Below are 55,440 nucleotides of genomic sequence, written 5' to 3' on the forward strand. Positions count from 1 at the left end.
TCGTGCCGCCGTGGTGATCCATAAGGCGCGCCAGATCATCCTCGACTTCGGGCAGGACATCGGGCGCATGACGGTGTCGAGCAGTTGGCACGTCCCAGCGTTAAGCCGGGGCAGCAGCTCAAGATAGAGCGAGACCATGCACCCCCAGCAAGGCCAACAAGCTCACTGCCAGCATTGCGCCCACAGGCCGTGAAGGTGGACGTCGCTTGAACAGCAGCCCAAGGCCACCCTGCACCGCCAACATGCCCAGCACGCCGCCGACGGCCAGTGCCCAGGCGACCCATGAGAAGCTGAACACGTCCCCCCCGGCGTTGAGTAGCAGGTCGAGGATGAAGCCGCTCAGGTGGAAGCGATACTGAGCGTAGACGAAGGTATCAAGCAGCAGCAGCAGTTGCAGGCCACTCGCCCACAGGGTAGTCACCAGCCATAGCCCGATGCCGCGCAACAGCGTGGCCAGCAGGAACAGCGGCAGGGCCCCCAGCCATACCAGCAGCGAGAGATGGCCGAGGAACACCATCAGCAGGTAGCTCCACTGCTCGGCCCCCTCGGGCTGGATATAGCCGACATAGCGCAGCGAGATCAACCAGGCAAGCAGCAGGTTGGCCAGGGTCCAGGCGCCAAGCCAGCGCCACCGGTGCAGGAGTCGATGGATCATGCGCGAATTCTCGAAAGGCCAGAGGCCCTACAGTCGAGGCAGGAAAATCGGGCGAAATACGCCAGCAAGCTTGCCCCATTCTAGGACATTTTATCTTCGAACTACCTTGACCAAAGCATCGGCGAAGGTATCGGTCGTGCCGTTGCCGCCCATGTCCGGCGTGACCTGCTCGCGGTCATTCTCCAGTACCTCGCGGATGCCTCCCCGGATCTTTGCACCCTTCTCCACCATCCCCAGGTGGTCGAGCATATCGGCCGCTGCCAGCAGCAGGGCACAGGGGTTGGCAATCTTCTTGCCGGCGATGTCCGGCGCCGAGCCGTGCACCGCCTCGAAGATGGCCACCTCACTGCCGATGTTGGACCCCGGGGCCAAGCCCAGACCACCGACCAGGCCAGCACACAGATCGGAGAGGATGTCACCGAACAGGTTGGTGGTGACGATGACATCGAACTGGTTGGGATTCATCACCAGCTGCATGCAGGCGTTGTCGACGATCATTTCCTGGAACTCGATCTCGGGATAGTCCCTGGCCACCTCGCGGGCAACCTCCAGGAACAGGCCAGAGCTGGTCTTGATGATATTGGCCTTGTGCACCGCGGTGACCTTCTGGCGACCTTTCTGTCGAGCCAGCTCGAAGGCGTAGCGCACGATGCGCTCGGAGCCGCTGCGGGTCACTCGAATGCTCGACAGGGCGGTCTCGCCATCCTCGGAGAGGCTCTGGCCTTCGGCGAGATAGGCGCCTTCGGTGTTCTCACGCACCGTGATCAGGTCGATGTTGTCATAGCGCGAGCGGGTACCGGGAAAACTGATCGCCGGACGCACGTTGGCATAGAGTTCGAAGTGGCGGCGCAGCTGCACGTTGATGGAGGAGAACCCCTTGCCGATCGGGGTGGTCAGCGGCCCCTTGAGGGCCACGCGGTGTGTCGCTATCGCCGCCAGCGTCTCGGGGGGTACCAGGGTGCCATGCTTGTCCAGGGCGGCAAGACCGGCATCATGAAACTCGTAGGTCAGGTCGCAGTCGAGCGCATCCAGCACGCGCAGGCTGGCCTCCATGATCTCGGGGCCGATGCCATCGCCTTTCAATACCGCTATCGTTTGACTCACCTGGGGGTCCTCATGGTGGGTGGTGTGTTGCATGAAACGGAGACCGCCCCTCAGGCGGACTCCAGGAAGGGCGTCAGGGGGCCGGCATGGGTCAGGGCCAGGCGGTGCATGGCCCGGGTGCAGGCCACGTAGAGCAGGTTGCGCTCCATGTCGGTGGCATAGTTCCTGGCCGTGACCTCGGGCACGATGACCCGGTCGAACTCCAGGCCCTTGGCCATGTGCGCGGTGCACACCACGATACCCTGGCCAAAGGCGCTGCTCGTCTCGCCGAGCAGCTGCAGCCGCTCGAACTCACCGTGCTCACCGCTCTCCAGCGCCTCGAAGACCTTCCTTGCCTGCTTCTGGGTCTTGCAGACGATCCCGAGCGTGTTGTGCTCGGAGGCGACGAAGTCGCGCGCCAGTTCGGCGAGGGTGGCGAGCTCCTCCTGGCGGGTGCGGGCACGGATCACCTCGGGCTCCTCGCCGTGGCGCTCGATCGCCTCCAGGTCGGGGTTGGGCGAGATACGCTGGGCGAAGCGGGTGATCTCAAGGCTCGAGCGATAGCTCTTGTTGAGGGTCACGCAGGAGGACTGGCGCAGCACCTGGCGTATCTCCTCGGCCTTCGAGGCGCTGTAGGGATTCACCGACTGGAAGGCATCGCCGAGGATGGTCTTCTTGCACGAGAAGAGTCGGCCGATCACCGCATACTGCACCGGGGTGTAGTCCTGCATCTCGTCGATCAGCAGGTGCTTGACCTCGCGCCAGCGCGAGCGCACGCCCTCCAGGCGCATCTTCAGGTAGATCAGCGGGAAGACGTCAGCATACTCCAGCCGCCCCCGCGAGGCGGTCCTGAACAGCTCGGGCCGCCCCAGCCAGTCGTAGAAGCCCTTGTAGGTCTCGCGCAGGGTCGCCTGCCTGAGCATGGTCTTGACGGCCGCCTTGAGCTGCTTGCGCTCCTCGGGCTCGAGGTCGTAGTTGTACTGGTTGCCGATCTTGCGCTCGATCTCCCAGCTCACCTGCTTGAGGCGTTCATTGGTGGGCAGGTGGCGGTGCTTACGGAAGACCTCCTCGAGCAGCCAGGCGGGCACCAGCCGCCGGGCGATCCACAGGTCCTCGGCGGCGAAGCGATTGGCCTCCACGTGGGCGGCGTAGCGGTCGAGCTCGGTCAGGAATTCCGGCGAGGCCTTGTAGCGCAGCCGCGCCTTCATCGCCTCGTCGTCCTTCTCGAGCAGCACCGTGGTCTGCTCGAAGAAGCTCTCGAAGCGGTACTGGCCGTCGAGCAGCTCATCGGCCAGCTCCTCCATGCCGACCTGATTGACCGTCTCCTCGCCGAGTTCCGGCAGCACGTTGGCGATATAGTCGGAGAACACCCGGTTGGGCGAGATGATCAGGATATCCTCGGAGCCGAGGCTGTCCTTGAAGCGGTAGAGCAGGAAGGCGATGCGGTGCAGGGCGATGGAGGTCTTGCCGGAGCCGGCCACTCCCTGGATGACCAGCGCCTGGGCCTCGTCATTGCGGATGATGGCGTTCTGGTCGCGCTGGATGGTGGCGACGATATTCTTCATGCCCTCATCGGAGGCACGGCTCAGTTCCTCCTGGAGCACCTCATCGACCACGTGCACCGCGCTGTCGATCATCAGCTCGATCTCGCCGCCCTTGATGCGGAACTGCCGCTTCAGGGAGATCTCGCCGGCCACCGGCCCCTCGGGGCTCTCGTAGGTGGCGGGGCCGGTCTCGTAGTCGTAGAACAGCGAGGCGATGGGCGCCCGCCAGTCGTGGACGCGGCTCACCCCAGCGAGGTCGTCGTGGAAGTGGTGAATGCCGATGTAGACCGGCTCGGCCCTGTCCCCCCGGGCGAAGTCGAAGCGCCCGAAGTAGGGAGAGCTTCGGAGCTTCTCGAGCTTGCGGCGCCGGGCCAGGGCGTTGTCGCCGGTCATCACCGCCTGCTCGATGGACTCGCGTGCCGAGATCTTCTCGATATGGTCCATCTCGTCGCGGCTCGTCCATAGGTACTCCTTCTGGGCCTGGATATCCTCGGCATAGGCCGCCAGGCGTATCTCGAGCGCCTCCAGGTTGGCCTCGATGCGCTCCAGGGTGTGATCGAGCTGCCGCCGCTCGGCAGCTCGCTCGAGGGTATCGGCTTTCTGGTTCATCGTGGTCCATTCAGGTCGGTATTCGGGGTAAGGGGATCAGGTCGCGCCCACCTCACGGGTGCTGTTGAAGTCGATCTCGGGCCACTTCTCGATAGTCAGCTCGAGGATCGATCGGTTGGGGGCCATGAAGGCCAGCGTCCCGGCGGCATCCCTCGCCAGGCGGTTGGCATTGGCCTGGGTAAAGCGCTTCATCGCGGCGATATCCTCGCTGCTTACCCAAAGCGCCTTGTGTACCGGCACGCTCTCGAAGGCAGCATCGACCCCGTATTCGGTCTGCAGCCGGTGGGCAACGGTCTCGAACTGCAGTTGCCCCACGGCACCCAGGATCATGCCCGTCTTCTCCAGCGGCTCGAATACCTGGATGGTGCCCTCCTCACCCAATTCCAGCAGCGCCTTGTTGAGCTGCTTGGCACGTAGCGGATCATTGAGCCGCGCCATGCGGAAGATCTCGGGCGAGAAATGGGGGATGCCCTCGAGTTCCAGCACCTCGCCCTCGGTGATCACGTCCCCGATACGCAGGCGACCGTGGTTGGGAATGCCGATGATGTCGCCCGCAAAGGCGGAGGCGAGATGGGCTCGCTCCTGGGCCATGAAGGTGATGGCGTGATCGAGGCGGATCGTCTTGCCGCTTCTGACATGTCTGGCCTTGAGGCCCTGGCGGTACTCCCCGGAACAGATCCTCAGGAAGGCGATGCGATCCCGATGCTGGGGATTCATGTTGGCCTGGATCTTGAACACGATGCCGGTAAAGGCACCATCGTCGGGCCGTACCGTACGCTGACGGGCCTCGCGCTGGCGGGGCGGAGGCGCCCAGGACACCAGCGCCTGGAGAATGTCGCGCACCCCGAAGTTGTTGATCGCGGAGCCGAAGAACACCGGCGAGAGATCGCCGGCGAGGAAGGCCTCATGATCGAAGGATTCGGCCGCCTCGCGCACGATCTCCACCTCCTCCTTGAAGGTGGCGTGGGCAATCGGAAAGTGTTCCACGAGGTAGGGATGATCCTCTCCCTCCAGCACTTCGAGATCGGTCTCGGGACGACTCTCCCCCGGGGTGAACTTGAGCATGCGCTCGCTGCCCAGGTCGAAGACGCCGGCGAACTGCTTGCCCATGCCGATGGGCCAGGTGATCGGCGCGCAGGGCATGCCCAGGGTCTCCTCGATCTCGTCGATCAGTTCCAGGGGGTCACGTACCTCGCGGTCCATCTTGTTGATGAAGGTGATCACCGGCGTCCTGCGTAGCCGGCAGACCTCCAGCAGCTTGATGGTCTGCGCCTCGACACCCTTGGCGGCATCGATGACCATCAGAGCCGCATCCACCGCGGTGAGCACCCGGTAGGTGTCCTCCGAGAAGTCCTGGTGGCCGGGCGTGTCGAGCAGGTTGATCACGCAGCCGTCATGCTCGAACTGCATGACGGAGCTGGCCACCGAAATGCCACGCTGCTTCTCGACCTCCATCCAGTCCGAGGTCGCGAACTGCTGGCTCTTCTTGCCCTTGACGGTACCCGCCGAACGGATGGCTCCGCCGTACATCAGCAGCTTTTCGGTCAGCGTCGTCTTGCCGGCATCCGGGTGAGAGATAATGGCGAAGGTACGTCGTCTCGCCACCTCCTGCGGGAGAGAGGCGGCAGTCTTGAGGGTTGGGCTTGATGACATGGTTGACCTGATGGGAACGCGAAGTGGGAGTCTCTGAACAACACGAAAAACGACGCGTTGCTAATCCCAGGCGGGCTCCCTGGCGATGGTCGACTCCTGCTCGGCGAGCACCGGGTCGTGGTGGCGCCAGAACACCGAACTGATGCCCGGCCCGGCGCCTGACAGCAGCGCGGCGTCGATGGGGTTGAGGGCCTGATCGGCCTCCAGCGTCATATCCGACAGGGTGCGATGCCCGGATACTCGCTGCCCCATGAACAGCAGGTCGTAGTCTACACAGTCATTCTGCTTGGGACGCTGCTGGTCGATGCTCAAGTAGCCCTGCTCCAGCAGCTGCTGGACGCGCGATGATGACGATTGATCAAGAGTGTTCATGGATCATGCCTCCTGGAAACGCCAGGCCCGAACGCCTCGTGCCAGGGCCCGATTGGTTCGGCTCAGGAAACGTCCCCGCTCGAAGGAGGCCGACGTCACGCCGGCGTCGTGCATGTCCTGGTAGACCACCAGCAGGCTCGTACGCGAAGCGAGTGGCAGGTAGTGGTGAATGCTGATCCAGCCATCCGCTGAGCAGAGCTTACCAACGTCGGGGAGAAAGGCATTTTGGCCGTTCATTGATAATCCCTCTCTCGACCCACGGTTTATGAAAACCGAGAGTCGGGCATACATTAGGGTCCGACATCACATGAGATGCCGACGAACAGGATGCAAATAGAGGGAAACGCGCTAGGGCGGACCGGGGAAGGTGTCGGTGAGTAACTGTGTCAACGGATTGCTCCTCTTGCAGTTACCAGTGACCTTGGCAAAGGTATCTGTATGGCCGAGTACACACAAAATTACCATAACAAACCCTTGAACGGCTGTTCAAGTCAGGTGGCACGGCCACTCTGCACCTCGACGAGCCGATTGGCATATAGCACGGCCTCCTGATTGCCGCTGGCAATCAGCTGGAGATGCTTCAGATGATGGTGCTCCCCGGCTTCCTCGAGGATCGTCAGGCAAAGCCTTGCCGCGAGGGCATCCTCGATGGGAGACAGCCCCATCTCCTCTGGAAGCGGTAAGGCCAAGGATGCGACTTCGTGTATGTTCGCAACACGTATGGCAAATCGATAGCATTTGAGGAGCTCATCCCCGCCCTCCTCCGACACCTTGGAGGGAGGCATGAACTTGATCATCTTGGGGGTGGCCTCACCGTGCGACCATGCCATCCAGGCCTGACCCACTGCCGCGGTGCCAAGGTCACGGCGCTGCGCCTCAGTAGCTGGCACCATCACGGCATCTAGGGTCTTGTCATCGAGGCTCTCACGATGGATGACTTCTATCGTCACATCATTCTGTGTCAGTTTCAGCATCTCTTCTCACTCTGCACAATCGATACATTTCAACACGGTCGGATCCCGCTCCAGGCGTTTGGCCGAGATCCATTCGCCACACTCGATGCACTCACCGAACGCTTCTCGATCGAGCCGCGCCAGGGCGGAATCGATCCTCTGCAGCATTTGCTGTCGCCGCTGCTCTTCGGCCTTGGCCATGGCCTGGCCCTGCAAGGCATCCATGCGCGACAGGCGGCCCACTGACTGCTGATCCAACATCACCGTGGCGCGCGACTCGCTGCTGTCGATGCTCTGCTCGATCAGCTCAACACGCAGATCCTCGAGCCGCTTGCGGATCTTCTCGATATCAATTTCAGGATGGTTCATATCGTCTCACCTACGTCATGCCGGACAGTCGCCCTCCGGCAACGTGAATTTTCTCGCAGGGCTTACCGGGGACGGGGTCTGTCGCATGAGAGCCAGTACCCCCACGATAGCGCCACCATCGAGCACTGTGTAGACATGTGGGTCGGCTATCGACCTCACGTCACGCCATGTCTCAAGAGAAGAGCCGACTCCATTCATCGCGCTTGGCCAAAAAGCCACGGGCGACCTGTTTGGCGCCTTCCAGGCTGTGGCTCGCCGCCCAGCCGCACTGCATCTCGTTGCAGGCCGGGACCTCGGTGGCCTCGAGCACGTCCTTGAGCGTGCCTTCCAGCAGCGCGAGCACCCCCGCGTAGTCGTCGTGGTTGATCATCGCGATGTAGAAGCCGGTCTGACAACCCATGGGACTGATATCGACCACCTTGTCGGAGTGGTTGCGCGACAGCTCGGCCATCAGGTGCTCCAGAGAGTGCAGCGACGGCATCTCCATATGTTCCTGGTTGGGCTGGCAGATACGCATGTCGTACTTGTGGATGTGATCGCCATTCTCGCCGGCCTTGATGTCGGCCAGGCGCACGTAGGGCGCCTTCACCTTGGTGTGGTCCAGGTTGAAGCTCTCGACGTTCATCTTCTGCTCGGTCATGAGGATCTCCTGTGATATTTAAGGGCACGGGCGGTCATGCCCGTGCCGTTTCCGTCGGAATTAGAGTTCCGGGGCGTCGTAGCCGTGGGGCTCGTCGGTGTATATGCAGACATTGGCATGATCCACGTCGCCGTCGTCCGCCTCGACCTGGCTGGCGAAGAACGCCTTGATCTCGCGGCGGTTGCAGTGCGCCTCGAAGGCCTCTCGGCTGGCCCAGATCTCGTGGAAGACGATGGGGTAGCTGGCACCCTGGGCATTGGGGTGGTCGATGTGCCGGGTCACCGTGTACTGGAGGCAGCCGTCCTCGCGATGGGCATTGGGCTCGAGTGCCTGCAGGGCCTTGAACACGGCCTGTTCGCGGCCGGGCTTGGGCTTGAAATTGGCGATGCAGTAGAGCTTCTGGGACATCTTGTCTCTCCGTGTCGTCGGGGGTCAGAGCCTGGCGGCGTCGCGCAGGGCAGCGGCCTTGTCGATGGCCTCCCAGGGGAAGGCCGTGAAGGTCTCGGTGTGCCCATGGCCCTGGGTGTCGGTCCAGGTGTAGCTGGCCTCGAAGGGCTCGCGACCGAAATGGCCGTAGGCCGCGGTCAGCTGATACATGGGATGCAGCAGGTCGAGCATGTGGGTGATGGCGTTGGGCCGCAGGTCGAAGTGCTCGCGCACCAGCTCGATGATCCGGGCGTCGTCCACCCGGCCGGTACCGAAGGTATTGACGGCGACCGAGGTCGGCTCGGCCACGCCGATGGCGTAGGAGACCTGGATCTCGCACTTGTCGGCCAGGCCGGCGGCGACCAGGTTCTTGGCCACATAGCGGCCGGCATAGGTGGCGCTGCGGTCGACCTTGGAGGGGTCCTTGCCGGAGAAGGCGCCGCCGCCGTGGCGGGCCGTGCCGCCGTAGGTGTCGACGATGATCTTGCGCCCGGTCAGGCCACAGTCGCCCACCGGGCCGCCGATCACGAAGGTGCCGGTGGGGTTGATGTGGTATTTGGTGGTCTCGGTCAGCCACTCGGCGGGGATCACCGGCTCGATGATCTCGCGGCGCACCATCGTGCGCAGCTCTGCCTGGTCGATGTCCGGGTCGTGCTGGGTGGAGAGCACCACGGCGTCGACGGCACAGGGCATGCCTTGGGCATCGTAGCGAAAGGTCAGCTGGCTCTTGGCGTCGGGGCGCAGCCAGGGCAGCAGGCCGTGTCGGCGCAGCTCGGCCTGGCGCTCCACCAGCCGGTGGGCGTAGTGGATCGGCGCCGGCATGTAGGCGTCGGTCTCATTGCTGGCGTAGCCGAACATCAGGCCCTGATCGCCGGCACCCTGGTCCTCGGGCTTGGCACGGTCGACCCCCTGGGCGATGTCCACGCTCTGCTTGCCGATCAGGTTGAGCACGCCACAGGTCTCGCCGTCGAAGCCGACGTCCGAGGAGGTGTAGCCGATGCCGGTGATCACCTGGCGCACCAGCGCCTCGAGGTCGACCCAGGCCGAGGTGGTGATCTCGCCGGCGACGATGGCCACGCCGGTCTTGACCAGCGTCTCGCAGGCCACCCGGGCGTGTTTGTCGCGGGCGATGATGGCGTCGAGCACCGCGTCGGAGATCTGGTCGGCAATCTTGTCCGGATGCCCTTCGGACACGGACTCGGAGGTAAACAGGGAGTAGTCGCTCATCGGAACTTCCAGGTGAGTGAGTGATGGATGGATAGCGTTTCAGCTGACGCGGCGATAGCCGCCGAGCACGCCCTTCTTGCTGAGCACGAATTGCCAGAGCTGGATGTCGCGGGCGCGGAAGGCCCCGGCACAGCTCAGCAGGTAGTAGCGCCACATGCGGTAGAAGCGCTCGCCGTAGGCATCGGCAAATTGCGGCCAGGCGGCCTCGAAGTTCTCGTGCCAGGCCATCAGGGTCTTGTCGTAGTCGGCGCCGAAGTTGTGCAGATCCTCGACCACGAACAGCTCCTCGGCGGCATCGGTGACATGGCCCAGGGCCGGCAGCTCGCCGTTGGGGAAGATGTACTTGTCGATCCAGGGATCCGGCGAAGTGCCACGCACGTTCTTGCCGATGGTGTGCAGCAGGAAGAGGCCGTCGTCCTTGAGACAACGATTCGCGACTGCCATGTAGGTGCGGTAGTTCTTGTGACCCACGTGCTCGAACATGCCGATGCTGACGATGCGATCGAACTGCTCGGTCTCGTCGCGGTAGTCCTTGAGGCGGAACTCTACTGGCAGGCCCTGTTGCATCAGGCTCTTGCCGTAGTCGGCCTGCTCGCGGGAGATGGTCAGGCCCACGCACTCCACGCCGTAGTGCTCGGCGGCATAGGCCATGAAGCTGCCCCAGCCGCAGCCGATGTCGAGCACCCGCATGCCGGGTTCCAGCTCGAGCTTGCGACAGATGAGGTCGAGCTTGGCCTCCTGGGCCTGCGCCAGGTCGTCGGCCTCTCTCCAGTAGCCGCAGGTATAGGTCATGCGCGGGTCGAGCATGGCGGCGTAGAAGTCGTTGCCGAGGTCGTAGTGGGCCTCGCCCACCTCGAAGGCGCGGCTGGCGGTCTGCAGATTGAGCAAGCGGGTGCGAAGGTGATGGAAGACCAGCTTGCGTGGATTGACCTGCTCGGGGAGGCAGGCGCGCAGCAGGCGGAAGAAGAACTCGTCCAGGCGCTCGGCGTCCCAGTCACCGTTCATGTAGCTCTCGCCAAGGCCCAGGTTGCCGCGGGTCAGTGCCTCGTCGATGACGCCGTGAGCGTTGAACTTGATATCCCAGGGGCGGTCGCCGTTGATGCGGATATCTGCTTTCTCCAGCAGCTCAGCGACGAAGCGCTGCGAGGAAGAGGTTTCATCGAAAAAAGCCGAATGAGAAAAGGTCTTGCTGTTCAAGGGGCGCTTCCTTGTTCTGCCCTCTCGCCAGGAGAGGTGATGTCATCAGGGGTCCTCGGTGTGAGTGGGGCATAACGGAAGCGCGGATCAGGGCGGAAGGATCGTCAATTTTTGGGCTCCTATACAGGGCACTGGCGTGCCTGGAAAGAAAAAAACCGGCACACACCAAAGGAGCGGTGGGCCGGTTTCGGAAACTTCAACGCAGCAGCAGCACCGGTATGTGCGACTTGCGCAGCATCTCGCTGGTGGTACTGCCTACCAGCAGGTGGCGGATATGTGAATGACCGTAGGCGCCCATTACCAGCAGGTCGATGCTGTGCTCCTCCTGGTAGGCATGGAGCGTCGCCTCCACTTCGCCGGCGCGGATGGCGCCCTCGGCCTCATGGCCCTCATCACGCAGGGCCTTGAGCGCCCAGTCGAGCTGGGAGCGGTTGTCGCCGGTCTCGGCACCGACGATCACGACATGTACCGGAATCCCCTCGAACAGCGGGCTCTTGGCCAGCATCTCCACCCCCTTGCGGGTGGTCTTGCTGCCGTCGAAGGCCAGCATCACCTTCTCGGGAGCCTTGTAGGTGTGGGGGACCATCAGGATCGGCCGATGAAGAGTACGCACCACCCGCTCCAGATTGGAACCCAGGTGGCCGCTGTTCTGGTGGGCCGTCTCGCCACGCTTGCCCACCACCAGCAGGCGAATCTCTCCCTGGAGTTCCTCGAGGGTCTCCACCAGCGTGCCATTGCGCTGGCGGCCGGAGGGGTCTCTCACGCCATCCTCGACGGCCCGCTCGATAGCCGCCTTGATCATTAGCCGGCCCTGTTCCTGGGCCACCTTGGCGCGCTGTTCGTCGAGTTGGGCGAACTCCTTGAGCAGTCGCTCACGACCGCCAGCCAGCAAGTTGCCGGAAAGGTTTCGCTCTTCCGGCGGCAGGTGGTTGTCGTTCACGTGCAAGAAGGTCAGCGGGGCACCCAGTGCCAGGCTCGCCCAGGCGGCGTAGTCGCTGACGCCCTCGGAAAACTGTGAGCCATCGATGGCGGCCATTACCTGTTCTGTCATTCTATACGTATCCTTTTGATTGGCTTGTGGATCCTCGCCCCTTCCCGCTTGCCGACAGGAACGCGGAGCCTCGAGTTCATCGGCCTCAACTTACCCAGTGGGTCACTCCCCAATAACCGACCAGGGTCATCACTACTGCATAGGGGAAGGCCATGATCACCATCCTGCCGTAGGAGAGCCGCAGCAGCGGCGCGATAGCTGAGGTGAGCAGAAACAGGAAAGCGGCCTGTCCGTTGGGGGTGGCCACGCTGGGCAGGTTGGTGCCGGCATTGACGGCGATGGCCAGCAAGCGGAACTGTTCGGCGCCCAGGTCGCCGCGCAGGAAGGCCGCCTTGAGCTCGCTGATATAGACGGTGGCCACGAAGACATTATCGGAGATCGCCGAGAGCAGGCCGTTGGCGAAGAACAAGAGCCCCGCCTGCCCTTCTGCCGGCTGGGCCAGCACCATCTCGATAAAGGGCTGGAAGAGGTGCTGGCTATGGATCACCGAAACCACGGTGAAGAAGACCACCAGCAGGGAGGTGAAGGGCAGCGCCTCCTGGAAGGCCTTGCCGATCTGGTGCTCGTCGCTGACGCCGTTGAAGCTGGTCAGCAGCACGATCACCGCCAGGCCGATCAGCCCCACCTCGGCCAGATGCAGGGCCAGGGCCGCCACCAGGAAGACGGCCACCAGGGCCTGGGCAATCAGTTGGGCACGTTCCCGATTGGTGCGCTTGCTGGCCTTGTAGTGGTCATAGTCCTTGAGAATCTTGCGAATGGTCTTGGGCATGGCGGCGCCGTAGCCGAACCACTGCAGCTTCTCCAGGGCCAGGCAGGTGAGCAGCCCCGCCACCAGCACCGGCAGGCTCACCGGCAGCATATTGAGGTAGAAGTCGGCGAAGCCCCACTCCATCTCCTTGGCGATCAGCAGGTTCTGGGGCTCGCCCACCATGGTGGCCACGCCGCCCAGGGCGGTGCCCACGGCGCCGTGCATCAGAAGCGAGCGCAGGAAGGCGCGGAAGTCCTCCAGCTCGCTGCGCAGCTCGGTGCGCACCTCCTCGTCGTCGTTGTGGTCGTGGTTATGGTCGTAGCTCTTGCCGGAGGCCACCTTGTGGTAGACGGAGTAGAAGCCCACGGCGATGGCGATGATCACCGCGGTCACCGTCAGGGCATCCAGGAAGGCGCTGAGAAACGCCGCCATCACCGAGAAGAGCAGCGACAGAAGGTACTTGGAGCGCACATGGATCAGCAGCTTGGTGAAAGTGAAGAGCAGCAGGTTCTTCATGAAATAAATCCCCGCCACCATGAACATCAGCAGCAGGATCACCGCCAGGTTGTGCTCCACCTCGCCGAGCACCGACTCCGGAGAGGTCAGTCCGAGGGCAACGGCCTGCAGGGCCAGCAGGCCCCCGGGCAACAGCGGGTAGCACTTCAGGGCCATAGCCAAGGTAAAGATAAACTGGCCCAGCAGCAGCCAGCCCAACAAGGTCCCGGACTGCTCCCCCAAGGACCAGTGGCAGAGAGCATTGAAGACGAGAAAGGCAAGAATGGTGATCTTGTACCAGATCGGCGAGTTGCCCAGGAAGTTGCGAAAGGCGCCCCCCAGCAACAATCGGGGGGAGGAAGGGCGTGGCGTGGCGAGGGTCGCTTGGTCGTGGGGCATGGTGATCAACATTGGCGTTGGAGGTAGGGATGGATCGGACCAGTCCAGCATCGCGCCGGGGAAGCCGGACAGGGGGAAGATCTCCTGTATGACGGGTCATCGGACGGTCCCGTCCCGGCGAGTCCACCGGGACGGAACAACCGTCGATGCGTCAGTGACCGCCCATCAGTTTCTCGACGGCTTCGGGGTCATCATGCACCGCATAGCGGTCGACGATGGTGGCGCTTGCCTCGTTGAGGCCGATCATCTCTACCTCGGTGCCCTCGCGGCGGAACTTGATCACCACCCTGTCCAGGGTCTGAACGGCGGTGATGTCCCAGAAGTGGGCGCGCGACAGGTCGATGGTGACCTTCTCCACCGTCTCCTTGAAGTCGAAGGCCTCGCCGAAGCGCTCGGAGGAAGCGAAGAACACCTGCCCCACCACCCGGTAGATGCGCCGGCTCCCCTCGTCGGCCTCCTCGCTGCCGATGTAGAGGATGTTGCCCACCTTGTTGGCGAAGAACATGGCCGCAAGCAGCACGCCGACGAAGACGCCGATGGCCAGGTTGTGGGTCCCCACGGTCACCACCACGGTGGCGACCATAACGAAGTTGGTGCTCATCGGGTGCTTCTTGAGGTCCTTGATGGAGCTCCAGCTGAAGGTGCCGATGGCGACCATGATCATCACCGCCACCAGCGCGGCCATGGGAATCTGGGAGACCCAGTCGGCCAGGAACACCACCATCAGCAGCAGCGACACGCCGGCGATCAGGGTCGACATGCGACGGCGACCGCCGGACTTGATGTTGATCACCGACTGGCCAATCATCGCGCAGCCCGCCATGCCGCCGAGCAGGCCGGCACCGATGTTGGCGATGCCCTGTCCCTTGCACTCGCGGTTCTTGTCACTGCGGGTGTCGGTCAGGTCGTCGATGATGGTCGCGGTCATCATCGACTCCAGCAGGCCCACCACGGTCAGCATCAGTGCGGTGGGGAAGATGATCGTCAGAGTCTCGAGGTTGAGCGGCACCTCGGGCCACAGGAACACCGGCAGGCTATCGGGCAACTCGCCCATGTCACCGACGCTGCGGATCTCCATGCCGGTCATCATGTAGACGGCGGTCAGCACCACGATACAGACCAGCGGCGAGGGGATGGTCTTGCCGATCACCGGTACCAGGGGGAAGCCGTAGATGATCGCCAGACCGGCCAGCGTCATGGCGTAGACGTGCCAGGTCACCCCAGTCAGTTCCGGCAGCTGGGCCATGAAGATCAGGATCGCCAGGGCGTTGACGAAGCCGGTGACCACCGAGCGCGACACGAAGCGCATCAGCTCGGCAAGCCTGAGATAGCCGGCGATGATCTGCAGCACCCCGGTCAGCAGGGTCGCGGCCAGCAGGTACTCCAGGCCGTGCTCCTTGACCAGGGTGATCATCAGCAGCGCCATGGCGCCGGTGGCCGCCGAGACCATCCCCGAACGCCCGCCGGTAAAGGCGATGATCACGCAGATCGCGAAGGAGGCGTAGAGGCCGACCTTGGGGTCGACCCCGGCGATGATGGAGAAGGCAATGGCCTCGGGGATCAGCGCCAGGGCGACGACGATGCCCGCCAGGGTGTCGCCCTTGAGATTGGAGAACCAACTCAATTTCATTTTTTCGTACATGCTGCGGTCCAGTCAGGGGATGAATCAGTTCAGCCTCGTGACACGATAGCGATGACGCACACAGCCACCCGACACCCAGATAGGCGCAGAGCAAAGCAATGAAATGTGGGAGTCACGCACGTATCGGGTCAGAGATAACGCCTTTGACGTAGCGTGAGGATCGGGCGTGTCGCCTCGTTGACAGCGGGCGAGCCCAGAAGGGGGGGAGCGCTAGGGCGGAGTCATCAGCCCTGAGAAAGAGGTTGTCATGGGGTGCTTTAGCCTTCTATCGCGATGATCGACATCGTCCATAGCACCAGGGCTTGCCCGGTGAAATTGCATGTCATCCCGTGGAAAGCTGAGCACTCTACCAAAATTCATGCTGCATTGCACACTTGAGGGCGGTATGCGCAGGATAGGATTTCTCTCAGCCTGGCCAGACTCCAGACTCCAGACTCCAGACTCCAGACTCCAGACTCCAGACTCCAGACTCCAGGCTCCGATGCGGATGTGCGGTGTCGGCGACCCCAAGCTTCAAGCGAGTGCATAGCAGGGTCCTGAGAGCGCCGACGGAGTTCTTTATCACCTGCGCATTGAGAGCATCAAGCGGCAGGATACTTATGTGCGCTCGTCCTCCCCCGCCAGCTCTGCGCTCACGCTGCCGCATCGACCGTGGTTCGGGTTACCTCCTCCCACCAGCAAGCTGCTGCTGATGGATATTGAAAGGCCCTTCCTTAACTGAGGTTGGGCCTTTCTTCGTTGTGACCTTGTCCACAAGGCTGATTCTTGTCTCTGCATTTCTGTCGCAAAACACAAGATACGCCGATTTCCAAGGCACGAGGCACAACATAGAGTGCTTTTCTGGCCCCATCAAGTGGATAACCTGTGGATTGGCTGTGGCCGTCCGTGGGACGGATAGCTTAGGTAACGATCTTGATCAGAGACATAGAGTCATGTTGGTGATTGTGAAGGCAGAGCCCTGAGGCTAGGATGCCATAGTTCCCTACCCAATCAGGTGTCACACTTTAGGAAAATCTGTTTCTCGGCGTGGCGCGTAAGTTGTTGTTTGGATTCAAAATCCGCCGGGTGCAAGCCCTTGTCGGTTCGAGTCCGACCGCCGGTACCAGCACCACCACGCCCTCCGCGGCGCCTCCCCAGCACCACCCTTATCTCTATCGATCGATCCCTGCGCTCTCCACGAGGCGTGGCGTTTTCGTGTGCCTGCTCAGTCGACGCTGGTATCCCGAAAGCCGGCGTTGATCAGGCAGTAGAGCCCGTAGCCGAACAGCCCGAGGGCCACCGCGCCGAGCAGCCAGGGGCCGAAGGGCTGGGCGGCGAGCACGGTCAGGGCGCCGCCCAGGCCCTGGGCCTGGCTGGGGTCGGTTCGCCAGGCGGCGATGCACAGGAACAGGCCGATGATCAGGAAGACCACTCCGCGCGCCGAGAGGCCCCAGCGAGTGATGCCCTCGAAGAGGCGGCGCTGGCCGGTGCTCATCTGCCGGTGGTGCCAGTTGCCGAGGTAGGTGCGGGCGAAGGCGCGCCACAGCTGGCGCAGGCCGATCCCCAGGAACACCAGGCCGACGGCTAAGACCAGGATGACGCCTCCCCGGTGGCTCATCAGCAGGGCGGTGCGGTCCTGCGTCTCGGCCTCGCCCGACGACATCGCCGCATTGCGCAACAGGTCGATGCAGTAGACCCCGAGGCTGGCGTGGATGAGGCTGCTGATCGTGAAGCCCAGGCGCGTGACGAGCCCCTTGAGCCCGCGGCCGACCTCCTCGGTATCCAGCAGCGCCTGGAGCAGCCGCCAGAGGGCATAGGCGAACAGTCCCGCGCCGAGCAGCCCCAGCATGGTGTCGCCGAAGGGCTGGTGGACCAGCTGGTTGATGGCCGCCTTGGTGCCGGCATGGCTGCCGCCCAGGCCGGCCGCGGCCAGCGCGGCCAAGCCCCCGACCAGCAGGTAGACCACGCCCTTGGCGACATAGCCGGCCCGCGCCGCCAGGGCGAGGCCTCGCTTGAGGCGTCTCTTCGGATGGGTGTCTGTGGCTGCCATGGGGGCTCCGTGGCGTCGGGAGCGCTGTCGAGAAGGGATGCCTCAGGCCAGGCCGACGATGACCAGGGCCAAGGTGCCGAAGGTCAGTAAGTAGCCTAGCAGGGCCATCAGGCCGTCGTGGGCGAGCAGCGCCAGGGCGAACAGCGTCAGGGCGAGCCCCGCGCCGTTGGCGGTGAAGGGCACTACCTCCATGGGCGGCATGGCCAGGGCGATCAGCAGGCTGGTCATGGCCACGGGGAGGTGCGCAGGCTGGCGGATGAGCAGCGTCAGGCGCGGCTTGAGCAGGCGATCGATCCAGCGCGCCGGTCGCTGCATCCAGCGGATGACCGCGATGAAGCGTGCCCGGGAGACCCGGCGACGCAGCAGCCAGCTCGGCAGCCAGATGTGCTCCCGGCCGGCCAGCAGCTGCGCGGCGGCGAGCACCACTAGCATCGCCATCAGGGTGGGCACGCCAGGGATGTCGCCGATCAACGGCGCCAGGGTGACGAGTCCTGCCACCAGCAGGAAGGGGGCGAAGGAGCGCCGCCCGAGGCTGTCGAGGATCGCCTTGAGGCTGACGCTCTCGGCGTGGTCCCCGGCCCGCTGGACCCGCGCCAGCAGCCGGCTCAGGTCGCCCGGGGAGCTTTCCGACTCGCGGTCGATGGCCTCACCGGCCATGGCGCTTGCGTGTCCACAGCAGCAGGACACCGAGCAGCAGCAGGGCGGGGCCGACGAAACCGACGGGGCTCTGGGTCTGCCAGCCGATGATAGGCAGCAGGGCGCCGAGTATGAGCAGGGCGATGGCCAGGGTGCGAACCGACATGGTGGGCTCTCCATACGGGTGTCCGGCCAGTGTAACTGCTTGATCGCCCGAGCTGCAGTCTCCCGATGACCGGCTCGCGGAGGGACTGTCGCCGCCTGACGGGATGGCGTAGAGTAACTGATTCACAGTCCTTCGCCCTTTTGTCGGTGGAGGGCTGTTTTCGTTGGCAACCCCGCAAGCGTGCAATCAACGTTGACGGTGTTCTGGAGGCCTTATGACGACGCGTCCCCCCCTTATCATCAACCGGCTCGATGCCGAGCGGCTGCAGCGGCTCATCGACGCTGCCGACGACGACACCCTGGCGGTGGCCGAGGCCCTCGAGGAGGAGCTGGCGCGCGGCGAGGTCGTCGACCCGGAGGTCATCCCCGAGGACGTGGTCAGCATGTGCAGCCAGGTGCAGTTCACCGACCTGGGCCGCGACCGCCAGATCATCCGCACCCTGGTCTATCCCCATGCGCTGAGCACTACCGAGGACGGCATCTCGGTGATGGCGCCGGTGGGCGCGGCCCTGCTGGGGCTGCGCATCGGCGATACCATCGCCTGGCCGCTGCCGGGCGGCCGCGAGTCGCGGCTGCGCATCGATGCCATCCTCTGGCAGCCCGAGCGGGAAGGCCAGTTCCACCGGTAGGAGTCTGTCGTGCATCTCCCGCCGCTGTTCAAGTCCAGTCGATCACTCGGCCGGCTACCCCACTCTGCAGAGCATCACGGCGTTGTGCACCGGTGTTCCGGGGTCCTCGAGGCGATCGCCATGGCCTCGCCTAGGCTGGTGGTTACCGCATCCCAGGGCAGCGGCGATCCGGCGTGGTGGCAGTGGTAGAGTGCGTCGCCATCGATCTCGACACGATGGATATCGTTGCCTTGATCGTCCTGCCACCAGTCGGCATGGACGTGCTGCCAGCTGGATGCGAGCGGGGTGGCAATGACGATGGTCATGATGGCTGTCTCTCCTCAAGTATCTTGTAAGGGCGCTGGCTCAGGATGCTTGACGGTATGTGCAGGTGAGGGTCTTGCCGCCCGTGCCAGTGGGAGCGGGAATCGAGTTTGCGGCTACATGGTTCCCTATTCGCTCAGGCTAGTATAAAAACAGTGTTTGTAAACACTGTTCTCTAACTGTTGACTCTAGGTCTGCGGCTATGTGACCAGCGAGAATAGCCGTGAACCACAGCAATACCCGGGATTCAGGAGGCGGTACATGCCCTTTTCGTTATGGCTGTCACTGGCCGCGGTCTGTGCCATGGGCGCCATGTCGCCCGGCCCGAGCTTGGCCATGGTGTTGCGCCACACCCTGGGCGGCGGGCGCATGCCGGGCGTCTCGGCGGCGCTCGCCCATGCCCTGGGCGTGGGCCTCTATGCCCTGCTGACGGTATGGGGGCTGGGCGCGGTGATCGTGCGCCTGCCGGCGCTGTTCCAGGTGATCACCTGGGCGGGAGCCGCCTACCTGGCATGGCTCGGCATCAAGGCCCTGATGGCCGGCCGCGCGGGCGCCCTGAACGCCACGGGCAGCGCCACCAGCCGCCGCCAGGCCGCCCGCGAGGGCATGCTGGTGGCCCTGGCCAACCCCAAGTTGATCCTCTTCTTCATCGCTCTGCTCAGCCAGTTCGTCACGCCGGAGATGAGCCTCGCGGCCAAGGCGCTGGTGGTCGGTACGGCGATGGTCATCGATGCCGGCTGGTACGTGCTGGTGGCGGTGGGCCTGTCGCACTCGCGGGTGCTGCCGTGGCTGCAGGCGCGAGCCCACTGGCTCAATCGCCTCACCGGCGTGCTGCTGCTGGCGCTGGCGCTGCGGGTGGTGGCGGGGCCGCTCGGCTGATGCTCTCGACCGACCCCGTCGGCTGATGATGTCGATTGAATCAACTGACTAGTTCTCTCGATGGACCGCCAACGTTGATTCGTATGATGCACCTTGAGCCGTTGAGTCAGGCGTTTTGCTGGTAGGCTGAACACGAGTCTACTGGCTGGAATCATCCTGGATGAACGATCTGACAATGCAGGCCTCGCGGCTGGCCGTGGTGCTCGAGGAGGACCCCGATGCTGCCGCCACACTCTCCTTGCAGCTGCGTACTCTGGGAATGGACTCTCGCTACTGTCGTCAGGGCCAGCACCTGATCGGCGAAGTCGTGGCGCGCCGCCCGCACCTGGTCATCATGGCCCTCGAGTTCGGCCAGCACGATGGCTTCGCCATGCTGCGCCGGCTCGCCGAGAGCGGCTACCGCGGCCGGGTGCTGCTGCTCAGCGGAGTCGAGCGCAAGATCGTGCGCATCGCCGAGCGGCTGGGCCAGGCCCTGGGGCTCTCGATGCTGCCCTCGCTGGACAAGCCGATGCGGCTCTCCGAGCTGCGCCGACGGCTCGAGGCCCCGGCCGCCGACGGCGAGCCCGATGCCCTCCACCCGTGTCGCCTCGAGGAACTGGATCGGGCCTTCGCCCGCCAGGAGATCACCCTTCACTACCAGCCCCAGTTCGAGCTCACCACCGGACGCCTGAGTGGGGTCGCGGCTCGGCTGCACCTGAGCGGCCTGGAGGTCTCGGTGGATGACTTCGGGGTGGGCTTCTCGTCACTGGCGCGGCTGCAGCTGCTGCCGATCAGCGAACTCAAGGTCGACCGCAGCTTCGTCAGCCGCCTGCTCGAGGACCCCCAGGACGCCGCCATCGTCGAGGCGGTGGCGCTGCTCGGGCGTCGGCTGGGCATCCGCGTGGTGGCCGAGGGGATTGAGGATCTCGCCTGCCTGCCGACCCTGGAGCGCTTCGGCTGCACCCACGTGCAGGGCTTCGGCCTGGGGCGGCCGATGCCCGCCGTCGAGATTCTGGCGCTGGCCGGGGCTCAGTCGCCGATTCGCGCCAGCAGCGCCACCAGCGGGGCATCGCCCGGCAGCACGCCGTAGGCCGGGCCGGCCTCGCCGCCTAGCCGCGAGCGGCAGAAGGTCTCGGCCACCGCCGGCGGGCCGTGGCGCAGCAGCAGCGCCCCTTGCAGGCACTGGGCGAGGCGCTGGGCCAGCCAGCGGGCACGGGGCTCCAGCGTCTCCGGCGGTGCGCCAAGCTCGGCCTCCAGTTGGTTCCAGGCGCGATCGAGGTCGGCCTGGCGGCCGCGCGCGGCGACTATCTCCTCGCGTACGGCCGCGAGCGACGCCGGATGACGCGCCAGCACCCGCAGCAGGTCCAGGCAGATCACGTTCCCCGAGCCCTCCCAGATCGAGTTGACCGGCGCCTCGCGGTAGAGCCGAGCGAGTGGCGTCTCCTCGACGTAGCCGATGCCGCCCAGGCACTCCATGGCCTCGGCCATGAAGGCGGGGGTGCGCTTGTTGTGCCAGTACTTGGCCAGGGTGGGCAGCAGCCGTGCCAGGGCGGCTTCGCTCGCCTCGCCGCGGGCCGCGCCGTCGAAGGCTCGGGCGGCGCGCATCGAGAGCGCCAGGCCGGCCTCCACCTCCACGGCCATGTCGGCCAGCAGCACTCTCATCAGCGGCTGCTCGGCCAGGACGCGGCCGAAGGCGTGACGCTCGCGCACGTGCCGCCAGGCCTCGACCAGGGCCTGGCGCATCATGCCCACCGGGGCGGTGGCGGCATCGAGCCGGGTCTGCTGGACCATCGCCAGGATGGTGGCGATGCCGCGCCCGGGCTCGCCGATCCCCTCGGCCCAGGCGCCGCGGTACTCGATCTCCGCCGAGGCGTTGGCGCGGTTGCCGCACTTCTCCTTGAGGCGCTGCAGCTCGATGGCGTTGCGCTCACCCTCGGGGGTGAAGCGCGGCACGAGAAAGCAGGAGAGGCCCTCGTCGGTCTGGGCGAGGGTCAGGAAGGCATCGGACATGGGAGCGCTGCAGAACCACTTGTGGCCGGTCAGCCGCCAGCCGTCATCCCTCGAGGGGGAGTGGGGCTCGGCGCGCGTGGTGGCGAGGGCTACGGCTCGCGTGGAAGTGGTGGCGAGGGCTTCGGCTCGCGTGGAAGTGGTGGCGAGGGCTTCGGCTCGCGTGGAATTGGTGGCGAGGGCTTCGGCTCGCGTGGAATTGGCCCGCACGTCGCTGCCGCCCTGCTTCTCGGTCATCGCCATGCCGACGGTCAGGCCGCTCTTCTCGGTGGCCGGCCGCGCGCGCGGGTCGTAGTCCCAGGCCAACAGGCCCGGGGCCCAGTAGGCCTCGGCGGCGGGTGACTGGCGCAGCGTCGGCAGGGCGGCGTGGGTCATGGTGATCGGGCAGCAGAACCCGGGCTCGGCCTGGGTCAGCAGGTAGAGGGCGGCGACGTGGGCCTGATGGCCGCCGCGCCCCTCCTCCTGCCAGGCCACGGCGTGCCAGCCGTGGTCGATGGCGAGATGCATCAGGGCGTGATAGGCCGGGTGGTAGCGCACCTCGTCGAGCCGCCGGCCGTGGCGGTCGAACAGGTGCAGCTCCGGCGGGTGGCGGTTGGCGGCCTCGCCCAGCGCCTGGACCTCGTCGCTGCCGGCCTCGCGGCCCAGGGGTGCGAGGCGCCTGGTCACCCACGCCGGCGCCTCGCGGGCCAGCGCCTCGCAGAGCGGGGCGTCATCGGCGAGCAGATCGCGCGCGCTCGGCGGATCGGGCTGATTGGTCACCAGGTGGGTCGCGAGGCGGGTGCGGGCGGCGGCGTCGGACATGGTCGAGCTCTGCGTGTGAGGGCTCACCTGAGCATGGTCGGCGCCCCGCGGGCAGTCAACGCCTGGCGTGACGCTTCGGCCGGGACTGGTTAGGCTGAAGGCAATTTCACTGGAGTCCCCCATGACCGTCCAACCCTCCCAGGCCGACGCGCCGCCCGAACCGTTCATCGCCGACGAGCAGATCCAGCTGGTGGATACCCGCAATCGCCCCTGCGGCAGCGCGCCGCGGGCCGCCATGCGGCGTTTTCGTTTCTGGCACCGGGCCACCTATATCGTGGTGCGCAACGCCCGCGGCGAGCTCTGCGTGCAGCGTCGCACCCTGACCAAGGAGGTCTTCCCGGGCGGTCTGGACCTGGCCGCCGGCGGGGTGGTGGGGGCCGGTGAGGCGGTGCACGTGGCGGCGCGCCGCGAGCTGGCCGAGGAGCTCGGCATCCGCGGCGTGCCGCTGCGCCATGCCCTGGAGTTCGTGCATGCCGAACGCGGCAACCACATCTTCGGCAGCGTCTTCCTGGTCGATCACGACGGGCCGCTGACCCTGCAGGCCGAGGAGGTGGCCGACGCCTTCTGGCTGGCGCCCGACGAGGCGCTGGCCCTGGAGGGCATTACCCCGGACACCCGCCAGGCGGTCGAGGCGCTGCGCGCCACCGGCGAGCTGGAGGCCGGCCGGCCATGAACCGACCCGCACAGCTCGATGACCTGGACGCCCTGCTCGCTGTCCTCGAGGGGGTGGTGCTCGGCAAGCCCCGTGAGGTGCGCCTGGCTCTCTGCTGTCTGCTGGCCCGTGGCCACCTGCTGATCGAGGACCTGCCCGGCCTGGGCAAGACCACGCTGGCCCAGGCCCTGGCACGGGTCACCGGGCTCGATATGCAGCGCCTGCAGTTCACCAGCGACCTGTTGCCCGCCGACGTGCTCGGCGTCTCGGTCTTCGACCCGCGCGCGGGAAGCTTCCGCTTCCACCCGGGGCCGATCTTCCACGGCCTGGTGCTCGCCGACGAGATCAACCGCGCCACCCCCAAGGCCCAGAGCGCGCTGCTCGAGGCCATGGAGGAGGGGCGGGTGAGCGTGGAGGGCGAGACCCGCTCGCTGCCGGATCCCTTCTTCGTCATCGCGACCCAGAACCCCCATGAGCAGGCCGGCACCTTCGCCCTGCCGGAATCGCAGCTCGACCGCTTCCTGATGCGCCTGTCGCTGGGCTACCCGGACCCGCGCGCCGAGCGCGAGGTCCTGCGCGGCCAGGCCGGGCGAGCCCGGCTCGCCTCGCTGCCGGTGCTGCTCGATGCCGAGCGGCTGCGGGCCTGGCAGGCACGGCTCGACCGCATCCACGTGGCCGACGCGCTGCTCGACTACGTGCAGGCGCTGGCCGCGGCCAGCCGGGAGCATCCGGAACTCGCCTGGGGGCTCTCCACTCGTGGCGTGCTGGCCCTCTTGCAGGCGGCGCGGGGTTGGGCGCTGCTCGAGGGGCGCGACCACGTGCTGCCCGATGACGTCCAGGCGGTGTGGGTCCCAGTCACGGGACACCGGCTCAGCAACGGACCGCGAGAGGAGGGCGAGGCCCTGGCGCGCCATCTGCTGACCCGTGTGTCGGTGATGGGATGAGCGTGATGGCCGGGGTGGCGCCCCGCGAACCGCGCCGCGAGCGGCTGCGCCGCTGGTGGCGGGGGCGCCTGGCCACCCCGATCGACGCGCCGCTGCCTCAGCGGCGGCTATTCCTGATTCCCACCCGCTTCGGGCTGGGCTGGGCGGCCCTGGTGGTCGTGCTGCTGCTGTTCGGCATCAACTACCAGAACAACCTGGCCTACGGGCTGGCCTTCTGGCTGTTCGGCGTCGGCGTAGTGGCGCTGCTGCGCGGCTGGCTCAACCTGCTGGGCGTCATGCCCGGGCTGCGCCTGCCCCGCGAGGCCTTCGCCGGCGGCGAGGCGCGTCTTGGCGTGGTGCTGCGGGCCCGCCGTCCGCGCATGGCGCTCGAGCTGCACTGCGATGGCGCCGACGCCTGGCTGGATATCGACGAGGGGGTCGGCGAGGCCGAGCTGGCCCTGCCGACGCCCACGCGCGGCAGCCTGGCGCTGCCCTGGCTGCGCATCGAGACGCGCTGGCCGCTGGGCCTCGTGCGCGTGGTGGCCTGGGTGAGTCACGACGCCGAACTGCTGGTCTGGCCCCGCCCGCTCGAGGAGGAGGCGCCGACGGCGCGCCAGGGCGGCGCGGACGAGGATGCCGGCGACTTCGCCGGGCTGCGCCGCTTCCAGCCCGGCGACAGCCCCGGCCAGGTGGCCTGGAAGCAGTGGAGCCGCAGCGGGGTGCTCGCCACCAAGCAGTTCAGTGCGCCGCCCCGCCGCGAGCGCTGGCTCGACTATGACGCCTGCCGCGGCGATCCGGAGCGGCGCCTGTCGGTGCTCTGCGCTCGGGTGCTCGCCCATCATCGTGCCGGGGAGCGCTTCGGGCTGCGGCTGCCGGGCCTGACCCTGGCCCAGGGGGAGGGCGACGGCCAGCGCCGCCGGGCACTGGATGCCCTGGCACGATTCGGGCCGTCGACGGGGGAGGGCGCGCGATGAGCGCCCCGCGTCCGGCTTCTCGCCCCGCCCTGAGCGACAAGATGGCGCCGTTCGCCGATGGTCGGCGCCTGGACGGTAGCCTGCTGCGCCAGCTGTTCATCGGCCAGTGCCTAGTGCTGGCGCTGCACCTGGCCTGGATGCCCGTTTGGCTCCTGGCACTGGCCCTGGCGGTGGGCGGCTATCGGTGGCAGCAGTGGCGTCGCGGCTGGCCTCGCGTCGGCGTGGTGATGCGGATCGCCGCCGTGGGGGCCCTGGTGCTGGCGCTGCGCGCTCATTACGGCACCCTGGGCAGCATGGACGCCCTGATCGGCCTGCTGCTTGGCGTCTACCTGCTTAAGCTGCTCGAGACCCAGGATCGCCGTGACGCCCGGGTCGTGGTGATGATCGGCCTGATCGCCACGGCCGTGGCCTTCCTCCACGATCAGGGCATCCCCATGGCCGCCGCGGCGCTGCTGGCATTCGCCTGGCTGCTGCAGTCGCTGGTGCGGCTCGCCGGCGGCCGCGACCGTCGCCAGGCGTGGCGCGAGGCGGCCTGGCTGCTGGCGCTCTCGGCGCCGCTGATGGCGCTGCTGTTCGTCACCTTTCCGCGCCTGGGGCCGCTGTGGAGCATGCCGCGACTGGATCGCGCCTCCACCGGGCTGTCCGATCAGATCGCCCCGGGCGACATCGCCGAGCTCTCGCGCAGCGCCGGGCGAGCCTTCCGGGCGCGCTTCGAGGGCCCCGACCCCGCCCCGGGCGAGCGCTACTGGCGGGTCTATACCCTGTCGCACTTCGACGGCATCCGCTGGTCGCGGGCCACCCCCGAGCAGCTGGCCGCGACCCTGGAACGCCCCGTCGGGGCCTTCGTCGGCGTGGGCGCGCGCTCCCCCTGGCAGGCGCCGGCGACCGCGCGCTTTCGTGCCGAGCTGCTGCTGGAGCCCGACAGCCGCCCCTGGCGGCCCTCTCTCGGCGCACCGCTTGCCACCGGGCAGGCCCAGCGCTACCTGGCCGACGGCACCCTGGAGGGGCTCACCGCGCTGAGCTCCCGCGGCCTGCTGCGCCTCGACAGCAGCGGTGCGGCGCCGGCCTATCCCGATCCCGCCGGGTCGCGCTGGCACCGTCTGCTGCCGGTGCAGGCCAATCCGCGCACTCGGGCGTTGGTCGAGCGACTCTGGCGCGAGAGCGGCGGCGACCCGGAGGCCTATCTCGAGTCGATGATGGCGCGCTTCGGCGAAGCATCCTACCGCTACACGCTCTCGCCGCCGCGACTCGTCGGCGAGGATCGCGTCGACGACTTCCTGTTCGACAGCCAGGCCGGCTACTGCAGCCACTACGCCTCGGCGGCCGCCGTGATGGCGCGCATGGCGGGCATTCCGGCGCGGGTGGTAGTGGGCTTTTTGGGCGGGGAGCGTCATCCCGACGGCTACTATACGGTGCGTGATTACGATGCCCATGCCTGGGTGGAGGTCTGGCGGGAGGGCGGCTGGCAGCGCCTGGACCCCACGGCGGTGATCGCCCCGGAGCGCATCGAGCAGGGGCCCCAGGCGGTCGAGGAGGGGGCCGAGGCCTTCCTGGCCGATGCTCGCTTCTCGGCGCTGCGCCTGCGCGAGGTGGGCTGGGCGAATCGCCTGCGCCTGGGCTGGGAGCGGCTGGAGTATCGCTGGCAGCGCGGGGTGATCGGCTTTCAGCGCGAGTCGCGTCGTTCGCTGCTGGCGCGGCTGGCGGATGGCTGGCGAGCGGCCTGGGCGCACTTGGAGGCCTGGCTGCCGGGGCGCGGCGTGCTGGCCACGACCCTTGGCTTGGCGGCTCTGCTGCTGATGGCGGCGGGCGTCGCGCTGCTGGCGCGCCTGGGCGCTCACCGGTGGCGGCTGCAGCAGGACGAGCGACGCCTGGTCGGCGCCCTGCAGGCTTGGCTGGCCGGCCGAGGGCTGGCGGCGCTGCCCGGGGAGTCACCCGCCGCTCACCTTCGGCGCATCGCGCCCCGCGCCGGGCCGGCGGGCCGTGCCCTTAACGACTGCGCCGATGATCTCGAGCGGCTCGCCTATGCCCCGCTCGAGGCGCCCGAGCGGGCCGTGCGTCGGCGGCGGCTGTCGAGGCGGGTGGCCGAGGTGCGCCGCCGCCTGCCGAAGCCGAAGCCGCGGCGAGGCGGGGGCGGGGCTGGCGCCCGGGAAACCGGCGTGTCATCGTAGGAATATTGAGAGCGAGCCTGATCCATGACCATTCATGACCACGAATGCCGCACCCAGAGCGGTCAGCCCTTCAACCTCCGCGCCCTGCGGGGTCAGGTGCTGTTGATCGTCAACGTGGCCAGCCAGTGTGGCTTCACGCCTCAGCTGCGCGACCTCGAGCACCTCTATGTGCGCTATCGCGACCGCGGCTTCACCGTGCTGGGCTTTCCCTGCAACCAGTTTGCTCGCCAGTCGCCGGAGTCGGCGCTGGATTTCAGCCGCTTCGCCGAGCACGAGTTCGGCGTCTCCTTCCCGCTGATGGAGAAGGTACGGGTCAACGGCAGCGACGCCCATCCCCTCTTCGTCGAACTCAAGCGCCAGGCGCCTGGCGTGCTGGGTACCGGCATGATCAAGTGGAACTTCACCAAGTTCCTGGTCGGCCGCGATGGCCGGGTGATCCGGCGCTTCTCCCCCCGCGACGGCGAGGCGGAGCTGCGCGAGGCGCTCGAGAAGGCCCTGGACGAGCCCTGATCGCGGGCACACGCTCCAGGGCCATTGGCATTCGCGCCAGGCTCAGGGGGTCTCGCCGCGCTCGACCATCACGCGCCCGATCAGCTCGTTCCAGCGATGGCGCGTCATCATGGTGGTCAGCCCCGAGAACAGCACCCAGCTCTTGCGCCGCCAGCCTTTGAGCCGCAGGTTGTGGGAGACCAGCTGCTGCATCAGCTGATAGTCATCGAAGGAGCGCCACTCGCCGGCCACCGACAGCTGGTGGCGAGCCATCACCGGGGCGAGCTCCAGGCGGAAGATCCACTCCAGGTCGCGCAGGCTCAGCTCGTGGCGCTGGATCTCGGCGACCATGCGCGCATAGTCGGTCTCGCGGGGCTCGCGCTCCAGCCACAGCGGGGCCAGTGCGAGCCACAGCTCGCCGCGCTCATCGACCAGGGTCTGCGCATCCATCCACTCTCTCCTGCAGGGTTTGCCGCTCGGGCGTCGCAGGCAATCCTGCACCAGCCGGGCAGTGGCCTCAAGGGCGGACAGCCGGCGCCCTTGCCGCTAGAATGTGGCCCACTCCGGCACGGCTCATGCGTTCGTGCCACTCATTCGAGGCCGACGGCCGTGCCCGGCCGTCGTGTCCGCCAGCAAAAACGAGGTCTGTCGTGATCATCAAGCCCAAGGTTCGCGGTTTCATCTGTACCACCACTCATCCCGTCGGCTGCCAGCAGAACGTGCTCGAGCAGATCGAGGCGACCCGCGCGCGCGGCCTGGACAAGGCCAACGGCCCGAAGAAGGTGCTGGTGATCGGTGCCTCCAGCGGCTATGGCCTGGCGGCGCGGGTCACCGCCGCCTTCGGCTACGGCGCCGACACCCTGGGCGTGTTCTTCGAGAAGCCGGGCACCGAGAAGAAGCCCGGCACCGCCGGCTGGTACAACAGCGCGGCCTTCGACAAGTTCGCCAAGGCGGAAGGGCTCTACAGCAAGTCGATCAACGGCGACGCCTTCTCCCATGAGGCGCGCGAGAAGGCCATCGAGCTGATCCAGCAGGACCTCGGCCAGGTCGACCTGGTGGTCTATTCGCTGGCCTCGCCGGTGCGCAAGCTGCCCGACTCAGGCGAGCTCAAGCGCTCCAGCCTCAAGCCGATCGGCGAGACCTATCGCGCCACCGCCATCGACACCAACAAGGACGCCATCATCGAGGCCGAGGTCGAGCCCGCCACCGAGCAGGAGATCGAGGACACCAAGGCGGTGATGGGCGGCGAGGACTGGGAACTGTGGATCGAGGCCCTGGATCGCGCCGGCGTGCTGGCCCCGGGCGCGCGCAGCGTGGCCTTCAGCTACATCGGCACCGAGATCACCTGGCCGATCTACTGGCATGGGGCTCTGGGCAAGGCCAAGGAAGACCTAGATCGCGCCGCCGGCGAGATCGACCAGCGCCTCTCCGCCACCGGCGGCGGCGCCAACGTGGCGGTACTCAAGTCGGTGGTCACCCAGGCCAGCGCCGCCATCCCGGTCATGCCGCTCTACATCGCCATGGTCTACCGGGTGATGAAGGAGAAGGGGCTGCACGAGGGCACCATCGACCAGCTCAACCGCCTGTTCGGCGAGCGTTTGTACCTTGGTGAAGGGCAGGGCAGCGCCGAGACCGACGAGGCCGGCCGCCTGCGCCTGGACGACTGGGAGCTGCGCGACGACGTTCAGCAGGCCTGCCAGGACCTGTGGCCCCAGGTGACCACCGAGAACCTCTTCGAGATCACCGATTACGCCGGCTACAAGCACGACTTCCTGAAGCTGTTCGGCTTCGAGCGCGACGACGTGGATTACGACGCCGATGTGAACCCAGTAGCCGACTTCGATGTCGTGAACCTGTAGGGCCCCGCGTTTTCGGCAGGTGTGCAGACGCGGGATCGGTTCTCCAGCGAAGGAGGCGAGCCATGGATACCCGCGACAGCAAGACGCCGGAAGAGGAACTGCAGCATCTCAAGGAAGTGAGCCAGCCCGAGGACTACGATCAGCCCGAGCCGGACGTGGAGCAGCCCGAGGCCAAGAGCCCGCCCGGCAGGCTGCCTCGCGTGCTGCCCATCGTCATCGTGGTGCTCGGGCTCGCGGCGGCGGCCATGCTGCTGCTGAGCGGCAACGGCCCCTAGGTTGCCGCCGTTGCCCCGCTCTTCCGGCGGGGCTGTGGATCCCGCCCGGCCTTGGGTAAGATAGGGGCTTTCCCCGTGCCTGCCGGCGCCGACCCAAGGCCAGATCCGCATGCCCGACTCCGTTTCTTCCCCTCGCCCGACGTCGCTCACGCGCCACGTCGGCGTGGTGGTGCTGCCTGGCTTCTCTCTGCTGGCCGAGGCCTGTGCCACCGAGCCGCTGTTCGTGGCCAATCGGCTGGAAGGGCGATCGCTCTATCGGCTGACCACCTTCGCGACCGCGGCCGGCCCCGTGGCGAGCGCCTCTCAGCAGGCGCTGATGCCCCAGGCCGGCATCGGCGAGGTGGACGACCCGCTCGACCTGCTGCTGGTGTGCGCCCCCGGGCCCCTCGCCGGTCGCATCCCCGAGGCCCTGGTCGACTGGCTGCGCCGGCTCGCCGGTGCCGGGGTGCTGCTGGGCGGCATCGGCGGCGGCACCGAGGTGCTGGCCCGGGCCGGGGTGCTCGACGGCTACCGGGCCACGCTGCCCTGGCAGCGCTTCGACGCCGTCGCCGATGACTTCCCCCAGGTGCGCCTCTCGCGCCAGCTCTTCGAGATCGACCGCGATCGCCTGACCTGCGGCGGCGGCACCGCCGCCATGGACATGATGATGACCCTGGTGGGCAGCCAGCACGGCCCCCGGCTCGCCGAGCGCATCTCCGAGCACTTCGTGCTGGAGCGCATCCGCATGGGCGACGAGCCTCAGCAGATGCCGCTGCGCTCGCGGCTCGGCAATGCCCCCGAGAGCCTCTCCGAGGCGGTGGCCCTGATGGAGTCCAACATCGAGGAGCCCCTGACCACCCACGAGCTGGCCGAGCACCTGGGCATCTCGCGGCGCCAGCTCGAGCGCCTCTTCAAGAAGTACCTGCAGGCCGTGCCCAGCCGCTACTACCTGGACCTGCGCCTGCAGCGGGCGCGTCGGCTGCTGCGCGAGAGCGACCACCCCGCCGGCGAGATCGCCCTGCTGACCGGCTTCTCCTCGGCGGCCCACTTCTCCACCGCCTACCGCAATCACTTCGGCATCACGCCCCGCGAGGAGCGCCTGGCCTGAATCCGGCAGGCGCCGTGGTGGTGATCGGCGGCGTCTGGTGCCCCCAGGAGCCGCCTGCGCAGCGGCGGCCGTTCGGCCCGATCAGGCGGGGCGCGCCAGCAGCGCACGGAACAGCGTGCCCATCATCACCGGGGTATCCTGCTCGATCACGAAGCCGGCGCCTTCCAGCAGCGGCCGGGCCTGGCGGGTGATGTCGGTGGCGATGGCCGAGGTCAGGGCGTTGAGCCCGCGGCGGGGCAGGCTCGCCGGGCGCGCGTCGGCCTGGAACTTGTCCATCACGCAGAGCTGGCCGTTCCCCTGCAGCACCCGGCGGGCCTCGGCCAGGCCCTGCGCCGGGTCGGGCATCACCGCCAGTATCAGGTGCATCACCACGACGTCGAAGTGATCGTCGGGATAGTCGAGCCGCTCGGCATCCATCACCTCGGCCTGGACATCGCGACCGAGCCCCTCGGCACGGCGCGCGAGACGCCGCACCATGGCCGGCGAGAGATCGCCGGCATGCAGCTCGATGTCGCGGGGCAGCCAGGGCAGGTCGAGCCCGGTGCCGGCCCCGACCAGCAGCACCCGCATGCCGGGGCGCCAGTCCACCTGTTCGACGGCCCGGCGGCGCGCCTCGCGAAAGGCGCGCTCGGCCACCAGGTCGTAGACGGGCGCGTAGAGGCCATAGCGGATCCGGTTCCAGGCCGTGGTGTTGAACATGACGGGCTCCTGTGGAGGGGGCTCTTCAGCCTACCCCATCCTTTTACACAACTCGCCGTCCCATTGCTGAAAGCTTCCCGTCCCGGCCCTCCCTATACTCGAGGTATTCCAAGATCCCTTATTCCGAGTATGGAGAGCGACATGAGCCAGACCCCGACCCGCGCCGACTTCGACCAGTACATGGTGCCCAACTACGCCCCCCAGAAGGCGATCCCGGTGCGCGGTGAGGGGAGTCGCCTGTGGGACCAGGAGGGCAAGGAGTACATCGACTTCGCCGGCGGCATCGCCGTCAACGCCCTCGGCCACTGCCACCCGGTGCTGGTCGATGCCCTCACCGAGCAGGCCAACAAGCTCTGGCACCTGGCCAACGTCTACACCAACGAGCCGGCCCTGAAGCTCGCCCAGGCGCTCGTCGAGCGCACCTTCGCCGACAAGGTGTTCCTCTGCTCCTCCGGCGGCGAGGCCAACGAGGCGGCACTCAAGCTGGCACGCCGCTGGGCCTACAACGAGCATGGCGAGCACAAGGACAAGATCATCTCCTTTCGCCAGTCGTTCCACGGCCGCACCTTCTTCACCGTCAGCGTCGGCGGCCAGCCCAAGTATTCCCAGGGCTTCGGGCCGATCCCGGGGGGCATCCTGCACGCCGAGTTCAACGACCTCGAGGCGGTGCGCGAGCTGATGGGCGACGACACCTGCGCGGTGATGGTCGAGCCGATGCAGGGCGAGGGCGGCATCCTGCCGGCCAGCCAGGAGTTCCTCGAGGGGCTGCGCGCGCTGTGCGATGAGCACCAGGCGCTGCTGATCTTCGACGAGGTGCAGACCGGCGTCGGCCGCAGCGGCTCGCTCTACGCCTACATGGAGTACGGCGTGACCCCGGACATCCTGACCAGCGCCAAGTCGCTGGGCGGCGGCTTCCCAGTGGGCGCCATGCTGACCACCGACGCCATCGCCCCGGCCATGGCCATCGGCACCCACGGCTCCACCTACGGCGGCAACGCCCTGGCTTCCGCCGTGGCGCTGGCCGCCGTCGAGTACATCGACACTCCCGAGGTGCTCGAGGGCGTCAAGCATCGTCACGACCTCTTCCGTGAGCACCTCGAGGCGATCAATCGCCAGTACGGCGTGTTCAAGGAGATCCGCGGCATGGGCATGCTGATGGGCGCCCAGATGTCTGACGAGTACGAGGGGCGTGCCAAGGAGATCCTGCCGCTGGCCATCGAGGAGGGCCTGATGGCGCTGATCGCCGGGCCCAACGTGCTGCGCATGGCGCCGTCGCTGGTGATCCCCGAGGAGGACATCCGCGAGGGCATGGCACGTCTCGAGCGGGCGGTGGCGCGTCTGGTGGCGGGGCAGTGAGCCGCGGCTCCCCGATGCGCGACGACTCATCCCCTTACGGAGATCCTGCCATGCTGGTCATTCGTCCCGTTCGCCCGGCGGACCTGCCGTCCCTGGAGCGGCTGGCCGGCAGCGCCACGCCGCGCCTGACCAACCTGCCGGCCCATCGCGATCGTCTCGAGGAGCGCATCGCGCGCTCCCAGCGCGCCTTCGCCGGCGATATCGAGGCGCCCGGTGACGAGCACTACATCTTCGTGCTCGAGGACCTGGAGCGCGGCGAGGTGGCCGGTACTGCCACCATCCGCGCCCAGGCCGGTGCTCGCGAGGCCTACTACACCTATCGCCAGGAGACGCTGATCCACGCCTCCCAGCAGCTCGATGTGCGTCGGGAGGTGCCGACCCTGGCGCTCTCCCACGAGGTCTCCGAGGCGACCCTGCTCTGCGCGCTGTCGCTGGATGCCCGTTACAAGGGCACCAGCGCCGAGAGCCTGCTGCGCCGCGCGCGGCTGATGTTCATCAGCCAGTACCCCGAGCGCTTCGCCGACCTGCTCGCCATGGCCTTCCCGGGCTACCTGGATGATCAGGGCGAGTCGCCGTTCTGGAACAGCGTGGGCCGCCACTTCTTCGTGCGCGACTACCAGGAGATCAACTACTTCGCCGGGGTGCGCTCGAAGAGCTTCGTCGCCGAGGTGATGCCGCAGTTCCCGCTCTATCTGGCGCTGCTTACGCCCCAGGCCCGCGCCGCCATCGGCCGCGAGCACCCGGACCATGAGTCGGCGATGAACGAGATGCTGGCCGAGGGCTTCCTGCGCAGCCGTCACGTGGACATCTTCGATGCCGGCCCGGTGATCAAGGGCGAGCGCGAGCGCCTGGTGAGCTTTCGCCGCGCCGCCTGGCACCCGGTGCGCATCCGCCCGGCCCATGCCCTGCCCGATGCCGAGCCGGCCATGGTCGCCAACCAGCGGCTGGTGGACTTCCGCTGCGTGGTGGCGCGCTATGCGCTGTCGCCCACCGGGCAGCTGATGCTCTCGCCCGAGCACGCCGAGCTCCTGGGCGTGGAGGAGGGCCGCGCCGTGCTGGCTGCCCCACTGGCGCTGCCGGACGCGGATGACGCGGGCTACGACGAGGGAGAGCTGTAATGCGCATGAGACCGATCGTCGAGAGCGATATCGACGAACTCCAGGCCCTGGCCCGGGAGACCGGCGTGGGCTTCACCTCGCTGCCCGACAACCGCGAGTTCCTGGCCGCCCGGATTGCCTCGACGGTGAGCGCCTTCGAGGAGCGCACCCCGGTGGACCAGCGGCTCTACTTCTTCGTGCTGGAGGACGAGGAGACCGGCCGGCTGGCCGGTTGCTGCGCCATCGAGGGCCAGGTGGGGCGCGAGACGCCCTTCTACCACTATCGCCTGGGCACCCTGGCGCACTCCTCGGTGCAGCTCGACCTGCACCGCACCATCGATACCCTCTTCCTGAGCTCCGACCATACCGGTGACGCCGAGGTGGCCTCGCTGTTCCTGCGGCCCGAGTACCGCGGCGGCGACCCCCGTCACCAGCGTAACGGCGCGCTGCTGTCGATGATGCGCTGGCTGTTCATGGCCGAGTTCCGTGACCGCTTCCCGGAGAAGGTGCTGGCCGAGATGCGCGGCGTCTTCGACGAGCGCGGCCGCAGCCCCTTCTGGGAGTGCCTGGGCAGCCACTTCTTCCCATTGGACTTCGACGAGGCGGACAAGCTCACGGGGCTCGGTCAGAAGAGTTTCATCGGCGAGCTGATGCCCAAGTTCCCGATCTACACCCCGTTCCTCAGTGAGGCGGCGCGCGCCTGCATCGGCCAGGTCCACGAACACACCCGCCCGGCGCTGGCCATGCTCAAGAAGCAGGGGCTGCGCTGGGAGGGCTACATCGACATCTTCGACGGTGGACCCACCGTCGAGGCCTACATCGACGACGTGCGCGGCGTGCGGCTGTCGCGGCGCTGCCGGGTGGAGGTGAAGGCCGGCGTGCTCGAGGCGTCGCCGCGCCCGCGCTGGCTGGCGGCCACCACCGGCATGGCCGGCTTCCGGGCCGCCTGGCTGGGCCGGGGCCCGGACGAGCAGGGCGTGGTGACCCTCGACGAGGCCGAGGCGCGTCGGCTGGAGGTCGCCTCCGGCGACACCCTGCGCATACTGGATACCGAGGAGGAGGCGTGATGAAGGCAACAGAACAACTGCTGATCGGCGGCACCTGGCAGGCGGGACGAGGCGAGGCCTTCGCCAAGCGCGACCCGGTGTCCGACGCGCGTCTCTGGGAGGGCCAGGCGGCCGACGAGGCCCAGGTGGGCGCCGCCGTGACGGCCGCCCGCGAGGCCTTCCCGGCCTGGGCCCGCACTCCCTTCATCGAGCGCCAGGCGCTGGTCGAGCGCTTCCGCGAGGTGCTCGAGCGCCACCGAGAGGACCTGGCCGCGACCATCGCCCACGAGACCGGCAAGCCCCTCTGGGAGGCGCGCACCGAGATCGGCGCGATGATCGGCAAGGTGGCGATCTCCCTGCGCGCCTACCAGGAGCGCACCGGCGAGCGCAGTCGCGACCTGGGCGACGCCACCGCCGTGCTGCGCCATCGGCCCCATGGGGTAATGGCGGTGTTCGGCCCCTACAACTTCCCCGGACACCTGCCCAACGGCCACATGGTCCCGGCGCTGCTGGCCGGCAACAGCGTGGTCTTCAAGCCCAGCGAGCAGACGCCGATGATCGCCGACCTCACGCTGCAGTGCTGGCAGGAGGCGGGGCTGCCCGACGGAGTGATCAACCTCGTCCAGGGCGCGGCCGCCACGGGTCAGGCGCTCTCCACGCACCCCGGCATCGACGGCCTGCTGTTCACCGGCAGCGCCCGAGTGGGCGGCATCCTGCATCGCCAGTTCGCCGACCAGTTCGACAAGATCCTGGCCCTGGAGCTCGGCGGCAACAATCCGCTGGTGGTCAAGGATGTGCCCGACCAGGAAGCCGCCGTGCTGACCATCCTGCAGTCGGCCTTCCTCTCCGGCGGCCAGCGCTGCACCTGCGCCCGGCGGCTGATCGTGCCCGAGGGCCAGGTGGGCGATCACCTGCTGGACGCCCTCAGTGACGCCATCTCGCGGCTGCGGGTGGCCGGCCAGTTCAGCGAGCCGGCGCCCTTCTATGCGGGCCTGGCCAACGTGGCGGCGGCCGACGGCCTGCTCGCGGCCCAGGACGACCTGGAAGCGCGCGGCGGCACGGTGCTCGCGCGCATGGAGCGCCTGGAGGCCGGCACTAGCCTGCTCAGCCCCGCGCTGATCGACGTCACCGGCCTCGAAGTGCCCGACGAGGAGCACTTCGGCCCGCTGCTCAAGGTCTATCGCTACCGGAGCTGGGACGACGCCCTGCGCCTGGCCAACGACACCCGCTACGGCCTCTCGGCCGGGCTGATCGGCGGCGAGCGCGGCGACTGGGACGACTTCCTGCTGCGCATCCGCGCCGGCATCGTCAACTGGAATCGCCAGACCACCGGCGCCTCCGGCGACGCGCCCTTCGGCGGCGTGGGGGCGAGCGGCAACCATCGCCCGAGTGCCTACTACGCGGCCGACTACTGCGCCTATCCGGTGGCTTCCATGGAGAGCGAGGCGCTGAGCCTGCCCGAGACGCTGCCGCCGGGAGTGACGCTATGAGCGATGCGATGAACGATATCGGGGAACGGCCGATCGCGGACGTGCGCGAGGTCAATTTCGATGGCCTGGTCGGCCCGACTCACAACTACTCCGGCCTGGCGCTGGGCAACCTGGCCTCCATGACCCACCAGGGCCTGGTGGCCAACCCCAAGGAGGCCGCCCTGCAGGGCCTGGGCAAGATGAAGGCGCTGATGGACGCCGGCTATGCCCAGGGCGTGCTGCCGCCCCAGCAGCGCCCCGACCTGGGGGCGCTGCGTCGCCTGGGGTTCCAGGGCAGCGATGCCCAGGTGCTGGCCCGGGCGGCCGGCGAGGCTCCGCAGCTGCTGCGGGCGGTCTGCTCGGCCTCGAGCATGTGGACCGCCAACGCCGCGACCGTGACGCCCTCGGCCGACGCCCCGGATGGCCGGGTGCACTTCACGCCGGCCAACCTGCAGTCGAGCTTTCACCGCTACCTGGAGCCGGACACCACCGGCCGGGTGCTGGCCTCGATCTTCCGCGACGCGCGCCACTTCGCCCATCACCCGGCGCTGCCGGGCACGCCGGCCTTCTCCGACGAGGGCGCGGCCAACCACACCCGGCTCGCCGCCGAGTATGGCGAGGCCGGCGTGCACTTGTTCGTCTACGGCCGGGCCGCCTTCGGCTGGGGCGAGGAGGAGGGCGTGGCGCCGCGTCGCTATCCGGCGCGCCAGACCCTGGAGGCGAGCCAGGCGATCGCCCGCCAGCACGGCCTGTCGGAGTCCCAGGTGGTGTTCGCCCAGCAGCACCCCGAGGCGATCGACGCCGGCGTCTTCCACAATGACGTGATCGCGGTGGGCAATGGCCCGGTGCTGCTCTATCACGAGCGGGCCTTCCTCGACGAACAGGGCACCCTGGAGGCGCTGCGCGCGAAGATGCCCACCCCGCTGATCCCGGTGCGGGTGCTTGAGGAGGCGGTGAGCCTCGAGGACGCCGTGGCCTCCTATCTCTTCAATTCGCAGCTGCTCGCCAATCCCGACGGGACCATGACCCTGGTGGTGCCCGGCGAGTGCCAGGAGCGCGAGAGCGTCTGGCGCACCATCCAGGATCTCCTGCTGGCCGGCCACAATCCGATCTCCGAGGTAGTGGTCAAGGACGTCAAGCAGAGCATGCGCAATGGCGGCGGGCCCGCCTGCCTGCGCCTGCGAGTGGTGCTCTCGGCCGCCGAGCGGGCCGCGCTCGCCGGCCGGGTGCTGCTGGACGACGGACTACATGGCGATCTCACCGCCTGGGTCGAGCGCCACTATCGGGATCGCCTGGCCCCGGAGGACCTGGCCGACCCGCAGCTCGCCGCCGAGACCCTCACCGCCCTGGATGAGCTGACGCGGCTGCTCTCGCTTGGCGCCGTCTATCCCTTCCAGCGGGGCTGAGCCCGTTGCGGGAAGCCGCCGACAGGGCTCGCCCCGGGACGTGGCCCGGCCCTCTGCTGTAGGATCCGTCAGCGTGAAGCGGATCCGCAGGGGGCGGCATGACCGGTGACGGCATGATCAGGGACGAGACGGTGCGGCAGGCGGCGTCGCCGCAGGCGGCCTATCGGCAGGCGATCGCGCGTGCCGGTTTCGTCGACGACGCGGCCCAGCGTCAGGCGGTGGCGCACCTCGAGGCCTGTTTCCACGCCTTGCACGAGGTCGCGGACGAGGCGCCCGGGGTCTACCTCTGGGGGCCGGTGGGGCGCGGCAAGACCTGGCTGATGGATCTCTTCCAGCGCCACCTGGACGTTCCCTCGCGACGCCTGCACTTCCACCACTTCATGCGCTGGGTGCATCACCGCCTCTTCCTGCTCTCCGGCACCGCCGACCCGCTGACGGCCCTGGCCCGGGAGCTGGCCGATGAGGTCCGGGTGCTGTGCCTCGACGAGCTGTTCGTCAGCGATATCGCCGACGCGATGATCCTCGGCGGCCTGTTCGGCGCGATGTTCGATCACGGGCTGACGCTGGTCTGCACCTCGAACCAGGCCCCGAACCAGCTCTACGCCGAGGGCTTCAACCGCGAGCGCTTCCTCCCCGCCATCGCCGCCATCGAACGGCACACTCGGGTGGTCGCGCTCGACGGCGGACAGGACCATCGCCTACACCCCGGCCGGGCCCATCCTCGCTACTGGATCTCACGGCCCGGGCATCCGAGCGCCCTGCCCGACGTCTTCGAGTGGCTGCGTGGGGACGGGCCCGTGTGCCACGCCCCCATCGAGCTGGGACACCGAGCGATTGCCGTGGTCCGGCGCAGCGAGCGGGTGCTCTGGTGTCGCTATGGCGACCTGTGTGAGGCGCCGCTGGCGGCACTCGACTTCATCGCCCTCGGCGACCGCTTCGATCACGTGCTGCTCGGCGAGGTCCCGCGGCTGAACCGTCACGCGCCGGCAGAGGCCATCGCCCGGGGCACCGAGGATGGCGCGGCACGGATCGCGGCCGGCGATCGCGACTTCCCCGAGCTCTCCCGCCACGACGACGGCGTGCGGCGCTTCATCGCCCTGGTCGACGAGTGCTATGACCGTCGCATCCCGCTCTACCTGGAGGCCGAGGTGGCGATGGACGTGCTCTATCCCCACGGCTACCTGGCCTTCCCCTTCCGACGGGTGCTCAGTCGCCTGCGCGAGATGCAGCTCGAGCGCTTCGGGCGCGACCTGCCGTGAACGGCTGGCGATGAGGCCAAACCGCGCCGCGGATGCGCTATGCTGCGGGCCTGGACACAAGGGAGAGGCGATGTGACGGGGTTGGTCTACTGGCTGGACATGGCGGGGGTGATCGTCTTCGCCCTCTCGGGGGTGGTGCTGGCCTGCCACTCGCGGATGGACCCGTTCGGTATGCTGGTGCTGGCGGCGGTGACCGGGATCGGCGGTGGCACCTTGCGCGACCTGGTGCTGGGCGTGCGGCCGGTGTTCTGGGTCACCGATCCGACCTACCTCTGGGTGATCCTCGCCACCGTGGGGCTGTCGGTCCTCGGATTTCACTATATCCACCGCCTGTCGCGAGGCTTCCTGCCGGTGGCCGATGCCTTCGGCCTGGCGTTGTTCACGGTGATCGGCGCCCACAAGGCCCTGATGCTCGAGGCGCCCGGCGTGGTGGCGGTGCTCATGGGCCTGCTCACCGGGGTGGCCGGCGGGATGATGCGCGATGTGCTGGCGCGCCGGGTGCCCATGGTGCTGCGCCGCGAGATCTATGCCATCGCCTCCATCGCCGGCGGCGTGGCCTTCGTCGGCCTGGAGGCCCTGTCCGCGCCGCTGGGCATCTCCATCGCCACCGGGCTCGGCGTCACCCTGGGGCTACGGCTCTCGGCCATCTACTGGCAACTCTCCCTGCCAGTGTTCGCCTGGGTGGTGGTGCAGCCGCACCAAGCCCCGGAGGTCCAGGCGCTAGAAAGTCATGACGAGGAGCTACCGCAGCCGAATACGCCGCCGACACGGCGGCGCGCCAAGGCGCGGGTGAGGATGATCACACCCGGCCGTGCCCGGCGGAGAGGAAAGTCGAAATGAGTCTGGCGCTGCCCAGCATGTGGCCGAGAGCGCGATCGGAGCCGCGCGCGGGCCGTGTGCCCGTGAGGTTCACGAGCTGGCTGCTGGTGGCGCTGCTGACGCTGAGCGGCTGCGCGCTCCCGGCGCGTGACTCGACCCTCGCCTACGACGAGGTGGCGCGGTCGATTCAGGAGCGCTACGAGAAGGCCCTGCCCGATCTGCCCTCGAGCAAGCAGCGCCACTATGCACAGCGGCTCTATCGCATGACCGGCGATGATCGCTACCTGCCCCTCAATCGCGCCTATGGGCGGCAGTTGGTGAGTGACTTGCGCGAGGAGATCGATGCCCTGGCCGATCCCGGACATGCCGCGCGACGGGCCCGGGAGCAGGTGGCGGCCTATCCGGAAGGCAGCGCTAAGCAGCGTCGCCGCAAGCGCATGCTCGCCGAGTGGGGAGAGATCGCCTACGCGAAGGGGCTCGCCTTCAAGCTGACCCAGGCGAAATATCACGGCCTTCTGAACGAGGCTGACCTGCCCGGCCACCAGCGGGCGCTGGACTACCTGGCGAGCGTCGATTTCCGTGCTTTCCTGCTCGATCCCGGGGTGATGGCGGTCTATGCCGCCCAGGTCGCCAACCTGGTGTATTACCTCGAGGACCTGGGTGTCACCGACCTGAGAGAAGAGGTCGCCTCGGCCTTTCGTCGCCAGTATCCACCGGCGCGCGATGCGAGGCTATCCACGGCCGAATACCGCAACAAGATCTACGGCATGACCCACTTCGTGATCGCCGCCAGCGACTACTACCAGCAGCCCGTGGAGGCAGAGGACTTCCGTTGGGTGCTGGACGAATTCGCCGCCGGGCTGGAGCGCATCCTGGCCGACACCAAGGAGGACATCTACACGGAGGTGGGCATCAGCTTTCTGCTGGCTGGGGAAGAGGATCATCCGGCCGTGAGGCGCCTGCGCAACGCCCTTCTCGAGGCCTATGACCCGGTGGCGCGGATGCTGCCTTCGGAGCAGGGAAGCACCGACCTGGCCCGCGGTGAGCACCGTAACGTGCTGGCCATCATGCTCTTGAATTGGCCGGACCGACTCTATCCGGGACCGACGCTCGCTGTGCGTCAGGATCAGTAAGCGCTGGCTTCCTGCATCGGCATTTCTTCCGTCTGCGATTCTAGCTCACTCTGTATATGTCGGTAGAGTGGTAACAGTTCAGCATGGATCTCTTTTTCGGCCTGCTGCTGGTCGATATAGAATGCACTTCTTTTTCCATGAAAATTGATGTTGTCACCAACTTTAGTGAAATGGAAGCCCGACATGGATAGTAAACGGGGAAGTCTAGGTTCCATCATGGCAAAGACATGCCGGCGGTAAGTGATGCCAACAAGCGCATAGGTGGCAAGGAAGAGTCCAATCACGATCACCGAGAATGTTTTCTTTTCATTCTGCGTAAATTTTTCGCGGCTGGAATGAGTGCCGGCGTCACCTTTATCCTTGATAGACCTTCTTCGGAAGGAAGGGTGTATGGCGAGTCTTGAAACTTCGCAAATCTCCTTTTTATTTAGCAGTGCAGGATGAAAATTTTCATGGGTAAGGCTCTGGCCTGCATAGCTTTGTAAAGGCAATCTTGTGTCATGGCAGTCATCATTGGGAGACGGGAGAACAAGGCGCATGCATCCAGCTGCTTTTCCGCTGCGCCTATGTTCGATCAGGCAGTGTACCGAACGTTCGTCATGCTCATCATATTCTAGCTTCTCGCGAGAGTCAGATGGCTCCTCGTAGCCAAGTTCATCGCAGTAGATGTCATATCTCAAACGATATATTTTCTTTTTCTCTTCTTTGCTTTGAGCGAGAATGAAGCGAAATCCGCTCCGGAAGCGTTCCAGTAGTTGGGTAGATGACTCTGCATTCTCATCAGGTGAGAAAGAATTCATTCTCTTTTCCTTGAGTTTGAAAGGGGGAGAGGCTCCTGATCAGCAAGAGTGCTGTGAAGTGAAAAGCCGAATGCTTGGTTAAGAGGAGCTGGTTTCCCTAGATGAAATCCTTGGCCGTAGGTAATGCCATAGGACTTCAGTATTGGCAACAAGGCTTCCTGATCGACGAATTCGGCAATCGCCTGCTTGCCGAACCCGGAGGCGATGTCTGCAATGGCCTGGACGATCACTCGGCTCTCCTGACTGATCATCAGGCTGCGAATGAAGGAGCCGTCGATCTTGATGTAATCCACTGGCAGCTGCCCGAGGTAGTGGAAGCTGCTGAACCCGACCCCGAAGTCGTCCAGGGCGGTTCGGCATCCGAGGTCGCGAAGTGCCTGCAGCACGCCGCGTGCCGTGGAGAAGTCAGTCACGGCGGCGGTCTCGGTGACTTCGAGGATCAGATGGTGAGGATCGGCCCCACTGGCGGCCAGCTCGTCGGCCAGGTACTGCTTCAGGCCTTCATCATGCAGGGACTGACCGGACAGGTTCACCGCCAGGCAGATGCCCTGCTCCTGGACTTGGCTGAGCAGTCGCAGGCTGTGACGCAGCACCCAGCGATCGACCTTTACGATCTGGCCGCTGCGCTCCGCTACCGGGATGAACGCGGCGGGAGAGACCAGACTGCCGTCGGCATTGCGCATGCGCAGCAGCACCTCGTAGTGCTTCACGTCGCGATCTTCCAGTCGCATGATCGGCTGGGCCATCAGCTCGAAGCTGTCTTCTGCCAGGGCACTGCGCACGCGCTCGACCCAGTAGACACGCTCCTGAAGCTCGTCCTTGGCATTTTCGGACCGCGAGAGCAGGTGCCAGTGCTGGATGCCGCTCTCCTTGGCCTTGTACATGGCCACGTCGGCGCTGGCCATCATGTCGGCCGGCGTCGTGCCGTGAGAGGGAAACAGGGCAATGCCGATGCTCGCGGTGACCCGGTGGCGTCGTCCTGCTGCGGTGAACCCCAGGCTGTCGAGCAGCTGATCGATATGCTGGGCAACCTGAATGGCCTGGTCCGCATCGGCATTCTCCAGCAGCAGCGAGAACTCGTCGCCTCCCAGGCGGGCGGTGACTCCGCGATGCCCCAGGTTCAGCACGAGGGTCTCGGCCACCTCGCGCAGCAGGCGGTCGCCGACGTGGTGACCGCTCAGCTCGTTGACCTCCTTGAACTGATCCAGGTCCAGCAGCAGCACGGCCCCGTGCGACTTGCGCCATAGCGCCTGCTGCAAGGCGTCCTGGAAGTAGCGTCGGTTATAGAGCTCGGTCAGGGGGTCGCGTTCGGCCAGCCAGGTCAGGCGAGCCTCCGCGGCCTTGCGTTCGGTGATGTCGAGCCCCACCGAGATCCGTGACTTGCCGTCGTCGCTGCTCGATGGCAGCGGGGCGTGGTACCAGGCGATGGTATGGAGATGCTGGTCCGGGGTATGTAGCGTCCGCTCTTCCTGCTGCGGGATGTCGAAGGTGCTGATTGGAGAGGGGCGGCCGGCCTCGAACACGTCGACGAAATGGCGACCCAGCAGGGAGGGATCGTCGAGGTCCAGCATCGCGCGGGTGTAGTCGTTGACCAGGCTGATCCGTCCTCTGCTGTCCTGGGCGATGATGAAGACCCGAGCGGTATCCAACAGGCTGTTGACGAAGTCCCGCTCCTTGGCCAGCTCGTTGACGCGTTCCGCCAGCTGGTCACCGCGCTCCTTTACTTCCTCTTCAAGCTTCTGGAGCTGGCGAGAGAGTGACAGGGTGGTGCCCTCCAGCACGTCGATTTCGTCTGGCAGGCGATGACGAGTTGCAGGAATCGCGGCTCTGACATCGTCGAAGCCCCCGCTGGCGAGCGTCGGCAGCAAGCCGGCGATCCGACGCAGGCGCGCCATGGGGCGCAACAGGATCAGCAGCAGCAGCAGCTCAGCGGCCAGCCAGCCGACCAGGCCGACCCCCATCAGCGTACGCGTGTCCTCGTTGATGGCCTGGATCTGAGAGGAGATATCGGAGATCAGCAGGAAATAGCCGTTGCCGCGACTGCCCGAGTCTTCGTCCATGCGAACCGCGCTGAGCTCGAAATGTTGCCCCCGGTCCTGCAGCTGCACTGGGCGTTGCAGCAGAGCGCCGATGGGGCTGAGATGCGAGGCCCGCTGCAGCAGGGGCAGGCTCATTTCCTGACGCGTCAGTGCCAGCAGGTAGCCGTTCCAGGGCGCAAGCTTGCGCTCCTCGAGCAGGCTCTGGCTCTCCGGCGGGCCGGTGACCAGCAGGGCCACCTCGGCGTTGGAGACCTCCCTGGCCTGACGGGTCACGTCGGCCAGCGAACGGGAGAGCATGACCAGGCCGACGCTTGCGCCATCCACCAGTACCGGGACGGCGGCCACCTGCTGACAGTTCGTCGTACAGCGCAATGTCGTGATGGGCGTCTCAGTATTCATGACCCGCTGCACCCAGGCCTGGATCGGCAGGCCGCCCTCCAAGTGACCGGAGCCCCAGCGACCCATGGTGCGCCCCTGGGTATCCGCCACCAGGATTTCGTCGATGCCGGCCTCGAGTTGTAGGGTCGGCCACTGAGAAGCCAGTGCCCTCTCGACGTCGTCCGCGTTACCGGCCTCGAGCGGGGGGCCGAGGCGCGGTGAGGCCGCCGCCAGGCCCGCCAGCTGTCGAAGGTTCTCTGCTGAGCGCTGAAGGGCCAGGCGGATCTCGCGCTGCTGGCGTTCATGGTGATCGTGGCGGCTCTCCTGAAACTGTCGTGTCAGGTTTGCGTGGCCAAGCCAGGTGAACAGCACCACGAGTCCAACTAGCAGCAGGCTGCTCAGGGCAATGACCCGCCATGTCAGGCTGAGTCGATGGCGGGTCTGGAGGGATGAGGGGAGTGTCATCTCTGTGGATTCCGGGCCAAGGGCATGGAGTCGTCAGAAGCGCAACGAGAGCTGGAACAGCAGCATGTTCCAGCGACGGCTGGTTTCCGAGGGATCCGGATTATCCTGGACGGGTAGCCAGCCGGTTCCGTCCACATGGTGATATTCACCGGCTAGAAGCAGTCTGGGGTGTGGAGTCCACTGGAGTCCTAGAGTGATATCATCCGCAAACTGCGAGTGTGCTGGCCCCATACCACTGGCTTCATATTCCTTGCCAGACGTGTCATCGCGATTGCTGATCAGGCTGTCGTAGCGTACCAGCCATTGCCAATCTTCATCGATTCGGCGGGTGTACTGGACATACCAGCTTTCGCCCGTAACATCGAAATTGAATGCAGGGTTATTGAAGTCCTCAAGGCCTGAGTTACGCCACGCGTACTCACCCGTAAGGCTCCAGTTTTCCTGGTTATATTGCAGCGAAAAGACCCACGGTTTGAAAAAAAAGTCACCGTCACTTAACCCCGGCGTGGAAGAGTCGAAGCGCGCATTGGCGCTGGCCGTACTGATGGCGGCAATAATCCGTCCGCCATCGTGCTCATAGCGTATCTGGCCAATGGCGGACTCCCTCGGATCAAGGCTTCCATCAATCGAATCAAGCCTCAAGGTTCTCCGAAGGTCATCCCCAGCCTGTGCTTGGCCGAATCCAATTTGTGTCCTCAGTAAACCTCGGTTGAAGCGCTCTTCGTGGTAGAGGGAGATGCCATCTCCCGAGAGGGCGAGAGAACGGGTTCTATCGAAATAAATGGACTGTGGCAGTAGGATGCTGGGCCGAGTAAAGGCCACGTCACGAGTCTGGTTATAGAAGCCGAAGGGATTCTTGAACCGGCCGACTTGTATACCGAAGGTTCGCTTCTGGTCTGACAGCATCTGATAGTCGACGACGCCATAGTCCAGCACGGGGCGAGCATCGCTGCCATCGTCACCAGCGCGTCGGCTCAGTACCTGGGCGGCCAGCAGCACGTCCTCGTGAGGGCGCAGCGAGACGTTGGCACCGATCTCGGTGAACTTGAAGCTCCCTTCATCTTCGCTGCTGGGACCGAAGAAGTTGTTCTCGTCGGTGATGATCAGCGCCTGGCTCAGGAAACCGTGCATCTGGAGGGTGTCCAGCACGCGCTCCTCGCTTCTGGCCTCGGCCGACAGGCCCAGAGCCAGCCCGGCGATTATGGCGGTTACGGAGCGCGCATCACTCCATCGAAATGACTTGGACGCGATCATCCAGGTACTCCCTTTCAAGATATCCCAGGGCGCCGGGCGTGGTGGCGATGCGCTCGAGCATCTCCTGCTGGTTGCGCACTCGATTGGGGGCCTGCCCGGTTCCCGAGAACACCATGCGATCCCACGCCAGCTGCAGCTGGTGCGGATAGACGGCCAGCTGCTCCTTGGCAAAGCGCGCATGCACGGGATGGTTGTTGTCTAGCACGAAGACCCGCACGGCCTGACCATCGGGCCAGGTACGCTGACGCATGGCGAAGATGGCGCGGGTGGTGTCGCGCGTCAGTTGGTGGGTCATCACGCCCGGATGGGCCACGACCGCGAGGGACCTCTCCTGGGCACTGGTCACTGTGCTGGCCAGCAGCATGAGGCTGGTCAGCACGAGAGCGGTCAGGCGTGCCATGGTGAACGCCTCCCTGCTCTGCGCCCGTCAGCGGCAGTCGCTGCCGCATCGGTGGAGTGGATCAGGACGTAAGCCGACATCGGGGTGTGTGTTCCCGTTGTCTCGTTAACGACAGGCTCATGCGCCATTCAGGCGCAGCCCACACGTTGTGTGTGTATGAGTTGATGACGCCTTCCCCCTGAAAATCATGAGGTCTGTGTGTTTTTTATCCTAGCGCGTATTAGCAGAGCGGCCTGACCGGCACTACAAAGGCCACCCTGTCATGTCAGCACTGGTCATTCTTATACGCTACATCACTTTAACGAAATTTACAGTCCGGCGTATCAACAGCTAAGAAAAATTCCGGCGGCTCGTAGGCCGCCGGAAAGCAAGGGCAGGGCAGTAGCGATCAATGGGCGATCACAGCACGCTGAAGCTCTCGGCGTTGAGCCACAGGTGGGCCATGACGCTGGCGATGTAGCCCAGCGCGATCACCGGAGTCCAGCGCAGGTGGCCCATGAAGGTGTAGTTGCCGCGAGCCTGGCCCATCAGGGCGACGCCGGCCGCCGAGCCGATCGACAGCAGGCTGCCGCCGACGCCGGCCGTCAGGGTGATCAGCAGCCACTGGCCATGGGACATGTCGGGTTCCATGGTCAGCACGGCGAACATCACCGGGATGTTGTCGACCACCGCCGAGAGCACGCCCAGGGTGACGTTGGCTCCGGTGGCGTTCCAGCCGGTGTAGAGGGCATCCGAGAGCATCCCCAGGTAACCCATGAAGCCCAGGCCGCCGACGCACATGACGACCCCGTAGAAGAACAGCAGGGTGTCCCACTCGGCACGCGCCACGCGGTTGAAGACGTCGAAGGGCACCACGCTGCCCAGGCTCTCGAGCTTCTTCCAGTCGCCACGCTGGCTGTAGCGAGTGCGCTTGCGCTCCAGGGAGCGGGGCAGGGTGCGGCGCAGGAAGTACCCGAAGAACTGGAGGTAGCCAAGGCCCGTCATCATGCCCAGCACCGGCGGCAGGTGCAGCAGGGTGTGGCAGGCCACGGCGGTAGCCACGGTGAGCAGGAACAGGGCGATGATGCGCCGCGCGCCGCGCTTGAGCCAGACGTCCTCTTCCAGGCTGTCGGGTTTGCGGTTCTGGATGAAGAAGCTCATCACCACGGCCGGTATCAGGAAGTTGATCAGCGAGGGGATCAGCAGCTCGAAGAACTCGTAGAATTCGATGATGCCGGCCTGCCAGACCATCAGGGTGGTGATGTCGCCGAAGGGGCTGAAGGCGCCGCCGGCATTGGCGGCCACCACGATGTTGATGCAGGCCAGGTTGATGAAGCGCTTGTCGCCCTCGGCCACCTTGGTGACCACGGCGCACATCAACAGGGCGGTGGTCAGGTTGTCGGCAATCGGCGAGATGACGAAGGCCAGCACGCCGGTGATCCAGAACAGCGAGCGGTAGCTGAAGCCCTTGCGGACCATCCACGAGCGCAGGGCGTCGAAGACGCGGCGCTCTTCCAGGGCGTTGATGTAGGTCATCGCGACCAGCAGGAACAGCATCAGCTCGGTGAACTCGAGCAGGGTCATGCGGAAGGCGTGCTCTGACTCGGCGGGCATGCCCGCCTTGACGTAGACCCAGCCGATCAGCGCCCAGATGATGCCGGCGGCGACCAGCACCGGCTTCGACTTGCGCATGTGGATCTTTTCTTCGGCCATGACCAGGGCGTAGGCCAGCACGAAGATGGCAACGGCGAGCAGGCCCACGAAGGAGCTGGTCAGGTCGAGTTCGCCGGTCACGGCGAACACCGGTCCGCTGGCAAGAAGGGCGAGGAGGGCAAGCATCAGCATGCCCGGCCAGCGGGCGAATTGCCGCGGCCAGTGGGGGGTACGACAGGTGTTCAGCATGGCTGCAATCATCCTGAGGCAGAAGGTGGCGGGAAGGGTGTAAAAGTGAATCGATGTTATCACAGCATGCTGCAGCGCAGTGTGCCCTCTTCTTTATTACCCTGTGCATCTTTGGTATGAGTCAAGAACCCGTTGGAAGGCGCAGATTCGCCCTGGCGGCGGGCCGCGCAGGCCGATATTTTGTGGCATCATCTGCCCTTTCCGGCTGCTGCCGGAGACCATGGATTGCCAATGACTCGGGGCAGGCTCACGACACATGTTTCTTGACGACTTCCACACGCGCACGGATGGCTGGATCCGGATCTCCGCCGAGCAGGCTAGCCGCTTCGCCAAGCGCGTCGCCGGCGACTTCAATCCCATCCACAACGTCGATGCCCGGCGTTTCTGCGTGCCCGGCGACCTGCTGTTTGCGCTGGTGCTGTCGCGCTATGGGCTCTCTCAGACCATGAGCTTTCGTTTCCTGAGCATGGTCGGCGACGGCGTTCCGCTGTGCTTTCACGAAGATGACGACGGCCTGATCCGCGTCTGCGACGAGCAGGGGAAGGGCTACCTGGAGGTAACCCGCAGTGGCGAGACGACCCATGACGAGGCCGTGGTCGAGGCCTTCACCCGCTGTTACGTGGCCTTCTCGGGCAAGAACTTCCCCCACTACCTCAAGCCGCTGATGGAAGAGCAGGGGGTCATGTTCAACCCGCGTCGTCCGCTAGTGATCTATGACAGTATGGGCTTCTCGCTGGAGCGCCTGAACGGTCGTCTGCCCGGCCTGGAGCTCCTCGACTCTTCGCTGTCGGTGGTTGGCAAACGCGGCGATGCGCTGCTGGAATTCCGCATCACCGCCGGGGGCGAGGAGGTCGGCAGCGGTTCCAAGAAGCTGGTGGTCAGCGGCCTGTGCGACTATGACGCCGACGCCATGGACGAGGTCGTCGCCGAGTTCTACCGCCTCAAGGCCGTCGACGAGCGCCAGCCCTGATCCGCCGGACACCTTTCGCCTTTGGCGTCGGGGTCGGCCTGGCCATGTCCCATGATGCATTCCGCGCGGCGACGATGCCTGTTCAAGGCCGTTCGTCGCCGGCATGGTCTCGGCAGAGGAGGACGCTACGATGATGCGAGCGCTGTTGCTGGAAACCGATGGCCAGGTGACGAGAGGCGGGGAAGAGCTGATTGCTCGCTGGCGCGAGAATCCCGAGAGCCGCATCTGGATCGACATACAGGGCGAGCGCCGGGAGCGCGCTCGCGAGCTGCTCGAGGACTTCGGCTGTCATCCGCTGGCCATCGACGATGCCGAGCGTGAGCGACATCCGCCCAAGGTCGAGGAGTTCGAGACGCACACCCTGATCCTCTATCGCGGCATCTCTTCCTTCGATGCCGAGCTCAACTTCCAGCCCCAGCAGGTCGCCTTCTTCCTCGGCGAGCGCTACCTGATCAGCCTGCACCCCGGCAAGGCATTGAGCATCGATCGCTTGATGGCCCACGAAGGCGAGGTGCTGCTGCGTCGCTCGCCCGAGCACGTGGCGCTGAAGGTCATGTACGTCTCCGCCGGCTTCTACCTCGACAGCCTGCTTCAGTTCGAGAATGCCCTCAGCGATCTGGAGGATGCGCTGCTCGACGACGGCAGCGATGCCCTGATGCGCCGGGTCATCGCCTATCGCTCGCGGCTGGTAAAGATGCGCCGGGTGTTCAATTACCACGTGGGCATCACCCAGGAGCTGACCGCGTACGACTATTCGCACCTGCCCCGCGATAACGAAGACACCCTGCATGCCATCAATGATGTCCATGAGCGATTCGAGCGCCTGCACAGCCTGACGCAGATGTATTACGACATTTGCGGCGATCTGATCGACGGCTATATCTCGCTCTCCTCGCACCAGCTCAACATCACCATGCGGGTGCTCACGGTGATCACCGCCATCTTCGTGCCGCTGACCTTCCTCGCCGGCATCTACGGCATGAACTTCGCCAACATGCCGGAGCTCGCCTATCGCTTTGGCTATTTCGTGGTGCTGGGTGTGATGCTGGCCATCGGCCTCGCCCTGCTGTGGATGTTTCGGCACAAGAAGTGGCTGTGAGGGCAGTTCGTCAGTCGGCACGTTGATGCGTCGCGCTTGGCCTGGCACCCGCCAGGCTCTAGGCTCGGGGGACTCTTTTCTCTCCAGTCAGGCTTCGACATGCACCCACAACGCGCTCGCTTGCATAATGAGCTCCATGCTCGGCCCTCGATCTATTTCGATGAGCCGGCGCATCTCCACCATTACGCCTTCCTAGACGAGGGCGAGATTGCCGCGGATATCCTCGACCGGATCGCCGAGGTCACCGGCCGGACGCCCGATCGCGAGGCCGCCCAGGAGATCCTCGACCTCGGTGATCAGACCCTCAAGTGGGAACGCCACACCGAGTTCTTCACCCTGACCCTGTTGGTGCCGAGGCCCGTCGGCCAGAGCGAGCCGTGGCCGGCACCGCCCACGCCGCTGGCCAGGATCGTCGCTGCGCATCACCAGGCCCTCATCAATGCCAGCCTGATCCTGGTCGAGTCGGAGGCGAGCTGGCAGGGCGATGCCGAGCACTCTGGCTTTCGCGACCCCGCCGGTTCCAGCGTGGGCGATGGCGACGCCACCGTGTGGAGCGACTTCCGACTCACGGCGGCCGGCGTCAACCGCCTGCTGCTGGTCAACCGCGGTCTCAACGCCTTCCGCCTGGGGCGCATGACTCGACGGCTGCTGGAGATCGAAACCTACCGCATGATGGCCTCGCTGGCGCTGCCGGTGGCCAAGGAGATGAGCCTCGAGCTGCGCGACCACGAGCTCGAGCTCGGCGAGCTCTCGGAGCGTAATACCGAGGACGAGGAGGCGAGCTCCCGGCCCCTGCTGGCGGCTATCTCTGCGCTCTCGGCCCGACTCGAGCGCTCCGGTGCCCGGTCGCGCCAGCGCTTCAGCGCCACCGAGGCCTATGCGCGGATCGTCTTCACCCGCATCGAGGAGCTGCGCGAGGAGCGCCTCGGCGACCGCCCCCGGCTGGGGACCTTCATCCTGCGCCGCTTCCGGCCGACGGTGCACTACTGTGCCGCCATCAACCAGCGCCAGGAGAGCCTGGCGGAGAGTGTGGCGCGTCTCAACGACCTGCTCAGGACCCGCGCCCAGGTGGAGATCGAGGAGCAGAACTCCGAGATCCTTCAGAGCCTCAACGAGCGCACCAGCAGCCAGCTGAAGATCCAGAAGGCCGTCGAGGGGCTCTCGATCATCGTCATCAGCTACTACCTCATCAGCCTGGGCAAGCTGGGGCTGGAGGGCCTCGATGCCCTGGGCATGGCCATCGAGCCTAGCGTCGCCGCCGCGGTGCTGGGCCCCTTGGGTCTCGGGATCATCGGCTTGCTGGCCTGGCGTATCCAGCGCGTGAAGAATCACTGACCGGCGCCTGCAGGGGCGGCCGGAGGGCACTATGCTGATCAGTGGGCAGGCCGCGGCCCCCCGTGGCTTGCGCGTTCGGCACGAGTCCATCGCCCGTCGACTGACTGACAGGTCGCCAACAGCCTGCCGACGGCTCGCCCACTGGCGGCTTGTCGACAGATCAGACCAATACAGATCAGACCAATCAAGAGGTGCTTCATGACAACGCCCATCGTCAACGACGTCCTCACCCCCCGCCGGCTGCTGCTCGGCCTGCTCCTCGCCGCCCCGCTGGCCTTGGCCAGCGAAGGGTACGACCTGACCTTCCAGGGTGATGCCAGCTTCGCCGGCGCCCATGGCGGACAGGCCGTGCAGGCGGCCCTGGTCGATGCCGATTCCGGCGAGGTGCTCGAGACGGCCTCCGGCACGGTCTCCGCCGGTGATGACCCGACCTTCTCCTTCGATTTCCCCGGCGCCCTGAGCGAAGGCGGCCGCTACGAGGTGCACTACTGGATCGACTCCAACTTCGGCGGTGGCAGCGAGGGCAGCTGCGATCCCATGGGAACCGATCACCAGTGGAGCGTGGCGCTGGACGCCTCCGGCGAGGCGGTCACCCATGTGGAGAGCCACGATCCCGGCGCCCAGTCGGAGGTCTGCGCCACCTTCGAGTGACACCGTTCTCGTCGGGCCCTCGCGCCCTTGAGGGCAGGGAGACGACCATGCGACTGCGTGATGCCACCCGGGCCGATGCCCGGGACCTGGCCTACCTGATCAACCTGGCGGGGGAGGGGCTGCCCGAGACCCTGTGGGGGCAGATGGCCGAGGGCGACGCCACGCCCCTGGAGGTGGGCGCGGAGCGCGCCGGCCGCGAGGAGGGCGGCTTCAGCTACCATCACGCTCGGGTGTGCATCGAACGCGGGCGAATCGTCGGGATGATCATCGCCTATCGGCTGCCCGACTCTTACGACCTGGAGGGCCTGGACGAAGCCCCCGCGACCGTCCAGCCCCTGTTGCGTCTCGAAGCCCAAGTGCCGGGCAGCTGGTACATCAACGGCATCGCTACCCTGCCGGCGGCCCGCCGTAAGGGCGTCGGCCGGCTGCTGATGGCCCAGGCCGAAGCCTCGGCGATTGGCGCCGGCTGTCATGAGCTGAGCCTGATCGTGGCCGAGGAGAACCACACGGCCTGCGCGATCTACCATCGGCTGGGCTTTCGGGAAATCGCCTCCCTTCCGCTGGTGCCCTGGCCCGGCTGCCCGCATGGCGGGCGCTGGCTGCTGATGACCCGCCTGCTGGAGGCTCGATAGCCGGGGCGAGCCACCTCGTCGAACGCTCCTCTCCGACACGCGTTCCTCTCAGGCGCGACGTCGCAAGGGATCGAGCAGCTCGCTCAGCCCGTTGTGATCGATTTCGTGCATCAGGTTCAGCAGGCGGCCGATCTGGCCGTTGGGAAAGCCCTCGCGGGCGAACCAGTTGAGGTAGGGGCCGGGCAGGTCGGCGATCAACCATCCCGCGTGCTTGCCGAAGGGCATGCGCAGGGTGACCAGTTTCTCGAGGTCTTCGGGGTTCACGAGACGGGCTCCATCGGGCAAAGGGGCGAGATTATCACGCACGCCTCGTCACAGGTGGGCGGGGCCGGGCGCGATGCTCAACGGGCGGCGAAGGTGGCGCGCTTCAGGCGCTGCCACACCGCCTCACGCTCTTGCGCGTTCATGCTGCCCCAGCGGGCGATCTCGTCGAGGGTGCGGCCGCAGCCTTCGCAGCGATCGGTGTCCTGGTCGATGCGGCATACCTTGGTGCAGGGCGAGGTGGGGCGCGGGATCGTCGTGGGGGTGGTCTCGGGCACGTCGGCCTCCGGAGGTCGTGTCGCTTGGCGGTGCAAAGGCTAGCATATCCCCGCGCTCCGGCTGCGCGTTGTCGAGGACCCGCCTTGATTCCCGCCGGGCCCGCCCGCATGAAAGTGAGTTATACCTTGTGACGCCACCCGAGGAGAACCCATGACGACCCTGGTGATCGGTGCCAATGGCCAGATCGGCCGGCAGTTCTGCGAGCTGGCGAACGCCGCCGGCGAGCCCATCAAGGCGATGATACGCGACACGGCCCAGCAACCCTGGTTCGCCGAGCGCGAGATCGAGACCGTCATCTCCGACCTCGAGGGCGACTTCCGCCATGCCTTCGAGGGCTGCGACCAAGTGATCTTCACCGCCGGCTCTGGGCCGCATACCGGCCCCGACAAGACCCTGCTGATCGACCTCTACGCGGCTATCCGCGCCGTGGATATCGCCTGTGAGCAGGGCATCGAGCGCTTCCTGATGGTCAGTGCCATGCGGGCCGAGAACCCCATGGAGGCCCCGGAGAAGCTGCGCCCCTACATGTCTGCCAAGTTCGCCGCCGACGCCCATCTGCGCACCTCCGACGTGCCCCACGTGATCCTGAAGCCCGGCCGGCTCACCGATGAGGCTGCCTCCGAGCGGGTGGCCACCTCGCTGGAGGAGACCGGCGGCGAGAACCAGGTGTCACGGGCCAACGTCGCCCACGCCCTGCTGCACCTGCTTAAGGCGCGGGAACTGGTCGACCGTGAGTTCGTGCTGCTCGACGGCGAGCGGGAGGTCGGCGAAGCGCTGCGCTGAGCCGGTGTCGCGGCCGTCGTCGGAATGGATCTAGGCGGTATCCCGAACCCGGTTACGCCCCTGATCCTTGGCGCCGTAGAGGGCGCGATCGGCCCGCTCCAGCAGGGCATCGGCTTGCTCATCGCCCTCGAGCTGGGCAATGCCCGCCGACAGCGTCAGGTGTAGTCGCACGTCGGCGATCGGTGTCGAAGCGAGCCGCTGACGCAGGCGCTCCACGGCTTGGCTGGCCTCGTCCTGCGTCACGCCGGGCAGCAGGAGCAGGAACTCCTCGCCGCCCAGGCGAATGACGTGGTCGTGCTGGCGCATCGCCTGCTTCATCATTCTGGCGGTATCGTTCAGCACCCGGTCGCCCACCGCATGGCCGTGACGGTCGTTGACCCGCTTGAAGTGATCCAGGTCGCAGCTCGCCACGCATAGCGGCGTGCCATAGCGGCGGCTGCGCTGGATCTCTTCTTCCAGCAGGCCCAGTCCGGCACGGCGATTGAGCAGGCCGGTCAGCTCGTCGTGATGGGCCAGGAAGTCGAGGCGCTGCTCCATGGCCTTGCGCGCGGTGATGTCCACCACGAAGGTGACCTTCTTCACGCTGCCCCGGTCGTCCTGAATGCGGGTGGCTGTCGCCAGGATGCTTCTCGGCCGGCCATCCTTGCTCCGTACCTCGCACTCGTGGGAGGCCTCCGTGTCGCCGTCGCCGGCGATGAAACGCGCATGCAGATCGTTCATCAGCGCGTGATCGGCCTCGGGCACGAGCAGGGTGAAGTGCTGGCCGAGCAGCTCCTGCTCGCGATAGCCGTAGAAGTCGCAGTAGGCGGGGTTGACCATCTCGAAGTGGCCCTCGGCACCGGTGATGCAGATGCCGATGGGGGCGGCACGGATGACTGTCTCCGTGGTGCCGAACGGCTCGAGGGGCAGCGTCATGAGGCGGCTCCATCGCCAGGGAAAGTGCCGTCGAGAATGGCCGACAGGCGCGCTTCCATGCCCTCTGCCAGGGCATTCAGGGCCGGTCGGGCGAAA

The 55,440-nt window shown here is 66.4% G+C and carries 56 protein-coding genes and 1 tRNA gene (1 of these 57 only partly in view); 26 read left to right on the forward strand and 31 right to left on the reverse strand.

Annotated elements, in window-relative coordinates:
- Positions 1-118: 118 nt before the first annotated feature.
- The 15 genes from FEI13_RS02385 to FEI13_RS02455 all read right to left on the reverse strand — a co-directional run bounded on the left by FEI13_RS02385 (position 119) and on the right by FEI13_RS02455 (position 15,063).
- Positions 119-655 (reverse strand): DUF3413 domain-containing protein, encoded by a 537-nt coding sequence (locus FEI13_RS02385; protein WP_138179184.1) that lies wholly within the window; start codon positions 653-655, stop codon positions 119-121.
- A gap of 90 nt (positions 656-745) precedes the next feature.
- Positions 746-1,759 (reverse strand): isocitrate dehydrogenase, encoded by a 1,014-nt coding sequence (locus FEI13_RS02390; RefSeq protein WP_138179186.1) that lies wholly within the window; start codon positions 1,757-1,759, stop codon positions 746-748.
- 50 nt (positions 1,760-1,809) lie between these two features.
- Positions 1,810-3,891, reverse strand: a complete 2,082-nt coding sequence (locus FEI13_RS02395) for a HelD family protein (protein ID WP_138179188.1) — start codon at positions 3,889-3,891, stop codon at positions 1,810-1,812.
- 36 nt (positions 3,892-3,927) lie between these two features.
- Positions 3,928-5,544 carry a peptide chain release factor 3 gene (locus FEI13_RS02400; protein ID WP_138179190.1) on the reverse strand — a complete coding sequence of 539 codons (1,617 nt, stop codon included), beginning with the start codon at positions 5,542-5,544 and terminating at the stop codon, positions 3,928-3,930.
- Positions 5,545-5,604: 60 nt separating this feature from the next.
- Positions 5,605-5,916, reverse strand: coding sequence for a hypothetical protein (locus FEI13_RS02405; protein ID WP_138179192.1), 312 nt, complete (start codon positions 5,914-5,916; stop codon positions 5,605-5,607).
- 3 nt (positions 5,917-5,919) lie between these two features.
- Complete coding sequence (locus tag FEI13_RS02410; protein WP_138179194.1) at positions 5,920-6,153, reverse strand: hypothetical protein; 234 nt, start codon at positions 6,151-6,153, stop codon at positions 5,920-5,922.
- 254 nt (positions 6,154-6,407) lie between these two features.
- Entirely contained in the window at positions 6,408-6,890 is a 483-nt protein-coding gene (locus FEI13_RS02415) for a hypothetical protein (RefSeq protein WP_138179195.1), read from the reverse strand.
- 6 nt (positions 6,891-6,896) lie between these two features.
- Positions 6,897-7,238, reverse strand: a complete 342-nt coding sequence (locus FEI13_RS02420) for a TraR/DksA family transcriptional regulator (protein WP_138179197.1) — start codon at positions 7,236-7,238, stop codon at positions 6,897-6,899.
- A gap of 172 nt (positions 7,239-7,410) precedes the next feature.
- Complete coding sequence (locus tag FEI13_RS02425; RefSeq protein WP_138179199.1) at positions 7,411-7,878, reverse strand: S-ribosylhomocysteine lyase; 468 nt, start codon at positions 7,876-7,878, stop codon at positions 7,411-7,413.
- A 60-nt stretch (positions 7,879-7,938) separates the two neighbouring features.
- Entirely contained in the window at positions 7,939-8,286 is a 348-nt protein-coding gene (locus FEI13_RS02430) for a putative quinol monooxygenase (RefSeq protein WP_138179201.1), read from the reverse strand.
- A gap of 24 nt (positions 8,287-8,310) precedes the next feature.
- Positions 8,311-9,531 (reverse strand): methionine adenosyltransferase, encoded by a 1,221-nt coding sequence (metK, locus tag FEI13_RS02435; RefSeq protein ID WP_138179203.1) that lies wholly within the window; start codon positions 9,529-9,531, stop codon positions 8,311-8,313.
- Between the two features lie 39 nt (positions 9,532-9,570).
- Positions 9,571-10,728, reverse strand: coding sequence for a cyclopropane fatty acyl phospholipid synthase (gene cfa, locus FEI13_RS02440; protein ID WP_138179205.1), 1,158 nt, complete (start codon positions 10,726-10,728; stop codon positions 9,571-9,573).
- 196 nt (positions 10,729-10,924) lie between these two features.
- Positions 10,925-11,779, reverse strand: coding sequence for a universal stress protein (locus tag FEI13_RS02445; RefSeq protein ID WP_138179207.1), 855 nt, complete (start codon positions 11,777-11,779; stop codon positions 10,925-10,927).
- An 85-nt stretch (positions 11,780-11,864) separates the two neighbouring features.
- Positions 11,865-13,421: a sodium/proton antiporter NhaB gene (gene nhaB / locus FEI13_RS02450; RefSeq protein ID WP_138179209.1), complete on the reverse strand. Its 1,557-nt coding sequence runs from the start codon at positions 13,419-13,421 to the stop codon at positions 11,865-11,867.
- A 151-nt stretch (positions 13,422-13,572) separates the two neighbouring features.
- Complete coding sequence (locus tag FEI13_RS02455) at positions 13,573-15,063, reverse strand: SulP family inorganic anion transporter (protein ID WP_138179211.1); 1,491 nt, start codon at positions 15,061-15,063, stop codon at positions 13,573-13,575.
- Between the two features lie 1,020 nt (positions 15,064-16,083).
- Between FEI13_RS02455 and FEI13_RS19030 the strand changes: the two genes are divergently transcribed.
- Positions 16,084-16,168, forward strand: a tRNA-Leu gene (locus FEI13_RS19030).
- A 99-nt stretch (positions 16,169-16,267) separates the two neighbouring features.
- Here FEI13_RS19030 and FEI13_RS02465 read toward each other — a convergent pair.
- Genes FEI13_RS02465 through FEI13_RS19035 form a run of 3 tightly spaced genes read right to left on the reverse strand, consistent with a single transcriptional unit; the run spans position 16,268 to position 17,894 of the window.
- A complete protein-coding gene (locus FEI13_RS02465) occupies positions 16,268-17,092 on the reverse strand; it encodes a DUF1206 domain-containing protein (RefSeq protein WP_138179215.1) in 825 nt (274 codons plus the stop codon).
- Between the two features lie 42 nt (positions 17,093-17,134).
- On the reverse strand, positions 17,135-17,749 hold the full coding sequence (locus FEI13_RS02470; protein WP_138179217.1) for an exopolysaccharide biosynthesis protein: 615 nt from the start codon (positions 17,747-17,749) through the stop codon (positions 17,135-17,137).
- Entirely contained in the window at positions 17,739-17,894 is a 156-nt protein-coding gene (locus FEI13_RS19035) for a hypothetical protein (RefSeq protein WP_158294502.1), read from the reverse strand. The genes FEI13_RS02470 and FEI13_RS19035 overlap by 11 nt, the downstream gene beginning before the upstream one ends.
- Positions 17,895-18,108: 214 nt before the next feature.
- On the opposite strand from FEI13_RS19035, the gene rnk reads away from it, so the two are divergent.
- On the forward strand, positions 18,109-18,522 hold the full coding sequence (gene rnk / locus FEI13_RS02475; protein ID WP_138179219.1) for a nucleoside diphosphate kinase regulator: 414 nt from the start codon (positions 18,109-18,111) through the stop codon (positions 18,520-18,522).
- 74 nt (positions 18,523-18,596) lie between these two features.
- Here rnk and FEI13_RS02480 read toward each other — a convergent pair whose 3' ends face one another.
- Entirely contained in the window at positions 18,597-18,827 is a 231-nt protein-coding gene (locus tag FEI13_RS02480; RefSeq protein WP_138179221.1) for a hypothetical protein, read from the reverse strand.
- A 259-nt stretch (positions 18,828-19,086) separates the two neighbouring features.
- Here FEI13_RS02480 and FEI13_RS02485 point away from each other — a divergent pair, with 259 nt between their 5' ends.
- Entirely contained in the window at positions 19,087-19,704 is a 618-nt protein-coding gene (locus FEI13_RS02485; RefSeq protein ID WP_138179223.1) for a LysE family translocator, read from the forward strand.
- Positions 19,705-19,864: 160 nt separating this feature from the next.
- Complete coding sequence (locus FEI13_RS02490) at positions 19,865-20,773, forward strand: EAL domain-containing response regulator (protein WP_138179225.1); 909 nt, start codon at positions 19,865-19,867, stop codon at positions 20,771-20,773.
- Here FEI13_RS02490 and FEI13_RS19355 read toward each other — a convergent pair.
- Complete coding sequence (locus tag FEI13_RS19355; RefSeq protein ID WP_138179227.1) at positions 20,713-22,491, reverse strand: acyl-CoA dehydrogenase family protein; 1,779 nt, start codon at positions 22,489-22,491, stop codon at positions 20,713-20,715. The two genes, FEI13_RS02490 and FEI13_RS19355, sit on opposite strands and share 61 nt — an antisense overlap.
- Before the next feature lie 121 nt (positions 22,492-22,612).
- Between FEI13_RS19355 and FEI13_RS02500 the strand changes: the two genes are divergently transcribed.
- Genes FEI13_RS02500 through FEI13_RS02520 form a run of 5 tightly spaced genes read left to right on the forward strand, consistent with a single transcriptional unit; the run spans position 22,613 to position 27,718 of the window.
- Positions 22,613-23,164 (forward strand): NUDIX hydrolase, encoded by a 552-nt coding sequence (locus FEI13_RS02500; RefSeq protein ID WP_138179229.1) that lies wholly within the window; start codon positions 22,613-22,615, stop codon positions 23,162-23,164.
- Positions 23,161-24,087, forward strand: a complete 927-nt coding sequence (locus FEI13_RS02505; protein ID WP_138179231.1) for an AAA family ATPase — start codon at positions 23,161-23,163, stop codon at positions 24,085-24,087. The genes FEI13_RS02500 and FEI13_RS02505 overlap by 4 nt, the downstream gene beginning before the upstream one ends.
- Complete coding sequence (locus FEI13_RS02510; protein ID WP_138179232.1) at positions 24,084-25,040, forward strand: DUF58 domain-containing protein; 957 nt, start codon at positions 24,084-24,086, stop codon at positions 25,038-25,040. Before FEI13_RS02505 ends, FEI13_RS02510 begins: the two co-directional genes overlap by 4 nt.
- On the forward strand, positions 25,037-27,208 hold the full coding sequence (locus FEI13_RS19595; RefSeq protein WP_138179234.1) for a transglutaminase TgpA family protein: 2,172 nt from the start codon (positions 25,037-25,039) through the stop codon (positions 27,206-27,208). Before FEI13_RS02510 ends, FEI13_RS19595 begins: the two co-directional genes overlap by 4 nt.
- Positions 27,209-27,232: 24 nt before the next feature.
- Positions 27,233-27,718 carry a glutathione peroxidase gene (locus tag FEI13_RS02520; protein ID WP_138179235.1) on the forward strand — a complete coding sequence of 162 codons (486 nt, stop codon included), beginning with the start codon at positions 27,233-27,235 and terminating at the stop codon, positions 27,716-27,718.
- Between the two features lie 42 nt (positions 27,719-27,760).
- On the opposite strand, the gene FEI13_RS02525 is transcribed toward FEI13_RS02520, so the two are convergent.
- Complete coding sequence (locus FEI13_RS02525; RefSeq protein ID WP_138179237.1) at positions 27,761-28,147, reverse strand: DUF7079 family protein; 387 nt, start codon at positions 28,145-28,147, stop codon at positions 27,761-27,763.
- A gap of 200 nt (positions 28,148-28,347) precedes the next feature.
- On the opposite strand from FEI13_RS02525, the gene fabV reads away from it, so the two are divergent.
- From fabV to FEI13_RS02540, 3 genes are all read left to right on the forward strand, one after another.
- Positions 28,348-29,556, forward strand: a complete 1,209-nt coding sequence (gene fabV / locus FEI13_RS02530; protein WP_138179239.1) for an enoyl-ACP reductase FabV — start codon at positions 28,348-28,350, stop codon at positions 29,554-29,556.
- Between the two features lie 62 nt (positions 29,557-29,618).
- Positions 29,619-29,831, forward strand: a complete 213-nt coding sequence (locus FEI13_RS02535; protein WP_138179241.1) for a hypothetical protein — start codon at positions 29,619-29,621, stop codon at positions 29,829-29,831.
- 109 nt (positions 29,832-29,940) lie between these two features.
- Positions 29,941-30,918 carry a GlxA family transcriptional regulator gene (locus FEI13_RS02540; RefSeq protein WP_193555708.1) on the forward strand — a complete coding sequence of 326 codons (978 nt, stop codon included), beginning with the start codon at positions 29,941-29,943 and terminating at the stop codon, positions 30,916-30,918.
- 81 nt (positions 30,919-30,999) lie between these two features.
- On the opposite strand, the gene FEI13_RS02545 is transcribed toward FEI13_RS02540, so the two are convergent.
- Positions 31,000-31,617: a class I SAM-dependent methyltransferase gene (locus FEI13_RS02545; RefSeq protein ID WP_138179243.1), complete on the reverse strand. Its 618-nt coding sequence runs from the start codon at positions 31,615-31,617 to the stop codon at positions 31,000-31,002.
- A 141-nt stretch (positions 31,618-31,758) separates the two neighbouring features.
- On the opposite strand from FEI13_RS02545, the gene FEI13_RS02550 reads away from it, so the two are divergent.
- From FEI13_RS02550 to FEI13_RS02585, 8 genes are all read left to right on the forward strand, one after another.
- Entirely contained in the window at positions 31,759-32,973 is a 1,215-nt protein-coding gene (locus FEI13_RS02550) for an aspartate aminotransferase family protein (protein WP_138179245.1), read from the forward strand.
- Between the two features lie 50 nt (positions 32,974-33,023).
- Positions 33,024-34,091, forward strand: coding sequence for an arginine N-succinyltransferase (locus tag FEI13_RS02555; protein ID WP_138179247.1), 1,068 nt, complete (start codon positions 33,024-33,026; stop codon positions 34,089-34,091).
- Positions 34,091-35,137: an arginine N-succinyltransferase gene (gene astA / locus FEI13_RS02560; protein ID WP_138179249.1), complete on the forward strand. Its 1,047-nt coding sequence runs from the start codon at positions 34,091-34,093 to the stop codon at positions 35,135-35,137. The genes FEI13_RS02555 and astA overlap by 1 nt, the downstream gene beginning before the upstream one ends.
- A complete protein-coding gene (astD, locus tag FEI13_RS02565) occupies positions 35,137-36,606 on the forward strand; it encodes a succinylglutamate-semialdehyde dehydrogenase (RefSeq protein WP_138179251.1) in 1,470 nt (489 codons plus the stop codon). The genes astA and astD overlap by 1 nt, the downstream gene beginning before the upstream one ends.
- A complete protein-coding gene (gene astB, locus FEI13_RS02570) occupies positions 36,603-37,991 on the forward strand; it encodes an N-succinylarginine dihydrolase (RefSeq protein WP_240036400.1) in 1,389 nt (462 codons plus the stop codon). Before astD ends, astB begins: the two co-directional genes overlap by 4 nt.
- A gap of 98 nt (positions 37,992-38,089) precedes the next feature.
- A complete protein-coding gene (zapE, locus tag FEI13_RS02575) occupies positions 38,090-39,250 on the forward strand; it encodes a cell division protein ZapE (protein ID WP_240036401.1) in 1,161 nt (386 codons plus the stop codon).
- Positions 39,251-39,322: 72 nt separating this feature from the next.
- Positions 39,323-40,090, forward strand: a complete 768-nt coding sequence (locus FEI13_RS02580) for a trimeric intracellular cation channel family protein (RefSeq protein WP_138179254.1) — start codon at positions 39,323-39,325, stop codon at positions 40,088-40,090.
- A 62-nt stretch (positions 40,091-40,152) separates the two neighbouring features.
- Entirely contained in the window at positions 40,153-41,202 is a 1,050-nt protein-coding gene (locus tag FEI13_RS02585) for a DUF3541 domain-containing protein (RefSeq protein ID WP_240036402.1), read from the forward strand.
- Here FEI13_RS02585 and FEI13_RS02590 read toward each other — a convergent pair.
- The 5 genes from FEI13_RS02590 to nhaD all read right to left on the reverse strand — a co-directional run bounded on the left by FEI13_RS02590 (position 41,196) and on the right by nhaD (position 48,419).
- Positions 41,196-42,002, reverse strand: coding sequence for a PEP-CTERM/exosortase system-associated acyltransferase (locus tag FEI13_RS02590; RefSeq protein ID WP_138179256.1), 807 nt, complete (start codon positions 42,000-42,002; stop codon positions 41,196-41,198). The two genes, FEI13_RS02585 and FEI13_RS02590, sit on opposite strands and share 7 nt — an antisense overlap.
- On the reverse strand, positions 41,999-44,884 hold the full coding sequence (locus FEI13_RS02595; RefSeq protein WP_138179257.1) for a bifunctional diguanylate cyclase/phosphodiesterase: 2,886 nt from the start codon (positions 44,882-44,884) through the stop codon (positions 41,999-42,001). Before FEI13_RS02595 ends, FEI13_RS02590 begins: the two co-directional genes overlap by 4 nt.
- Positions 44,885-44,917: 33 nt before the next feature.
- Complete coding sequence (locus FEI13_RS02600) at positions 44,918-46,138, reverse strand: hypothetical protein (RefSeq protein ID WP_166462113.1); 1,221 nt, start codon at positions 46,136-46,138, stop codon at positions 44,918-44,920.
- Positions 46,107-46,538 (reverse strand): hypothetical protein, encoded by a 432-nt coding sequence (locus tag FEI13_RS02605; protein ID WP_204758334.1) that lies wholly within the window; start codon positions 46,536-46,538, stop codon positions 46,107-46,109. Before FEI13_RS02605 ends, FEI13_RS02600 begins: the two co-directional genes overlap by 32 nt.
- A 399-nt stretch (positions 46,539-46,937) precedes the next feature.
- Positions 46,938-48,419: a sodium:proton antiporter NhaD gene (nhaD, locus tag FEI13_RS02610; protein ID WP_240036403.1), complete on the reverse strand. Its 1,482-nt coding sequence runs from the start codon at positions 48,417-48,419 to the stop codon at positions 46,938-46,940.
- 256 nt (positions 48,420-48,675) lie between these two features.
- On the opposite strand from nhaD, the gene FEI13_RS02615 reads away from it, so the two are divergent.
- The 5 genes from FEI13_RS02615 to FEI13_RS02635 all read left to right on the forward strand — a co-directional run bounded on the left by FEI13_RS02615 (position 48,676) and on the right by FEI13_RS02635 (position 53,106).
- Positions 48,676-49,389: a DUF3581 domain-containing protein gene (locus FEI13_RS02615; RefSeq protein ID WP_138179261.1), complete on the forward strand. Its 714-nt coding sequence runs from the start codon at positions 48,676-48,678 to the stop codon at positions 49,387-49,389.
- Between the two features lie 130 nt (positions 49,390-49,519).
- On the forward strand, positions 49,520-50,488 hold the full coding sequence (locus tag FEI13_RS02620) for a magnesium transporter CorA family protein (protein WP_138179263.1): 969 nt from the start codon (positions 49,520-49,522) through the stop codon (positions 50,486-50,488).
- Positions 50,489-50,587: 99 nt separating this feature from the next.
- A complete protein-coding gene (locus FEI13_RS02625) occupies positions 50,588-51,823 on the forward strand; it encodes a DUF3422 domain-containing protein (RefSeq protein WP_138179265.1) in 1,236 nt (411 codons plus the stop codon).
- 198 nt (positions 51,824-52,021) lie between these two features.
- Positions 52,022-52,474 (forward strand): hypothetical protein, encoded by a 453-nt coding sequence (locus FEI13_RS02630; protein WP_240036404.1) that lies wholly within the window; start codon positions 52,022-52,024, stop codon positions 52,472-52,474.
- A 47-nt stretch (positions 52,475-52,521) separates the two neighbouring features.
- Positions 52,522-53,106, forward strand: coding sequence for a GNAT family N-acetyltransferase (locus FEI13_RS02635; protein WP_138179267.1), 585 nt, complete (start codon positions 52,522-52,524; stop codon positions 53,104-53,106).
- 48 nt (positions 53,107-53,154) lie between these two features.
- Here FEI13_RS02635 and FEI13_RS02640 read toward each other — a convergent pair whose 3' ends face one another.
- Positions 53,155-53,370, reverse strand: a complete 216-nt coding sequence (locus FEI13_RS02640; protein WP_138179269.1) for a DUF3820 family protein — start codon at positions 53,368-53,370, stop codon at positions 53,155-53,157.
- Positions 53,371-53,447: 77 nt separating this feature from the next.
- On the reverse strand, positions 53,448-53,645 hold the full coding sequence (locus tag FEI13_RS02645; protein ID WP_193555709.1) for a DUF1289 domain-containing protein: 198 nt from the start codon (positions 53,643-53,645) through the stop codon (positions 53,448-53,450).
- Positions 53,646-53,796: 151 nt separating this feature from the next.
- Between FEI13_RS02645 and FEI13_RS02650 the strand changes: the two genes are divergently transcribed.
- The gene (locus FEI13_RS02650; protein ID WP_138179271.1) at positions 53,797-54,429 is read left to right on the forward strand and encodes an SDR family oxidoreductase; all 633 of its coding nucleotides are present in this window, start codon (positions 53,797-53,799) and stop codon (positions 54,427-54,429) included.
- Positions 54,430-54,459: 30 nt separating this feature from the next.
- On the opposite strand, the gene FEI13_RS02655 is transcribed toward FEI13_RS02650, so the two are convergent.
- A complete protein-coding gene (locus tag FEI13_RS02655) occupies positions 54,460-55,344 on the reverse strand; it encodes a sensor domain-containing diguanylate cyclase (RefSeq protein WP_138179273.1) in 885 nt (294 codons plus the stop codon).
- Positions 55,341-55,440, reverse strand: the final stretch of a protein-coding gene (locus FEI13_RS02660; RefSeq protein ID WP_138179275.1) for an EAL domain-containing protein. 701 nt of this gene lie beyond the right edge of the window; 100 of the gene's 801 nt are visible here — the last part of the coding sequence; its start codon lies beyond the right edge, outside the window; the stop codon is at positions 55,341-55,343. Before FEI13_RS02660 ends, FEI13_RS02655 begins: the two co-directional genes overlap by 4 nt.

Source organism: Halomonas urmiana (assembly GCF_005780185.1).
GTDB lineage: Bacteria > Pseudomonadota > Gammaproteobacteria > Pseudomonadales > Halomonadaceae > Halomonas > Halomonas urmiana.

Excerpts from the sequence above, each read along its gene's own strand:
- metK (WP_138179203.1), bottom strand. The coding sequence starts at position 9,531 with ATGAGCGACTACTCCCTGTTTACCTCCGAGTCCGTGTCCGAAGGGCAT.
- nhaD (WP_240036403.1), bottom strand. The coding sequence starts at position 48,419 with ATGCTGAACACCTGTCGTACCCCCCACTGGCCGCGGCAATTCGCCCGC.
- FEI13_RS02540 (WP_193555708.1), top strand. The coding sequence starts at position 29,941 with ATGCCCGACTCCGTTTCTTCCCCTCGCCCGACGTCGCTCACGCGCCAC.
- FEI13_RS02620 (WP_138179263.1), top strand. The coding sequence starts at position 49,520 with ATGATGCGAGCGCTGTTGCTGGAAACCGATGGCCAGGTGACGAGAGGC.
- FEI13_RS02625 (WP_138179265.1), top strand. The coding sequence starts at position 50,588 with ATGCACCCACAACGCGCTCGCTTGCATAATGAGCTCCATGCTCGGCCC.
- FEI13_RS02420 (WP_138179197.1), bottom strand. The coding sequence starts at position 7,238 with ATGAACCATCCTGAAATTGATATCGAGAAGATCCGCAAGCGGCTCGAG.
- FEI13_RS02425 (WP_138179199.1), bottom strand. The coding sequence starts at position 7,878 with ATGACCGAGCAGAAGATGAACGTCGAGAGCTTCAACCTGGACCACACC.
- FEI13_RS02655 (WP_138179273.1), bottom strand. The coding sequence starts at position 55,344 with ATGACGCTGCCCCTCGAGCCGTTCGGCACCACGGAGACAGTCATCCGT.
- FEI13_RS02500 (WP_138179229.1), top strand. The coding sequence starts at position 22,613 with ATGACCGTCCAACCCTCCCAGGCCGACGCGCCGCCCGAACCGTTCATC.
- FEI13_RS02550 (WP_138179245.1), top strand. The coding sequence starts at position 31,759 with ATGAGCCAGACCCCGACCCGCGCCGACTTCGACCAGTACATGGTGCCC.
- rnk (WP_138179219.1), top strand. The coding sequence starts at position 18,109 with ATGACGACGCGTCCCCCCCTTATCATCAACCGGCTCGATGCCGAGCGG.
- FEI13_RS02400 (WP_138179190.1), bottom strand. The coding sequence starts at position 5,544 with ATGTCATCAAGCCCAACCCTCAAGACTGCCGCCTCTCTCCCGCAGGAG.
- FEI13_RS02535 (WP_138179241.1), top strand. The coding sequence starts at position 29,619 with ATGGATACCCGCGACAGCAAGACGCCGGAAGAGGAACTGCAGCATCTC.
- nhaB (WP_138179209.1), bottom strand. The coding sequence starts at position 13,421 with ATGCCCCACGACCAAGCGACCCTCGCCACGCCACGCCCTTCCTCCCCC.
- FEI13_RS02465 (WP_138179215.1), bottom strand. The coding sequence starts at position 17,092 with ATGGCAGCCACAGACACCCATCCGAAGAGACGCCTCAAGCGAGGCCTC.
- astB (WP_240036400.1), top strand. The coding sequence starts at position 36,603 with ATGAGCGATGCGATGAACGATATCGGGGAACGGCCGATCGCGGACGTG.
- FEI13_RS02600 (WP_166462113.1), bottom strand. The coding sequence starts at position 46,138 with ATGATCGCGTCCAAGTCATTTCGATGGAGTGATGCGCGCTCCGTAACC.
- FEI13_RS19595 (WP_138179234.1), top strand. The coding sequence starts at position 25,037 with ATGAGCGCCCCGCGTCCGGCTTCTCGCCCCGCCCTGAGCGACAAGATG.
- FEI13_RS02605 (WP_204758334.1), bottom strand. The coding sequence starts at position 46,538 with ATGGCACGCCTGACCGCTCTCGTGCTGACCAGCCTCATGCTGCTGGCC.
- FEI13_RS02445 (WP_138179207.1), bottom strand. The coding sequence starts at position 11,779 with ATGACAGAACAGGTAATGGCCGCCATCGATGGCTCACAGTTTTCCGAG.
- FEI13_RS02635 (WP_138179267.1), top strand. The coding sequence starts at position 52,522 with ATGCGACTGCGTGATGCCACCCGGGCCGATGCCCGGGACCTGGCCTAC.
- FEI13_RS02430 (WP_138179201.1), bottom strand. The coding sequence starts at position 8,286 with ATGTCCCAGAAGCTCTACTGCATCGCCAATTTCAAGCCCAAGCCCGGC.
- FEI13_RS02615 (WP_138179261.1), top strand. The coding sequence starts at position 48,676 with ATGTTTCTTGACGACTTCCACACGCGCACGGATGGCTGGATCCGGATC.
- FEI13_RS02455 (WP_138179211.1), bottom strand. The coding sequence starts at position 15,063 with ATGTACGAAAAAATGAAATTGAGTTGGTTCTCCAATCTCAAGGGCGAC.
- FEI13_RS02650 (WP_138179271.1), top strand. The coding sequence starts at position 53,797 with ATGACGACCCTGGTGATCGGTGCCAATGGCCAGATCGGCCGGCAGTTC.
- astA (WP_138179249.1), top strand. The coding sequence starts at position 34,091 with ATGCGCATGAGACCGATCGTCGAGAGCGATATCGACGAACTCCAGGCC.
- FEI13_RS02630 (WP_240036404.1), top strand. The coding sequence starts at position 52,022 with ATGACAACGCCCATCGTCAACGACGTCCTCACCCCCCGCCGGCTGCTG.
- FEI13_RS02545 (WP_138179243.1), bottom strand. The coding sequence starts at position 31,617 with ATGTTCAACACCACGGCCTGGAACCGGATCCGCTATGGCCTCTACGCG.
- FEI13_RS19355 (WP_138179227.1), bottom strand. The coding sequence starts at position 22,491 with ATGTCCGACGCCGCCGCCCGCACCCGCCTCGCGACCCACCTGGTGACC.
- zapE (WP_240036401.1), top strand. The coding sequence starts at position 38,090 with ATGACCGGTGACGGCATGATCAGGGACGAGACGGTGCGGCAGGCGGCG.
- FEI13_RS02405 (WP_138179192.1), bottom strand. The coding sequence starts at position 5,916 with ATGAACACTCTTGATCAATCGTCATCATCGCGCGTCCAGCAGCTGCTG.
- FEI13_RS02590 (WP_138179256.1), bottom strand. The coding sequence starts at position 42,002 with ATGAATTCTTTCTCACCTGATGAGAATGCAGAGTCATCTACCCAACTA.
- FEI13_RS02410 (WP_138179194.1), bottom strand. The coding sequence starts at position 6,153 with ATGAACGGCCAAAATGCCTTTCTCCCCGACGTTGGTAAGCTCTGCTCA.
- FEI13_RS02555 (WP_138179247.1), top strand. The coding sequence starts at position 33,024 with ATGCTGGTCATTCGTCCCGTTCGCCCGGCGGACCTGCCGTCCCTGGAG.
- FEI13_RS02480 (WP_138179221.1), bottom strand. The coding sequence starts at position 18,827 with ATGACCATCGTCATTGCCACCCCGCTCGCATCCAGCTGGCAGCACGTC.
- FEI13_RS02415 (WP_138179195.1), bottom strand. The coding sequence starts at position 6,890 with ATGCTGAAACTGACACAGAATGATGTGACGATAGAAGTCATCCATCGT.
- FEI13_RS02490 (WP_138179225.1), top strand. The coding sequence starts at position 19,865 with ATGAACGATCTGACAATGCAGGCCTCGCGGCTGGCCGTGGTGCTCGAG.
- FEI13_RS02395 (WP_138179188.1), bottom strand. The coding sequence starts at position 3,891 with ATGAACCAGAAAGCCGATACCCTCGAGCGAGCTGCCGAGCGGCGGCAG.
- FEI13_RS02510 (WP_138179232.1), top strand. The coding sequence starts at position 24,084 with ATGAGCGTGATGGCCGGGGTGGCGCCCCGCGAACCGCGCCGCGAGCGG.
- FEI13_RS02485 (WP_138179223.1), top strand. The coding sequence starts at position 19,087 with ATGCCCTTTTCGTTATGGCTGTCACTGGCCGCGGTCTGTGCCATGGGC.
- FEI13_RS02470 (WP_138179217.1), bottom strand. The coding sequence starts at position 17,749 with ATGGCCGGTGAGGCCATCGACCGCGAGTCGGAAAGCTCCCCGGGCGAC.
- FEI13_RS02595 (WP_138179257.1), bottom strand. The coding sequence starts at position 44,884 with ATGACACTCCCCTCATCCCTCCAGACCCGCCATCGACTCAGCCTGACA.
- FEI13_RS02505 (WP_138179231.1), top strand. The coding sequence starts at position 23,161 with ATGAACCGACCCGCACAGCTCGATGACCTGGACGCCCTGCTCGCTGTC.
- FEI13_RS02520 (WP_138179235.1), top strand. The coding sequence starts at position 27,233 with ATGACCATTCATGACCACGAATGCCGCACCCAGAGCGGTCAGCCCTTC.
- FEI13_RS19035 (WP_158294502.1), bottom strand. The coding sequence starts at position 17,894 with ATGTCGGTTCGCACCCTGGCCATCGCCCTGCTCATACTCGGCGCCCTG.
- astD (WP_138179251.1), top strand. The coding sequence starts at position 35,137 with ATGAAGGCAACAGAACAACTGCTGATCGGCGGCACCTGGCAGGCGGGA.
- FEI13_RS02525 (WP_138179237.1), bottom strand. The coding sequence starts at position 28,147 with ATGGATGCGCAGACCCTGGTCGATGAGCGCGGCGAGCTGTGGCTCGCA.
- FEI13_RS02385 (WP_138179184.1), bottom strand. The coding sequence starts at position 655 with ATGATCCATCGACTCCTGCACCGGTGGCGCTGGCTTGGCGCCTGGACC.